This window comes from Butyricimonas sp. BSD2780061689_150309_C8 (assembly GCF_015560935.1).
GTDB classification, from domain to species: Bacteria; Bacteroidota; Bacteroidia; order Bacteroidales; family Marinifilaceae; genus Butyricimonas; species Butyricimonas paravirosa.
On record NZ_JADMSV010000005.1, the window covers coordinates 173,015 to 213,531 of the forward strand.

Sequence of the window (40,517 nt, forward strand, 5' to 3'; positions counted from 1 at the left end):
TTACCTGAAGTCATTCGCTTTATTTCCTCTCCTGACACTCTTGTTGCAGAACCTGTAAATCCTTCTTTTTTCCGAGTAAAAATACCAGTTACCACCACTTCCTCCATGGACTCCACAGTCTCCTTCATTACCACATCAATCTTCTGCTGCCCCGTGTATTTCACCTCTTGAGTCTCCATCCCGATAAAAGAAAACACCAGCACGACATTCTCAACCTTAGTAAAACTCAACTTATAATTTCCATCCACATCCGTTGCGGCCCCCAAACTAAGTCCCTTCAACATAATCGTCACTCCGGGCAAAGGATTTCCCCCAGCATCTTTCACGGAACCAGTCACCGTTACAACTTCTCCTTTTGTAGCAACCTGTTTTTCCTTACGTTTGATTAATATCGCTCCACTCTCAAAACGATACTCGAAAGGTGTATTGGCAAATAATCGTGATAACACGGCATCTACGGTCACATCCTTCATACTCAATGTAATTTCTGACATTGAAGCCAACTGATCTGGATCATACACGAAATTCAATTTCGTTTGCTCTTTAATTTGTCTAAAAACCACAGAAACATCCACCTGTTTCACGTCAATTGAAACCTTTTGCTGTTGAGCTACACCAAACAAAGGACAACCCAAAAACATAATCAGCAGGAACAATTGTAGTCCCCGAAAAAGTTCTGATCTTTTTCGTTCGAAAAAACCAGAAAAAACAAACCTAATCTTGTTTTTTTTCATAAATTTGTGAATTAACTATTAGAATTTACGGATGCGCAAACATCCTATATCAAACCGTAAGCGTGTTGACGCACCTTACGGTTTTTATTAAACATCATAATTATTGACCTCCTTGTACTGTAACTACGTTACCTTTTATCTCGAAATGTAATGTCGCCGGTCCCTCGATTAAATGAAGAACCTGTTCTATATCCTTATAGCGACTAATCGCCCCAGTAAATCGTTTTTGTTTCAAAGATTCATTCGAATAGAAAACTTTTACATCATACCATCTACTCAATCGTTCCATGATCTCTTCTATCGTCTCCCGTTCAAAAACAAACTCTCCATCCTTCCAGGCTACATACTTATAAGGATCAACATTTTCAACTTGAATTTCTCCTGTTTTTTCCCGGTACACAGCCATCTGCTCAGGAGCCAACACCACTTCTTTACCGAGAACACCACCTCGGACTCCGACTTTTCCTTTTACAAGCACGGTCTGTACAACACCTTTCTCGTACGTGTTCATATTAAATTCTGTTCCGTACACCTTTACTTCCATTCCGTCCGGAGTCTCTACAATAAATGGATGCACCGAATCGTGAGTCACCTCAAAATAAGCCTCTCCTGTCAAATAAACTTTTCGCTGTTCCCCCGTAAAAGTCACCGGAAAACGAAGTTCCGTCATCGAATTCAACCACACTTTACTCCCGTCAGACAAAGCCAACTGATAAAATCCTCCCACCGGGATTCGCATGGTGTTATACATGATCTCTTTCCCCTCCACTTTCGCCGTCGCATAATCCAACCCGGTCACGGAATCATTTCGAATCCCCATCTCGTTCAAACCCTCTATTGCTACATTCTTTCGATCCAAAACAACCCGTTCTCCAGTACTCAAAATCAACTCAGCTTTAGCACCCGGCACGTTTCTTTCCGTTTTTGCCAGCACTCGAGCATCATCCAAATCCCTCCATTCGGTCACCGTACGTCCCACAAATAAACCAACCAACAAAATTATAGAAGCCGCTACCGACCAACGCAATGTCATTCGACGACTCTTCCGTTCGTAAAAATCCCTCTCCAACCGAGCAAATTCTTTCTCTTTATCTCGGTCAAAATTCTTATTCATACGAACTTGATAAGCTGTAGCAAACTCCTGCAATAATTTTACATGCTCCGGATCTTCCATCCACGCATTCACCTCCGCATCGTCTAAATTCTCCCGGTCTGTCAGAATCAAATTAGCAAATTCTATATCTTCGTCATTGTATCTCATAAATCGTCATTTTGCATCTATCACACGCTCCCTCAAAAAAAGGGTGACACAAAAAGCAATTTTTTATATAGAATTTGAAAATAAAAAGATAATCACTTCTTTTTCAACACGAAAAGTAACACAGTTTCATCCTGCAATTCCCCTCTCAAAAATTTCAAGGCGCGAGTCATATGCTTTTTTATCGTGTTAATACTCACGTCCAACTCATCCGCCACCTCCTGATACTTCTTCTCTTCCACCACACATTTCAAAAAAACTTCCCGCTGCTTCTCCGGTAACAAAGCTAACTTTTCCTCCACCCGGGCAAACCGTTCATCGTATTCAGCCAATTCCTCTGAAGCCGATTCCAACAAAGCCGTCACCTCACGCTCGTTCACCTCCACGACCCGTAAATGCCTCAAATAGTTCAATGCATAATTCTGTGCTAATGTAAATAGGTAAGATTTAGCCGAATAAGACAAATCCAAATGTTTCCGATTCGTCCAAAAAGTCAAAAACGCATCATGCACAATATCTTTGGCCACCTCTTCATCCCTCACGTAGCCATACACGAATCCCACCAGATTCCCATAATGTAAATCAAATAACTCCTCGAAAGCCTTATTTTCCAACAGATCTCTTGCCATAACGCAATTTTATCCACGACATCCTCCCCACAAAAGTAACCTATTTGTTTTATTTTTCAAGAAATCTTCCAAATATTTCAACAAAAAGAGGAGTTATCCCAACACCGAGATAACTCCTCCAAAAACAATAATTAGAATGATAATTTCCTTATTTATTATACTTTTCCAACAACGGTGTAATCACATCTTTTTGAGAAGGACGAGGAGCGGAAGCCGCAATAATCGTGAAATCTTTATCGATCAACAAGAAACGAGGAATTCCCGTAATATCCCAACCTGTCCGCACCAATGGATCTTTTGAAAATAACTCCAATACTTTCCCATGATCCGAATCACCCTTCAATTTATTCAACCAAACTTCCGTGTTATCATCCAATGACACGCCAACAAACTGGACATTCGGGTACTTCTTACTTAATTCATTAAAGAAAGGCATTTCACCCAAACAAGGCATACACCAAGTCGCCCAAAAATCAACGAATAACACCTTTCCCTTATAATCACTCAATTTCCCCTCTTTCCCGTTCATATCCACGACAGCAAAATCAATAGCCGGACGTCCTTCCATCAATTTCGCCCGTTTCTCCAACCGTCCCATAAACGCCTGCTTGAAATCAGCATTTTTCAACTTCGAACCGAAAGCATGCAATTCATCGTAGAGAGGTTTAGTCATTTCCTCATCCATACGCTCCCCAGTCACGTAAGCATCATTCAATTCTTTCAATCGCTGAGACTTCGGGAAATCAAAAATAGAAGCATCCATATCATAGCAACTCAACAACACATCTCTCACCACGGCAACTTCCAAATACTGATCTTTAGCAGAAATCTCTTTTAACAACGGATTGATATATTCCCGGATAGATTTGTTAAAATCATTCGCAACCTTTCCTCCCTCTTCCCTTGTTTTACAATCCTTTAAAAGATCAGAATACCATAAATATGCCATATAACTATTCGCCACATCTGCCTTGATACGCATCATTTCCAACTCCACGAACTCCTTGCTTGCGTTCGGCAAAGCCTTCAATTCTTTCTCCCGTTGGGCAGCCCGCTCGTCAATATATTTTTTCGTCTCTTCGAAACTACCTTTCACGTTTCTCCCCGCCTCTAAAAATGATCCAGCCTTCGGAAACAAACGTCCTTTCATGTAATTATTCACGTCGGCACCTTTCCCTTTAAACCAGCTTTGTGGTTGTGATGTCCCTAAATATACCTCCATATCATCTCCCGGGGTTAAATACAACGTGTTCCGCCCCACCGAATAATATCCCGGCTTTTTCAAGTCAAAAGAAAAATCAAAACTACCATCTTTATTCACCATGATCTTCTGACTCCACTCTTTGGAAATTTCCCCTGCAGCTCCATCAAAATCCATCGAAACCACATTCGTACCAAACTCTTTCAAAGAACCGTGCAACCGCACGTTTTTCCCTACACTATAACCGACAACGCCGATCATAAACAATACGACTAACAATACATTTTTCATACAATACAAATTTTATAAAACCGAATCTTTATTCTTTAAACAAAGCGGCCAACTTCTCGTTCAACCATCCCCCGCGTGCATTTGTACTAATTACCCGCCCCTCCTTATCAATCAAAACACATGAAGGTACACCGCTAACACCAAACAAATCCATACATTCTTTTTTATAACCTTTCCCGTTTGCTCCACAAACCTGAGTCCAAGGCATACCTTCTTCTTTTACAGCTTTCAACCATGCATCCATATCATCGTCGATAGAGATACTAACCATTTCAAAACCTTTTTCATGATAGCACTGATAAGTCTCTTTTAAATGAGGAATATCTGCCCGACAAGGTCCACACCAAGATGCCCATAATTCCACCAACGTGTAATGTCCCTTTTGCAATAGCGTTGACAACTTTACCGTTTTCAAATCTACATCCAACACATCAAAATCAGGCAACACATCTCCCACGTAAAGCGGCTGTTCCAATAAAGCTTTCATAGCTTGCTGTCCCATCGGGGTGGCTTTCACGTTTTCCGGTAAGAACCCGACCACTTCTTTCGCTTTCTCTCTATCGTAAGCTCTTACCCGTAGATTTTTTGCCACATATAAAGCTACCGGAGACTCCTGATGTTGCCGGATAAATTCAACCCCCACGGCAAAAACACTATCACGCATAGCATCCATCCCCCTCACACAACGGAACACATCATCCTCCGTCCCTTTCTTATAATAATAAGCACGACGATAAGCATCAAACAAACTATCATTTTTTACAACAAAAGGCGTTACCCGTTCTTTATATTTCGCATATAAATCATGAGCATAAGAACCTTCTACACGCAAATTTTCCGGTACTTTTTTCTCTAATTTTGAGGGTAACTCTGCAAAAGGTAAAGAAACCCGAATAGTAGAATTTTCCACATATATCGGTAACTCCATGATCTTATCCCACCCATAAATTCGTTGCGACGGATCGTTAAAATAAGTAATACAACGTAATTCCGGGTAATCCACTTTCCCTTTAAACTCAAATCTTCCTTTTTTCAACTGCACACTATCATAATACATCGTCTGCCCGGTATTCATTAAATATACCCATTCATTTTCCGGTGCACCTTGAAATTCTCCTTTTATCACGAATCCTTCAGGCTTACTCTGGCATCCCACTAATGACAGTAACCCCCATATAATAATCATCCACTTCATCTTAATACCTTTTTTAAATAAATACAAAATCAGCTATTTCTCCAAAATCAGAATATACCTGTGTTGCCGGATAAGTTACACTATTAGCCCCAACACTACCGGTTGATGACAAATTCAAGATAACGAAATCACTCTTGCCATTTCCCATATCAAACGAAACACCTAAACTACGTTGCAAATCAAACTCATAGGCTGCAAATTCTCCTGCTCCGGGAGCCTTCCGCTTGGCAAATTTCATTTTCGTAGCTTTCCCTCCTGTATGAGTATAAATTGCAGTAGCTTTTCCGCCGGCCTGTTTAAAGTCTAAACGATAAACAGTATTACCCGATGCGTAAAAAATAATACCACTATAAGGTGGCGTTGAAGCAAAACAAGCATTTTCATCTAATCCTTTAGGTAAATCTATCTGATAATAAGCATTAAAAGAGGCATAATCAGCATAAGTAAACCCTCTTGGGTTAAATTCATAAACAAAACATTTGTCATCACTTTTAGCCAAACCATAAGCATACATACTTGTCCAACCTTGATCAAATTGATATCCGGTTCCTACATACAACACTTTTTGATCCGGAGCTAACTTGTTGGGATCCGCACCCGTAGCATTACCATCTCGAACCGGAATAGATTGAATCAAATCACTATTTTCCTCGCTCTCATTAAAGTACAAAGGATCATATTTCTTCACGCCCAATCCGTCACTTTTATTATAATAGAATGCAAAACGATGTCCGGCCTCATCATACAACAAAGCATTGTTAATAACTTTAGATGCCAAGGTAATCTTCACATCCCCGGTCAACCCGCTTCCCGGTTTATACACTTTACCGGCCCTAGGGATCTGATAAAGAACTCCATTGGACAACAAAAGAGCACTGGCACTTCCATCACCATCCATCATCTCCACATGTCGGAAATCAAAACCCGCTTGAGCCATCGGGGCAACCATTCGAGACAAACTATCCTTTTTCTCGAATTTTTTCCATTGACAATAAACTCCGGCCTCTTTGGCGACATCAGTAAGCACATAAAACATGTTCCAGCTACTCCCAGTTCCATAATATTTAACCGACGTTGTATATTGTCCCAAACAAAGTGGTTTACCTGTCAATCGCTTGCCTGATTCTTTATAATAGGCATCTTCATTCACCACGATATCAGCACCGATATATTCAATCGACCCCAATTCCGTCTGTCCGTTTTTACTATGTAAAACCATCCAAGTTCCATCATAAGGTTTAATCAACTTGATCGTCGTATTTACCGGATATTCAATTCCCGTTACCTTGTCAAACACATTCAAACGAAAAAAATGCTCGTATTTCAAATTTTTCTCTTCCGGGTCTATATGAAAACGTAAACTAGGTTCTATACTCACCGTGTCAAAACCTTCACGACTTGCCAAACCATAGAAATTATGATTGATAGTAGAATATAACCAAACATAACTCAAATTTTCATCGTCCTTTTGCAAGAGCTGTGACAGCCGGGGTACAATGGTAAGCGTGGTATCCTTGTCCAAACGCACGGAATACAACTCATCCAATTCAACTGCTACCGTATTAATATCTTCATAATCATAATTTCCCTTATCATCATAACAAGAAACAAACAGTAACAAAGCCAGTATATAAATTAATCTTCTCATAATTTCTTATTTTTAAAGTAATTCTGAAATATCAGGAATCTCAATCCATTCACCCGTATTTTCATCTATCAAGGGTGCATTATCAGGATCTGCTTTATACTCTTCAAAATCCAGGTAGAAGCCATTCGAGTAAAGAACATCATAAAATTGATTCGTCATCGTCCATTCATTCAATACCGTTCCCCCGTATTTCGTGATTAAATAACGAGCTTTCGTCTCGCTATAATCTCCAAAAAACATCGCGTAATATCCATCCCATTCTTCTTGAGAAGATCCCCACAATTCCAAATTGACAGAATTTTCTACCCTCAATTCAAAAGTTTGTCTTTCAACAGTACCCGCTTTAAAATCCGATTTCTCGTAATCAAAAGTCAGGTATGCAGAATATTCTGTATTTCGTTTTTCCGGACGTTTTATCAAAACTTTAAACACGGCAACACCCGTGTCTGCCGGAACATAATACTCCTCCGGGCATACAATCTCCAATGTATTATCACCCAGTTTTTTCGTGGTGAACGCAACCTTTCAAGGATGATCTGCAGGAACTCCACTTATTTTAACCCCTACCAGAAGAGTATCCAATAACAAAGAATCTCCACGAGGATTAATCCCGAAATTTGTCTCATAATGCAAATATTCTGTTTCATCCACCCAATACGGTTTCTTCTCTTTACCTAAATAATAATCAGCCATAAAATTAATCTCGTTTCCCTCTCCATATTGCACCATCTCGTATTCCTCACAACTCTGAAGAAAAAGTAACGTGATTAAAACCTGTAATATAATTGCCATATTTTTCATAAATCTCTCATTTTATCAGTAAATACAACATTCACGATGTCTTAATTTGTTTTACCAAATAAAGTTTCATTATCCGGCCAAGAGAACATATAATTACTTTCAGCCATTTGGTTCACGGGGCTATGCAAAAATGTCGTGTAAGCATGACGCTTGTAGAAGAAAAACAATTGCCCCTCCCCGTAAAATTCCTTGCGGTACTCTTTTTCAATCTCATCCAATCTGTTAGCTTCCGTACAAACAACCGGATCTACCCCGCGTATATTTCGTACTTTATTCAAGAACTCAGCCGCTTCACCCGGAGTTGCCGCACATTCCGCCAAAATGTAATACATTTCAGATAAACGTATTAAAACAACGGTTCCTTCCGTGGATGCCCATAAGTTTTCTTGCTTATATTTCCGCATTTTGATTCCGTTTGTTCCGTAATCAAATCCAACACCCTCTCTGATTCTCAAATCATTTGTCCCATCATTAGCCACATCAAACATTTCATTCAAGAAACTCTCCTTAACGATCAAATAGGATGTACCATTGGTTATATCCGTCACTTGTTGATCAAACTTGTCCACGTAAACAGAGAACACAATCTCTTTTGAACGTAAAACATCTGTAGCATCCCCGATCAGATCAAAATACTTCCCGTCAATAACTTGATTCGCATAATTAACCGCCTCCGTCTTATTTCCTGCATACAAGTAGACTCTCGCCAACATCGCTTTCACCGCATACAAGTTCATTCGCTTGTGACGATACTCCAAAAAGCCATCTTTTCCCGTTCCACCATTCCCATCTTCTGTTTTTGGAAATTCAAAATTCAACGGATCTGTTTTTGTCAGTAAGATTTCAGCTCTTTTCAAATCAGCAATAACACTATCCACCACTACATTAGAAGGTTGCATTTCCTTCGGTTCCTGATTAAACTCCGTCCGATAAGCAATTCGTTTTGCTGTTGGGTTGTCTTTATATATCGGTCCGAACATCCGTAACAAATCAAAATGCAAAAACGCTCTCAAACCCAAAGCCTCCCCTTTAATAATTTCGTAATAATGTTCCGTGGTAAACACATCTCTGTTTTTATCACAGTAGTACAACAAATTATTCAAATTAGCGATCACGTTATACATCTTCGACCAAATCGCTTCCGTGTAACTTTCCGTGTATGTAGATGGAAATGTATACCACAGGGGATTCTCATAATTTGCCACTGCATTAATCTGGTAACGTTGTCCCAATATATCCAAGAAACCATAACTCAAATTTCTGGCATACAAATCAGTTGACGCCATCTTTATATACGCACCGGTTAAAGCTTCTTTAAAACCTAATTCCCGGCTAAAAACCTCTTCTTCTTCCACCGTCGTCTTCGGTTTTACATCTAACCAATTAGAACAGGAGGCAAACAAGAACATTCCTAAACAAATGCTAACTATATACTTTTTCATCGTTTATCAATTTAAAAAGTTACATTCAACGACATGGACACTTGACGAGAGAAAGGATAGTCAATTCCTCGTTCCATCTTAATCGACGAGAACCGACAAATATCTTCCATATACACTCCAATTGTCGCAGCACTAATCCCTACCCGTTTAAGCCAATCACATTTCTGCCCGTCCAATCGATAGGATAAATTTATAGTTGAAAAATAAAATTCATTATCATCCATCACGAAACGCGAACTCTCCTTTGTATCCATCTTAGCAATATCTCCATCTATTGCCTTAAAAAACACCTGATCCCCAGGATTTTTCCATCGACTATACAGAGCTCTCCGATCCGCATTCATTCGTAAGTTAGCATTTTCCACCTTATCTATCAGCGTCTGGTTAAAAGTCTGGCCCCCCCAATGATATTGACCGGCAAGCGTTAAACTAAACCCTTTATAGGTAAATGTCGTTGAAACAGAACCCTGAAATTTAGGTTCAGTATCTCCAACCGGGACTTGGTCAATTGCAGAATATTCATTTGTCAGTTGACCATCTCTAGTCAAAAATACCTCCCTACCGGATTGTGGATCTATACCCATCGAGCGAACCGCCCAAATCGTAGTTTGAGAATAACCGTTCTCATAACGGGGTAAGGGACGTTTTTTACGTTTATCTTCTAAACCGGTAACGTACGGGTCTTCAACCTCATCCGCAATTTCCATTTGTTTTTCATTCATCACTTTCAAGGCATTAGAAATTTCCTCTATCCGTGATTTATTATGAGAACCGGTAAAAATCACGTTCCAATAAGCTTGTCTTGCAGGATCACTATATGGCATTAAACGTAACGTCACCTCATATCCCTTATTAGAAATTCTTCCCAAATTCTCTTTCATTGTCGGGAATCCGACAGACGGAGCCATCGTGTAATCCAACAACGTATTTTTCGTATATTTCTCGTAGTACTCGAATCTTGCACTCAGAATATTATTAAACATGGTAAAATCCAATGATGCATTATAATTTTCTGTCTGTTGCCATTTTAAATCCGGATTTCCCAAACCGTATATCTCCGTCCCCACCACATCCGAACTCTTGTAAGTTTTCATCAAATTAGAATACGTATACATCTGTAAAGACTGATAAGGAGTAAATCCCTGAGATCCCGTAATACCGTAAGTCCCCCTCACCACCAATTCATCAAAAATACCTAAGTTATTAATAAAAGGTTCTTTTTCTGCATTCCAACGTACTCCGGCAGACCAGAACGGGGCATAACGGTTATTTTTTCCAAACTCTGAAGATGCATTGACACTCATACTATAATCAAAAGCATAACGTTGTTTATAAGCATAATTCAAGGTCATCACGAAAGCTAAAGATCGAGCAACACTCTCGCTTCCTGATGTGTTCTTGTATTCCGTTCCCATATACACTTCACTCAACTTATCATTCGGAAATCCCTTCATGGACAATGTAGTCGATTTTGTAGAATTTTCATTCACACTATATCGCAAATAAGCTGTCAACAAATGATCACCCAACCCTTTAGTATACGCTCCCGACAAACTTAATCTATATTGAGTTCCCTCTGTTTTAGTCCATTCATACAATCCTTTTTTAGCCGGGTCTTCCTCAAGAAAGAAGTCATTATGCTGGGCAGAGTTAAACACCTCTACCGTTCCATCCTTCCGAGTTAGCGTAAAATCCAAACTTAAACGGAAATTCTCAAATGGCAAGTACTCCAATTTTAAAGCCTCCCGAAGTTCAAAATTCCGGCTTTCATTCTTTGAATCAAACTGTGCATTCCACAAAGGATTTAAAGTTGGCGTACCATAATAAGCGACAAATTCATAATTATCACCAATACTATGATCATCCAATACTTGCTTAATATTTCCATGTTCATCAGTCTTACGATAATAAGGATTTATTTTCGTGTAATCTTGAAAACTTCCATAAGGAGAAACCCTAGTACCATTTGAATAATCCACAGTCAATTGATTATTAATCAAAATTTTATTATTACGATAATTCAAATCAATCTTTCCTGTTTTAGTATTTAAATCCGTTTCTTTCATAATACCGGGTGCCCATTTGGCTCCCAGATAAATTTTATAACGCAACGTATGGTCTCCCCCTTCCACAGTCAAACCATGTCTATGAGAAAAAGCAGTCTTCACTGGTTCTGCCAACCAATAGGTATTCACACCCCGCATCACCTCCTGGCGAAGATTATTATAATAATTCATCAACCCCAAATTATCCTTTTCATCATAATACCCCGCCAACTCCTCTATTTCCAGCTTCTCTTTCGCATTCATCATATCATAAACACTCAAATCTGGCCATTCCAGTTCGTAATTACCATTATACGTGAAGCGTAGTTTTCCCGGTAGCGGGGCTCTTGTTTCCACGACTACCACTCCATTGGCAGCCTCTGAACCATAAATAACCGTCGCTGCCGCATCCTTCAACAATGTAATTGATTCCACTTGTTCCGGGTCAAGATCCATGATCGTAGTTGCATCCACGCCAATCACTCCATCCAACACGAACAACGGTTGATTCGGACGAGTATTTACATCTCCACGCAACACAACCACGTCATCACTCTGGTAATTACCCATGCTAGCTTGCCCTCGCATTTGAAAATCCGGTATTGCATTTGGATTCGAACCGGCCAGATTACTCGCATTCATCCTAAAACCGGGATCTAACATCTCTAACGCCTTCAAGACATTACCGGAAGTCATTCGTTTAATCTCATCCCTAGAAACCCGTGTTGCTGATCCCGTGAACCCTTCTTTCTTACGAGTAAAGATACCCGTCACCACCACGTCCTCCAAATTCTCGGTCTGTTCCTCCATCACAACCTTCAAATCCTTCTTACCGGCCAGAATCTCTTTATCCTTAATATCTGCCAGTTTCACCTTTTGCGTCACCATCCCGACAAAACGGAAAACAACCACCACATCCTTTAGCTCTTTAGGCAAAGGAAGACTAAACTTCCCGTCAATATCCGTGGCGCATCCCACCGTTGTACCTTCAACAAGAACGGTGACTCCGGGTAAGGGATCTCCTCCTTTATCCACCACCTGCCCTTTCATCAGAATCGTTTTCTCTTCCTCCTTGGCAACAACCGTTTTCGGGGTAATCACGATCAAATTGTCAACCAACCGATAACCGAAACTCTCTCCAAAAATCACTCGTACCAACTCGTCCAGCGTTGCTTGGTTCAGATTCACGGAAATCTTTCTTGTCACATCCACCTCTTTCTTACTAAAAAAGAAATCCTGTTTTAACTGTTTTTCGACCTCCAGAATCACTTGCTCAATCGTAGCATCTTTCAGCTTCAGACTAACCGATGCATTTTGGCTGCGAACCTCTGCCGAAAGGTGGGTCAGCCCTATCAGCATAAATAAAATCACAATTTTCATCACTCGCAATAGGTTAAAAAGTTCCCTGAATGTGCAATTCATGCACATACTTCGTTTTTTTTTCATAGCTTTGTAATTGAATTAATACTTGAATTCTCTTCGGAGAATGAACACGGGGGTTGTTAGCGGCAATCCCCGTATTTCTTTCCTAACGTTTTATAATAGTTATCACTTTTCCTTTTACCTCGAAATCAACATTTGTTGTTACTTTGATCACGGACAACACTTTATCCAGATCCATATCCCTTTTGATCACGCCCCGGAACTCGTAGTCTTTCAATTCCGGATTCTGGTAGAACACCTCGAAATCATACCAGCGCTGCAACTGGCGCATGATCAAATCCAGCGTCATCGCTCGGAACACGAACCGCCCTTCCCTCCATGCCACGTAAGGCTCCACGTCCACCTCTCTCACCGTCAATTGTCCCGATTGCACGTCCATCACGCTCTGCATTCCCGGTTTCAGCACCTCTGCCTGCCCGTTCTTCACGGAAGACACCCGGACCGACCCGTTCACCAGCGTCGTGTAGATCTGTCCGTCATCCCCGTAAGTGTTCACATTAAACGATGTTCCCAGAACAGTCACTTCCGCCCCGTTCATCCGAACGACAAAAGGACGCAAACTATCTTTGTGAACCTCGAAATAGGCCTCACCTTTCAAATCAACAATTCGTTTTCCGTCACTGAATTCTACCGGATATTTTAATTCGGAATCCGCGTTCAAAAACACCTTGGTACCATCCGATAATACCAATGAATACTCTCCCCCGATAGGCGTTGTCAACTTATTATACTCTTCTGTCACCACCCCTTTTCCATGCTCTTCATACACGATACCCCGACTATTGGTAGCCACCCGAACCCGTTCATTCAACAAAATATTCAAATTCTGCCCTTGTTCCAACACCACCTCTTTCCCGTCAGCCATCATTAAAATAGCCTTTGACGTTCCGGGTTGCATCACGTTCTTCACTAACACTTGTTCCTCATGCATATCCCGAACCCCGTTTATCGTACGCCCCACGAATAAACCGACTAACAATATAATCGAGGCGGCAATCGACCAACGCAAAGTCATCCGGCGGCTCTTCTGATCATAAATACTCTTCTCCAGATGCAGGAATTCTTCTTCATCATTCTCTCCATAGTTCTGTCCGGACAACTTTTGCCGGATCGCCGCAATCTCGTCCAATAGCTCAACATGATCTTTCTCTTTCAACCATGCAGTCACTTCCTCGTCATTCAACTCTTCCCGTCGAGTAAGTAACCTATTGGCAAATTCTATATCGTCATTCTTATAATCCATTTTTGCTATTTTTTACAATAACACAACAAGCCACCTCAAATGGGTGACAAAAAATTGAATATTTTTTTATCTAACGGAAAATAATCGGATTTGTATGGGTAATCCCATCACAAAAATAAATTTTAATTGATCTTTTTTCGTAATTATATTATACCAACTCCTATTCAACTCCCATTCATTTCCTATTCAACTCTAATTATAATAGATAATAACATATAAATTTAAGATCGTTATAAAATGAATATTACTTTATAAATATGATAGATATAAAACTATAATCTTTATTATACAACTTAATACCTTTTGATAACGTTATAAATTCCCACTTATGAATACCCGACAAAAAAACAGGACTTCAAAAAAGTCCTGTCTTCAAATTATCCTGTAAAAATAAAAAAATACCTCTACTTATATTTCTTCATTATTTTCTCGATAACCTCTGCCGTTAACTCATGCCCCTGTAATAATGGAAAACCTTCCCAACGAACAATGCCTTTCGGATCAATCAAAATCACGTGAGGAATCCCCTTTACCCCAAGCGCTTTCTTCATTACCCCCTTGGTGTCTACCGCACTGTAATATTCGATATTCGGGTCTTTCATCTCTTTTACTTTATCGGCAGTCTCATCGGAAATTCCGATAACAACCAACTTTTTCCCGAATTTTTTAGCAAACTCGTTTAATTCGGGTATCGCCTTCCGGCACGGGCCACACCATGTTGCCCAAAAGTCAATCAAAATAAATTTTCCCTTCAATTTCGGCTGCTGGGAAATCCACTCTTCCACCACAAATTCCGGGGCTTTCTTATTCAAAAAAGAATCTGCCCACAATTTTTTTCCATTATTGGACTCTTGTCCAAAGACGTTTGACAGGGTCAATGTCAGAACGATACATACAATTAACTTCATCATTTTTTTCACTATTTTAAATTAACATCCCAATTTTCAAACATTTATACTCGTTCCCGTTTCAGCAGGAATAACATCACCATTTCCTCCTTCAACTCGTTTCGCAGGAATTTCAATCCTCGTGAGATATGAGTCTTCACCGAATTTACACTAATTCCCATCTCGTCAGCCACGTCCTTGTATGTTTGACCTTCAACAAAACATTTCATCAGTACTTCCCGTTGTTTTTCAGGCAATTCGTCGAGTTTTTCGTTCAAGCGGGCCATACGTTGTTCATAATCATCCAATTCCTCATCAGCATTCTGCAACGCCTCGACAACTTCCCGTTCGTTCATAGCCACGACACGTAAATGTTTCAAATAATTCAAAGCGTAATTCTTGGATAAGGTGAACAGGTAGGACTTCAAAGAATAAGAAGTATCCAATTTCTTTTGATTCTTCAACACCACGAGGAACACATCATGCACGATGTCCTTGGCCACCTCTTCGTCATTCACGTAGCTACATACAAATCCGACCAAATCCCCGAAATGGGATTTAAATAAACTTTCAAAAGAATCACTATTTAAGTCATTTCCTATCATGATACGCATATAACTAACACGACCTCTATCTATGCAAAAGTAAACTTTTTATTGAAGACGACAAACAACTGGCCCAATTATAAAATAAACTGTTCTCGTGTCAACATGGGAAAAGACATTGACAGGTTTCAAGGGATTCGGATTAATTTTGTAAATTTGCTGACAGGTGGGTAAGGATTTTCCCCGGACAAGGCAAAAAAACAATATTATAAATCAAAAACAGGCTCGCATGACACACGTTAATATAGCACCCCGAAAACTATTTTTTATTCTCTTTTTACTCGTGTTACCGGTTGTAATCAAGGCCGAGCAGAAGGAATTAGAGGAACAATTACGAAAAGTCATCGCGAATAAAAAAGCACAAATTGGTATTGCCGTAATCATTAATAGTAAAGACACGATCACGATTAATAATGACGCACGTTACCCGATGATGAGCGTGTTCAAGTTGCATCAAGCTTTAGCAGTTGCCAATTATTACGAGAAGAAGGGCTTGTCTTTCGATACACCTATTTATATTCGTAAGACTGATCTGAAAACGGACACGTACAGCCCACTCCGAGACCTGTACCCGGATGGAGAAATTTCTCTCCCGATAAAAGAATTACTAGAGTACACCTTGCATTTAAGCGATAATAATGCCTGTGATATTCTTTTCCAGCAAACCGGAGGCACGGAGGCCACGGATCACTACATCCGCTCCAATTTGGGCATGAGACATTTCGCGATCAAGGCCACCGAAGACGAGATGCACCAAGATAAAAACAAATGCTACCAGAATTGGAGTACCCCACTTGAAACAGCAAGAATAATTGAATTACTGTTGAACGTGCGGCTATTCGATGACGAATACCAAGGATTTATCAAAACGACCATGATGTCCTGCGAAACGGGAAAAGATCGGTTAGCCCGCCCTCTGCAAGGGAACAAAGCAATCATCGGTCATAAAACCGGGACCGGTGACCGGAATGACAAAGGACAAATCATCGGGATGAACGATGTCGGGTTCGTGTACTTACCCGATGGCCAAAGCTACACGATCGCTGTTTTTATAAAGGATTCAGAAGAAAGCGAGGCCGCAACAGCCCGAATTATCGCAGATATTTCAAAAACGGTATATCGACACGTTACGAATAACAGTCACGAATAAAACCATGAAATTTGTATTCAGGAAAGCCACAAAAAAGGATATTCCCGCTCTCGGTCGGATGATGCGGGAGGTTTGGGAGTCCATGGAACAGAAGGAATGGTTTGCCCAGTATGATGCAGAGAAATATATCACGGATTTATTCAATACACGAAAAGGAGATGTCTGGCAAGCAACAGACCCGATAACCCGACAAGTAGCAGGCATTTTCATCGCAACATACCCGGGACGTGGGAACGAGAATTTGGGATACGACATCGGGTTGTCCGACCCGGAACTTTCACTCGTTGCCCACATGGACACAATTGTCGTACATCCTCTCTACCGGGGCCAAGGCTTGCAACAGAAACTGACTGCATTAGCGGAACAGGATTTATGCTCCCGAGGATTTCGGTATTTCATGTGTACGGTTCACCCGGACAATAAATATTCAAAGGACAACATGGAAAAACAGAATTATAAAGTCGTGAAAGAGGCGCTCAAATATGGTGGTTTACCGCGACTTATATTTCTAAAGATCGTACCTCAACCATGATATTCTTTTAAATAAATTCAAACACACAGCTCAATCCCAACCGGCAGATTCCGCTATTATCCGGGGAATATCCGTGTTGTTTAACGGACTTCCATCAAAACGCCATGCCCCGGCTCCGATAGCGTATACAGGTACCCGTGTTCCCGTATGCTCAGGGGTTGTCCATCCCATCCCGGCTTTGTTGTTTAACAGTTGGACGGCCTGTTTGGCCAAAGGTTCCACAACAGCATACAATCCCCTTAGAGCAGCCCCCACTTGTAGATAAGAACATTCAAACTCTGATTTCAGGACGTCTTCTTCCTCTTTCGTAATCTCTATTTCATTCCAAAAACCCAGTTCTTCAGACAATACAGTTTTCACTTCTTCCCATCGGACTTTACCTCCCCGTTTTTCCCGCAAAGAAACCAAGCGCTCGGACAGCACATCCAAAGAATTTTGCTGGTAAGATAAAAGTTTCAGATTCAAATCATATCCTCGCGTGCCAAGCCCCACACCTCCGGTCTCATGATCGGCAGTCACGATAACCAGCGTTTCGTCCGGATGTTGGTGGTAAAATTCCAAGACAACTTCCACTGCATCCGAGAAATCCATCACCTCATTCACCATTGTCGCCCCATCGTTGCTATGGCAGGCCCAGTCTATTTTACCACCTTCTACCATCAGAAAAAAACCTTTATTTGATTTTTGAAAAAGATAATCTATTGCTCCCCGGGTTATTTCAGACAACGTTAAATCCCCCGGTTTCCGGTCGATCGCGTAAGGCAAACTGAATGGACTCGCCCCTGTTTCCTGCACGAAAACCATTTTAGTTGCTTTTTCCCGTTTACGATTAAAATCGTCATATCCCCTGGCAATCGTGTATCCCGCATCCTCGAAACTACAATACACGTCCGGGGCTGTTGAATCCGTCATTGAACGAGTCTGTAAAAAACCACTTCCCGCATAAAGGTCAAATCCCGCCTTAACGGCATCCATAGCGATCTCGTAGTACATGCTCCGGCTAGACTGATGAGCATAAAATACAGCAGGCGTCGCATGATCGATGCTCACGCTAGTTGTAATACCCACGCTCAAACCTTTTTCCTTCGCTTTTACGGCAATACTATACACGTCTTTCGAGTGAATAGCATCCTTACCGATAGTTCCGTTTGAAGTGCGGGTTCCGGTAGCTAAAGCCGTTCCCGCCGCAGCAGAACAAGTAATCGCGTTAAATGCCGAGTACGTGGACATCATGTTTACTACTGGAAATCCGGTAAAAGATAACGAATCCAAACCGATCCGTCCATCCAGTTCTGCCCGGTAAAACTGAGTTCCGGTCACTTGCCCGTTCCCCATCCCGTCTCCAATCAAGAAAAATATGTAACGTATTCCATCCCCCTTGCCGGAAGTACAGGAATACCCGAAAAATACCATCATTAAAACACTGAACCACACGATTATTTTCATCATTTACTCGCTTTAAGATTACAAGCCAAAAGTACAAGTAGGATATGACAAAAATATTACCGCGTGGTTAAGAACTGATAACAGATTACTCCGACACGAACGAGCCTCGAATATCCCCGCTAAGAAGCAGTAACGATAATTCGGAAACTTTTGCCTGGTAGATAGCGGATAACTTCCGGTCAACGGCATCAATGTAACTACGTTGAAATTCCCTGAATTCGATTCCGGAAAGCGACCCGATCTTGTATTTTTCTAAAGCCGCATCCAAGTTGGCCTCGGCTACACTAGCGCTTTCAATCTCGAAATTTACCATCAGCAGGTTGTTTTCATAGGAATTATACATCAACGCCAAATCTCCCAGCGTTTCTTTTTCCGCCTCCTGATAGGAAAGTTCCGTATTTTCCAATTCCAGTTTGGCATTCTTGATCTTCGTCCGGTTTTGTAAACGACTGAATATAGGGACATTTAACGAAAATCCCCAGTAAAAACCGTTTGACCGGTTCAACGTGGTACTGGAAGAAGGTGTATCTGTCTTGTTATAGTTGTACCCGGAATTGAAATCCAGCGTCGGGAACAACACGGCACGGGCATTTTTTAAATCCAGCGCGGAAATTTTCTGATCTTTTTTAGCGATCAACAAGGTGGTATTTCCTGCCAGAGTTTTTTGTTCCAAGGTACCCAATGCCAGTTGCGGGCCCAACAAGATCGTGTCCTGCACGTAATTCACCATTTGCAAATCCGTATTCATCAATTTGTTCAACGTGATATAGGCACTTTTTAAAGCCTCCTTTTGCCGGACGTAAGTCGAGCTGTCGGTGTTCAAATCAATTTTTGCCTGTTGAGCTTCTAGCCCGGATCTATTCCCGATCTTGTAACGAACTCTGGCCTCGTCGTAACGTTCATTCGAGAGTTCCAGTGAATGACGGGCCGCCATCAATTTATGGTGTTGTACCAGCACGTTATAATAGGCTGCACTCACGTTCAAGATCAAGTTCTCCACGACTTGCTGCACGGCAAGTTCTCCCATTGCCAGTAGCTCTTTCTGTTTTTCATGGGTGGTGAACATCTCTAGCCCGTCAAATATCCGCCAGTTTAGAGCAACACCCGCGGTGTAGTTATCCGTTTTTACATCCGACATTTTATTCACTTCACCCGCGCTATTCTCGGTCTTCGTGTCATTGCGGGTCTGTGTCTGTTTCGCGGTTCCTTCCAACGTCGGTAGGAAAGTCGAGTAATTCAAATTATTCTTATCCATCCGAGCCTCGTTCCGGATGATTTTAATGGAAAAATTTGATTCCAAGGCTTTTTCCAGACATTCATCCAAACTTACACGCTGCGCGGAACAATCGAAAATTGAGAATTGAAAATTGAAAATGAACAATAAAACGATCATTTTCCCTATCCATTTCATATATCGTAAATTCTGTTTTTTCATAGTCATTCTTTATTCTACTCGCAAAATTTTCAATTTGTTCAATCTTCTATCTCTTCTATTATTTTTACTTCTTTCGACGAGAGGTAGGTGTAAATAGCCGGGATCACGAAGAGTGTCAACAGCGTGGAGCATACCATACCTCCCACGACCGCAATACCCATGGCAACACGGCTCTCCGCTCCTGCACCCGTGGCCATTGCCATCGGAAGAATACCTAACACGGTAGACAAACTCGTCATCAGGATCGGACGTAAACGAGACACGGCAGAATCCTCAATCGCCTCACGCATGGATAAACCGGCTAACTTACGCTGGTTGGCAAATTCCACGATCAAGATACCGTTCTTCGAAACCAGTCCGACCAACATGATAATTCCGATCTGGCTGAAAATGTTCATGGTCTGCCCGAAATACCACAAAGCAACCATTGCTCCGATCAATGCCAACGGAACGGTAAACATGATGATTAACGGATCACGGAAACTTTCGAACTGTGCGGCAAGTACCAAATAGATAAATACCAACGCCAACATGAAGGCGAACATCAAACTGGAAGAACTTTCCACGAAGTCCTTGGATGTTCCCGATAACGTGGTTTTAAAGTCATCGCTCAAGACCTCTCCTGCAATACGATCCATCTCTTCCAGTCCTTGAGAAAGGGTCACGCCCTTTGCCAGTCCGGCAGAAACGGTTGCCGACACGAAACGGTCATAACGGTATAGCTGTGGCGGCATAGAACTTTCGGACGTCGTGATCAGGTTATCCAAATGGATCAAGTCCCCATTATTATTCCGCACGTATATTCCTTTCAAGTCACTTGGTTTATTCCGATCCTGACGTTCCAACTGGGAAAGTATCTGGTACTGTTTTCCATTCATGATGTAATAACCCACCCGTTGTTCACTCATGGTCAACTGAAGTGTTTTGGCTATATCCTGCACGGAGACTCCCATACTGGCAGCCTTGTCCCGGTCAATATTAATGGTCAATTCCGGTTTCGTGAATTTCAAGTTCAAATCAGATGCCGAGAATACCGAACTCTTGTTCACCTCGTCCATAAAGATAGGTAATATCGCCTTCAAATCATCCAGATTTTTCGCTTGAATAACATATTCAACCGGAAGTCCCCCCCGCCGACCGCCAAAGGTCTGTTGCTGGGAAACCAAGGTACGGCCTCCGGTAAATTCACGCACTTGTACTGCTAACTCGTCGGAAATTTCCTGTTGGGTACGCTTCCGCTTGTCGGCATCAACCAACCATAATTGCAAACTTGCCCGGTTCGTTTGTCCGCCCCCGACAAATTCAATCACCTTCTCTTGTTCCGGCACCGTTTCTTCTATGAAAGTCGAGATTTCATCTGCATAACGAGCCATGTACTCGTAAGTAGCACCTTCCGGAGCGACAGAATTCAAACGAATATTCGAACGGTCCTCCAAAGGAGCCATTTCCGAAGGAATCAATAACCACAAGAAATAAATGGCTACACCGGAAGCCCCGAGTATAATAATTGACCAATAACGAACTTTCAAAAATCGTTGTAACCAACGACGGTACACCCGGTTCATTCCCTCGAAGAAAGGTTCTGTTTTCCGGTAAAACCAGTTTTGCGTGGCATTCCGGGTTAATAGTTTCGTGGAGATCATCGGCGTAAATGTCAACGCCACGAAAGAGGAAACTACCACGGCTCCGGCAATCACCACGCTAAATTCACGGAACAAACGCCCCGTGGTTCCTTCCAAGAAAACGATCGGGAAGAACACGGCTACCAACACCACTGTTGTCGCGATAACGGCAAAAAATATCTCGTTTGATCCCTTGAATCCCGCCTGCAACGGGGACATACCTTGCTCTATTTTCGTGAATATATTCTCCATGACCACGATAGCATCGTCAACCACCAAACCGATGGCCAGCACGACGGCCAGCAAGGTCAATATATTGATGGTGAACCCGGCCACGTACATGATAAAAAAGGATGCAATCAATGACACGGGGATTGCCAGAACGGGAATTAACGTCGTCCGCCAACTCCGCAAGAAAAGGAAAATGATCAAAACAACCAAAAGGAAAGCCTCGAAAATCGTGTCCTCCACCTCGTTGATTGAACTCCGGATAAATACCGTGTTGTCGAAAGCTATCGTGGCATCAATATCTTCCGGCAGGTCCTTTTCCAAATCCTGCATCACGAGATAGGCCCGGTCCGCAATATCAATGTAGTTTGCTCCCGGTTGGGGAATCAAAGCACACATCACCATGGGAAGGCCGTTACGCTTGGCTATACTCCGGGTGTTCTCGGCATCCACTTCCGCCACACCAATATCTTTAAAACGGACAATTTTTGATCCTTCTCTCGAAATAACCAAGTTATTGAAATCCTCGATCGACATTAATCGTCCCAAGGTACGGATTGTCAACTCGGTATTGTCACCTTCCACTCGCCCGGAAGGTAATTCGATGTTCTCCTTTTCAACGGCAGACTGCACGTCCATCGGGGTCAACCGATGTGCTGCCAGTAAAGCCGGGTCCATGCGCAAACGCACGGAATAACGTTTTTCTCCCCAAATATCCACGCTACTCACACCGGGGATAGTCTGTAACCGTTCTTTGTAATAGCGTTCGGCATATCCGCTCAGGTCGATCAACGAACGTTGACCACTACGCAAAGAAACAGCAAAAATAGGTTGGGCATCCGCATCCGCCTTGTACACGGTCGGGGGATCTATATCCTGCGGTAACCGACGTAACGTTCCGGAAACTTTGTCCCGGACGTCATTAGCTGCCGTTTCCAAATCCACGCTTAATTCGAATTCTATCGTGATCCGGCTCTGCCCGTCACGGCTCGTACTACTTAACGAACGAATTCCCTGTATACCGTTAATAGCCGATTCCAGAGGCTCGGTAATTTGTGTTTCAATAACATCGGCGTTAGCCCCCACGAACGAGGTCGACACGGATATTACCGGGGGGTCCACGCTAGGGTAGTCACGCACGCCTAAATATAGCAACCCGATGGAACCGACAATAACCAAAATCAAGTTTAACACGGTTGCCAGCACCGGACGCTTTATACAGGTTGAAGATAAACTCATACCACTGATTAATTTTAGATTTATGATTTTAGATTTTAGATTGCATGATTCAGTGATCTTAGATTTTAGATATTGTAATTCTATTCATTCTAAATTTTAAATTCTAAACTCTACATTACCTGAAGCACTAAATTTTAAACTCTAAACTTTTTCTCTATTTATTCAACTTGACATTCACGATCATTCCCTCACGCAATTGCATCAAGCCTCCCGTTAACACGGTGTCACCCACCTGTATTCCGGAAGTTACTTCCACGAACTGGGAATCCCGACTGTCTGTTTGCACGGGTACGCTGGTAGCCTTTTTATTTTTCACTACCCACAAACGTTTCCCATCCATCTCCGGCACGACGGCCTCTGTCGGAACAAGTATATATTTCAAATTCTCAGCCGTCATCAATTCCCCTTTCACGAACATTCCGGCTACCAGATTTTTAGTATTCCGGTAACGAGCCCGCAGATTTATGGTATGAGTTGCCACGTCGGCCTGTGGATCAACAGCATACACTTCCGCCTCGATCTGATGTTCCATACCGCTAGGCTGGAAGGTAAGTTTTCTACCCACTAAAGGCAGATCAATATATTTTTCAGGAATAGAAAATTCAATTTTCAGATAAGAGTTATCAACAATCGTGGACACCTTAGTACTCGGTTGCAAGTAACTCCCCTCACTCACGAAACGGAATCCCATTCGACCGTCAAAGGGAGCCCGGATTTCAGTTCGAGCAATTTTAACCTTTAATAATTCAATATCAGCCAGATTCATATTGTACTCGGTCTCCAACTGTTGAAATTCTTCCACGCTGATGGATTCCCGTTTTAATAGTATCCGCTGTCTTTCCAATTTGGCAGCCAATAATTCTTTCTGGAATTCGGCACGAGCGAGTTGAGCCTGCAAATCCGAATCATCCACTTTCACCAACAAGGTTCCTTTCTTCACCAACGTCCCTTCTTCAAAAGCGATCTTCACAACTTTACCGGCTGTTTCCGAAACCAGTTCGACTTCTTCATTTGCAACCAATAATCCCGTTACGGGAATTCCATTACCGGAAGTTGACATAGATGCCACGATACCCGATACCGGTAAAGCTCCCCGGTTAGCCGCCTTGGGAGCTGTTGTCGGGGTTGACGTCTCTTTATCCGAAGAAAAATCCAAACGAGGGATCACGATCGCACCCACGATCACGACCGGAATTCCAATTTGTAAAACTCTCTTTAAACCTTTGTTCATATTTTTAATCATTACATACCAAAAATGCCTGTTTCAGCCGAGCCTAGACAAGTATTCACAACACTGTTGTTATGACATCAAATATCCCCAAAAGTTTATCAACAAACCGTTAATAGTTTGTTAAAATAACGAGATGTTTTAGATATTTTATTTAAAACCAATGGCGCCATTTAAACACGATGAAACCGAAGACGGAAAAGAGTATCGAGATAACAATCACGATCAAAAATCCGTATGGATTTTCCTCCAAAGAGTTCGGGACATTCATCCCGTACAAACTGGCAATCAAGGTCGGTAACATTAATATAATCGAGATGGACGTCATCCGTTTCATCACGATATTCAAGTTATTGGAAATTACCGAAGCATAGGCATCCATTGTACCGCTTAAAATATCGCTATAAATACGGGCCGAATCCTGAGCCTGCCGCAATTCGATCTCCACGTCCTCCACCAAATCCTCGTCGAAAAATTGCCGCTGCACTTTCAAGGTCTTCATTTTGATCAACAAATTATCATTCCCACGCAAAGAAGTGATAAAGAATACCAACGATTTCTCGATTTTTAGCAACCGTTGTAATTCTTCATTCCGGATGGAACGTTCCAATTCGACCTCTGCCATGTGCATCTGGGCATTGATTTGTTTCAAATATTTCAAATACCACACGGAGGCAGAAAGAAACAAACGGAAGACAAGATCCCAGTTATTGGCAATCTCCAAGTTTTTACGAATCACGTAATTGATGAAATCGGGAATCATTTCTGTCTCGTAATAACACACGGTTACGAACATATCCTCCTTCACGATAATCCCCAAAGGCACCGTGATGAAAGGAATACTTGTATCTACCGACTTAAAAGGAATACGCAGGATCATCAGCGTCCATCCATCCTCTACTTCCAAACGGGAACGCTCGTCCACGTCTTCAACGTCATCAATAAAAGCCTCCGGAATTCCCATTTCGTCGATCAGGTAGCGAAGATCGTCCTGAGTGGGTGAAACAACATTAATCCAGCAATTGGGTTCCCATACTTTCTTTTCCACGAACCCTACTTTACCCATTAGGAAAGTTCTCATAATAATCCTCCTTCAATTTATGAATAGAGGCATTTATCGAGAACCCCTATTCAGATTAATACTGTTGATGATAGTCGTCCATATCTTGTTCTATGAATTTTGCCACAAAAGTAATCTTTTATTTTAAAAAACAGCAATTATTTCTTTAAATCGATGAAGACCGGAAGATGATCGCTGTATCCTCCAATGTAGTGAGGCCCCCGATAGGTCGGTTTCGGACGAACACCGAAAGTCCCTCGCTCTTCTTCAAGTAAAAAATCCGCATCATAGATACCCATTCTTCGGGATACCTGCAAATCAGCTTTCCCGTTCAACAGGTTCCCGGAAACGATGATGTGATCCAGCGTCTGCCACTCTCCCTTGTAACGATAACTACCATAGTTTTTCCCCAGCAAGTAATACCCGGTGTTGTAAAAGTTTTCAGATTTAATTGTCCCGGATTCCGGATCTTGAGTTTTCAACGCCTTTTGCGCGGGTGTATTCGCCCGCCCGTTCAAATCTCCCAAAATCAAAATCATGGCCCGGGGATGAAGATCCTGTATAGAATCCACCTTCTGCCTCACGACAGATGCCGCTTTTACCCGTTTCCATTCACTTTTCGCCTCCCCACCCCGCATGGAAGGGAAATGACAAACAAAAACATGAAGCGTATCGTTTGGGGCCAATATACCCTCACAATAAAGTATATCCCGGGTAGTCTCCCCGCTTTTCAAACGGACTGGAAAGAAAGCGTTATGCAATAACCGGAATGAATTTTTCCGGTAGAGTAAGGCAACATCAATTCCCCTTGCATCCGGGGAGTCGGCATGTACAATACCATAATTACCATCCGCCAACACCGTTTTGTTTACCAAGTCGGCAACAACATCCCGATTCTCCACCTCGCTCAAGCCGATGAGTAGCGGAAACTTTCCCGCCCCGAGACTGTTTAACACTTTCGAGATATTGAGTAACTTTCGGGTGTAACGTTCCCGATTCCAATGCTGTTTTCCCCGGGGAGTAAAATCGTCATCTGCCGTCAGCGTGTCGTTTCGGGTATCAAATAGATTTTCCGTATTATAGAACACGACTCGTTCCCGCACCCCCGTCTGGGCGTATGAAACACAGGAGACACACAATAAAAATACCTCGATACAGGCCTTTAGCAACATCACTAGAGTAAAATAAGATGTTTCTCCAACAAAGCGATAATTTTACTCCTTAATAAATTTGCATTAATCGGTTTTGCCGTGTAGCCGTCAAACCCGCTGGCCATGATTTTCTCTTCATCAGAGGCATAAGCATAGGCTGTAACCGCAATCACGGGAACCGTCCCGGAAATCTTGCGGATTTCCTGCACGGCTTGAAAACCATTCAACTCCGGCATATTTATATCCATTAAAACCAAATGTGGATCGTGTTCTTTAAACAATTCAACGGCCTCCCGGCCATTCCACGCGTGTATCAATTGATAATCCTTTTTCAATATGGATTCAAAAAGCATATAATTACTCGGATTATCTTCAGCAACCAGTATCTTAAGTTTATTTTTCTCGACTACTTGCTGAACGATTTTCTCTTCCTTTATTTCTTGACAATGCAATTTTACAGCCACATAAGGAATCGTAAACCAAAAAGTTGTTCCTTGTCCTACTTCCGATTCCACCCCGATTTTACCACCCATCCGTTCCACGATAGTCTTACAGATAGACAAACCAAGCCCTGTTCCCTGTGCAAAATTGTTCAACTTCACGAATCGTTCAAACACGGCATCTTTTTTATCCGCGTCAATACCGCATCCCGTGTCGGACACATAAAAATAAAGAGAGTCTTTCTCCAAAAGATGATAACCGAAACGAATCGTTCCTTCTTTCGTGAATTTTATCGCGTTATTGATCAGATTGGAAATCACTTGTGTTAATCGATTTTTCTCTGAACGAATGCAACAATCCGGAAGATATTCATCAAATTTAATTTCAACTTTTGCGGAAGTTAATCGTAAACAAGAGGTTTGTTCTAATCCTCGCATCAGAGCGTTCAAGTCAAATTCCGAATAGGCAAACTCCATCGAACCGGACTCAATCTTGGAAAGATCAAGAATATCACTAATTAATTGCAAAAGTAAGGTGTTATTATTCTCGATAATATTAATATATTCCTGTTTCTCCTCTTCAGCTTCTGTCGATGCCAATATATTAGAGAATCCGACGATAGCATTCAACGGGGTACGAATTTCGTGACTCATGTTAGCAAGAAAGGCTGATTTTAACCGGTTGGATTCTTCCGCATGTTCTTTCGCATCACGCAAAGCCAGTTCCATCTGTTTTCGAGTGGTAATCACAACCGAAGATCCCACCAAAGATAAAGGTTTCCCATTTTTATCCCGCTGATCCACGGTAGCCTGCGCCTCTACCCATTCGTAAGAATAATGATGTTCACTTTTATCCAAAACCCGGTATTCCTCCCTGATCTTGGCTACTTTTCCGGCAATTAAAGCCGAATAAGCCGCTTTTACACGTTCTCGATCGTCTTTATGTATCTTTGAAAAATATTGTTCTTCAGGAACCGCTAAAGAATCCTCATTATCAGTACAATGTTTTAGTTCAATCGGACGATTCACATCACACAAGACGGTATGTCTTTCCAAATCCCAACGCCAAGGAGTTATATTCGCCACGTCGAGAGCCATTGACAATTTATAGTTCACGGATTCCAACATAGATCTTGTTTTCCGCAAATCAGTGACATCCACGCAAAAAATATCGACCATTCCTTTTTCCGTGGATGCGATATTTATTATTTCATAGTATTTCTGTGTTGCACTGTAATAATATTCAAAGGTAAATGACTTTTTCTCGATAAACATTTTTTTGTACAACACGACGAACTCGTTATATCGACTTCCCCGTAGTTCACTGCCTTTTTTACCTACCACCTTCTCCGCTTTGGCAAAACATTCTTCAAACATCGGGTTTACTTCTTCCACTTGATAATCCACGACATCCCCTTTTGCATTATAAATCAACCGATGTTTCATGTAAGCCAACGGCATATTCGTGAAAAGCGCTTTATATTTTTCCAAAAGAACCAACTCCCGATCGTGTAACACTCTCTCTTTTTTCAACAACCGTAACCGTATCCATAACAGATACGTGATAAATAGTAAAACGATAATGGCTAGTAACATATAACGAGCCTGCTCCCAGAATCCTTCCGGGGCAAATAAATAAACCGCATTATCCGGATACAAAGAAGTCGGGATTCCGGCCTTCTGAAGAATCGGATAAGAGAGATAATAATTCGGTTTTCCCGCCACCTGCAAAGGAATATCTTTTGCCTCCTTTCCATCCAAGACCTCCCTTAACGTCCGCGTGACCGTATGTGCAAAATCTTTGCCCAAGTAAAAATATCCTCCAGCCATATCCCCATCATGGATTCCATTATCTTCCAACGTAAAAACCGGGTGATTATCGAAATAACTGATAGCTTTATGGTTGTTCGTGGACAAATATTTATTTCCGGCAATTTCCTTACGTTGAACCCATGAAAAATAAAGTAACCCGACCTCATTCATGTCATACGAATAAATAGAATCCAGCATTTGATCCATATTTATCTGCCCTTCAATAAAATAAGACACATCCAAATCCGGAAAATACGTCTCGCACACGTGTCTCATTTTCTCCCGTATCTGCGCACTCACGTAGTGTCTATCCGATATTAAGACAATCTTCTTCATGTTCGGGAGCAAACGTTTCATTTCGTCAATCGTTTCCCGGATATAAACGGGACACTCGATAAGCGTAACATTCAATCCGTTCAATTTATCCTGTAAAGGGATAATATCCTTCGGGTTGATCTCTTCTCTTTTCAACATGACATCTAACGGACCGACATAATCTTCCCGCACACAAAGAATAACAGGAACATCTTTCCAGATTTCTTTAAAAACATCCTCGAACACGCACCAGATACTATTTCCCAACATGACAACACATCTGGGAGCGGTATCATATTTTGCCAAAATATAATCCCTTCTTTTCTGCAATCCCGTCACACTATCCTCCAAAAGCATGTTCAAGGATTCAACCCAAATATCTTCTTTTATCGAATGATCTTTTCGTATACTGTCGATAGCATGGTTTGCCCACACATCAGATTCTGCATAAGAATTCAGAATTAATATATACCCTCGATCATGGATATTCGCTTTTGTCAAAAAAACATGACAACAACAAATAAACAATAAGCTTATCCGCAAAACATTTTTCGTCGACATGACAATTCCCTTTATACAAATATTGCACAAAGGTATAAAATCTATTTATGAACCCATCCTATTTTGCTCGAATTCGGCAATATATTAATTAGTCATTCCCGGCCATTCCCTGCAACTCCTCCCAATATTCCAAAGCCCGCCGTGTATGAGGGATCACGATGGTTCCTCCCACCAGATTGGCAACAGAGAATATTTCGAACAACTCTTCCGTGGTCACCCCGTACTGATGACATTTTTCCAAATGATATTTGATACAATCATCACAACGCAACACCATTGACGTCGCTAATCCCAACATTTCTTTTACTTTTGAGGATAAAGCTCCGTCCATATATGTATTGGTATCCAGATTATAGATCCGTTTGATCACTTTATTATCGGCTGCCAGTATTTTCTCGTTCATTTTAGCCCGGTATGCCCGGAATTGCTCAACCATTTCACTCATAATTGTACATTTTATAGCTAAACAAATAATTTCAATATATCGTTGATGTTCGCGAACAACAACAAGAACAACAAGAAGAACATTCCCACGATCTGGGCGTTCTCCATAAATTTCTCATTCGGCTTGCGACGTGTTATCACCTCGTAGAGCAAAAACATCACATGACCTCCATCCAACGCCGGAATAGGCAAGAGGTTCATTACGCCCAGAATAATGGACAACATGGCCGTTAATTCCCAGAAAGCCCGCCAATCCCACACGCTGGGGAATATGTTCCCGATAGAAATAAATCCTCCCACGGACCTGAAAGCTTCCGGGTTTTTAAATAATTTGAATTGTTTCAGATAGGACTTGATCCAGTCAAATCCCATGTTAATTCCCGCAGGGATAGCACCAAAGAAGGAGTATTCTTTCACGGCGTACTCGAAATCGTTTATCACTTTCGGATACACCCCGATCACTTTACCACTTCCGAGAGCAATAGGGATAGAAAGGGTATCGCACCCACGCAATACTTTTGTATTCAATATACTGTCCCGGTGTGAACGAATCAAATCAATATACTCGTCATAGAAAGTAAATGAATGTCCGTCTAATTCCAGCACCCGGTCTTCTTCCAACATTCCGGCATTCCGGGCAGGTGATTCATCGGCAAACCCTTGTATCGAACCGTCATATTTATAACGGGGTGTCAGTAAAGCTATCCGCTTAAACCCTTTCGAGGAATAGGCCAGCATCTCCCCGATCAATGTAGAAGGAAGATTTATATTCATCACCTGACCATCCCGCATAACCTGTATCGTCTTCGGGTTCTCCATCAAGATATACCCCGGAATTTCGAAGAAATTCTCTACTTTTTTATTGTCCAAGGATAAGATCATATCCCCATTTCGCAACCCGGCATTAAGTAACAAGGAGTCGCATACAACTCCATATTTCGCATTCTCGGTAGGCAAGTACTGCTCTCCCCACGCATAAAGAATCATGATGTAAATGAAAAACGCCAGGATAAAATTAACAAGTACCCCGCCGATCATGATGATCAATCTTTGCCAAGCCGGTTTGGAGCGGAACTCGTAAGGTTTTGCCGGTTCTTTCATTTGCTCCAGATCCATGGACTCGTCAATCATTCCTGCAATCTTCACGTATCCGCCAAGAGGCAACCATCCCATCCCGTATTCAGTTTCTCCCCTTTTAAAACGAAACAGGGAAAACCACGGGTTGAAGAAAATAAAAAACTTCTCCACTCGTACTTTAAATATTTTTGCCGCCACAAAATGCCCCAACTCATGCAACATAACCAGAATCGAGAGGCTCAACAAAAACTGTAATATCTTTACTAATACATCCATATACCTATTTTAGATTTTAAATTTTAGATTTTAGATTGAGAAATTCCTCTTTTGCTATTCGTCGGCCTTCTTGGTCTGAAGCGATATAATCTTCCAAGGTAGGTTGGACAATATAACTCACTTTTTCCATCGTTCGTTCAATCACATCCGACATGGCCGTGAAAGAAATTTCATCTTTCAAAAAGGCTGCCACCATAATTTCATTGGCCGCATTTAACACGCAGGGGGCATTCCCTCCACGATTCATGGCCTCGTAAGCCAATCCCAGATTTCGGAAGGTCGTTATATCCGGTTTTTCAAACGTGAGATCGGAATAAATACCAAAATCCAAACGCGGTATCTCCGAATGTACCCGTTCCGGGTAAGTCAGTGCATACTGGATCGGCAAACGCATATCCGGAACTCCCAACTGTGCTTTTATATTTCCATCCTGAAACTGAACCATCGAGTGAACAACGGATTGCGGGTGTACTAACACCTCTATTTGTGAAGGTTTTACTCCAAACAACCACTTTGCCTCGATCGCCTCGAAACCTTTATTCATCATGGACGCAGAGTCGATGGTAACCTTTGCCCCCATGTTCCAGTTCGGGTGTTTTAATGCTTGTGCTGCCGTTACGGACTTCAAATATTCATAATCCCGTCCCCGGAAAGGTCCACCGGACGCTGTTAATAATATCTTCTCCACCGGGTTGTTGTGTTCGCCCACCAAACACTGGAATATAGCCGAGTGTTCGGAATCCACGGGTAATATCGCCACCTTGTATTCCTCAACCAACCGATTAATTAAATCTCCGGCAACAACTAAGGTTTCCTTATTGGCCAGAGCGATCGTCTTACCCGCCTTAATCGCGTTGATCGTGGGTAACAACCCGCTATACCCAACCATGGCAGTAACGACCACATCAATCGTGGATGTTTGCACGACTTGAGCAATAGCTTCGCTCCCGGCATATACCTTTATATCCTCGTCCTTCAATAACTCGGTTAACTCGGAATATTTTGATTCATTTCCGATCACAACCATGTTAGGCTTGAACTTTCTGGCTTGTTGCGCCAGTAATTCCACCTGATTATTTGCCGTGAGAACCTCTACATTAAACCGTTCCGGATTAGCGTCAATCACCTGCAATGTCTGCGTTCCAATTGACCCGGTAGATCCCAATATTGCTATATTTTTCATTTCAAAACAATCTCCAAAACCACTATTCGCGAATCATTTAAACTTAATGAATGTTTCCGGATTCAATGCTTTTCCCGCTTGCCACAACTCGAAATGTAAATGCGGTCCGGTTGTTTCTTCGCCCGTGTTCCCAACCACTGCAATCGCCTCTCCCGCACGGACAAAATCTCCCTGCTTTTTCAACAATACCGAATTATGCTTATATACTGAAACCAGATTTCCATTATGCTGTACTTGAATCACGTAACCCGTCTTAATTGTCCAATCCGTGAAAATGACCACGCCATCCAGCACGGACAAAACATTTGAATTTTGCTTGGCCACCAAATCCACCCCATAATGACGAGTCGTTTCATCAAAATGATTGGTTACCACCCCATCCAATGGTGAGAAGAAATGATAAAAATCATCATCGGAAGAACTGACATGCCCAAGGGTTAAATTGTATTTTTCTTCTTTTTCCACGATTTCCCGAAAACCGGCCTCTTCTTCCGACATACCTAACATCGAAGTATCATAGGTTACCTTTACATTCTGCTGCATCGACACGAAACTCGTCGTGTCCAAGTTTTCGTCTCTCAAAATAGTTTGTATGGAATGGAGAAAACGATCCTTCTTCTGCACCTCGTTTAATAGGGAATCAACCCGTAGAGCGTTTTGTGTAATCTGACGTCTCAACTGTTGGCTCGGGTACCCCGGGATGAATTCCCGCAAATTCGTGAAAGCAATCAACATGATAGTCAATATAATCAAGACGACGGCCAATGTACTTAATGCCGTGAGAACGTGCAACGGAGAGAGCCGAAGGTGCATTACCTCCTCGTAAGTAGACTCGTTAAATATCGTCAACTTATAGCGGTTCCTCAGCTTATTCCAATATTTTCGTTTTTTACTGCTCATCCAATTATTTTTAGCCTTCAAAAATAGTATAAAAATCCAACTTTCCCAGCCAGAGGATTCATAAACTTTATCGAGGCAGTAGAAAAGAGTTTAGAATGAAAAAGATTTTGTAATTGCCGATTAAACGATTAAGTGATTGAAAAGAGCATTGAATTGAGAGCAGGAATCACTGAGTCGGAAATCATAAATCAAAAAATGGATCGGTTCTTGAATCAATTCGGGGTTTTGATAATCTCCGGGTATTGATAGATTCGCAAGTTAAAATAAGGAATCACGGCTAACAGATGATCGAATATATCGGATTGAACCTTCTCGTAGGCTACCCATTCTTGAATCCGGGAAAAACAATACACCTCCAGAGGAATACCTGTTGCCGTCGGTTGTAATTGCCGGACCATGTATGTCATATCGATATTCAAATCGGGATTGGCTTCCAGCCAGCGCACAGCGTACTGTCTAAACACGCCTAAATTCGTCAACTTCCGTTTATCCAACACGTCAGATATTCCTTTATTTTGTTCGTCCAACTTCGGCAACATATCTTCAATATACCCTTTCAAGACATTCGATTTACGTAAAGTATCGATTTCTTCATCCGAAAGAAAATGGACGGAAAGCATATCTATATTAATATAGCGCATAATCCGACGACCGGCAGACTCCTGCATTCCCCGCCAGTTCGTGAAAGAAGCGGACACTAACTGATAGGTGGGAATCGTCGTGATCGTCATATCCCAATTTTGTACTTTCACGGTATACAAGTTGATCTCCAACACCGTCCCGTTTGCATTATTGCTCGGCATCACGATCCAGTCCCCGATACGCACCATCTGATTAGCCAGTAATTGAACTCCGGCCACAAAACCTAATATCGCATCTTTGAATATCAACATTAAAACCGCAGCAAACGCCCCCAACCCGACCAGTAAATTACGGGGGGACTCCCCGATAAACTCGCTGACGATTGTAATGATAATAGCTGAAATCACGAAAATTTTAATCACCTGCACGAAAACTTTTATCGGACGATCTTTCGCGATCGGGTACGAATCATAGATTCGGTTTATCGCATCCAGCACGGCAACAATCACGAAACCGGCAACCACGAGTATCCAAGCCACGATAAACCGATGAAAAAGTTCTATATGTTGCCACTTCCCGTACACGATTTTAAAAGCAAAATCTATAAATATCGGCGGTATCAGATTAAATATTTTCTGAAAAACACGCTCCTCGAAAAAAATATCATCCCATTTGGTTTTCGTACGACGCACCATTCCCCCGATCACCCGGGTTATTCCCTTGCGCAGAAAGAATGTAAATAAAAAAGCAATCAGACAAATGACCGCGATCTGCAAGAGGACCTCTACTGCCGAGGCCGTGGAAGGGTCTTTAATACCCAAATTCAACCAAGAAAACCATTTGTTTATATCTATTTTCAACAGCATCATATCTTTCCCAAAGTTTTACAGGCGTATACGATAAACCACCGGATAAGTTAAACCCCATTAACAACGAATCGTTCTAAATAATCTAAAAACCCCTCTATTTTTCCCTATTTTCACACTTAACCCCTAAATTAACGTTAAAGAATTAACGTATCAGAACAAAATTACTTACACTTTGCTATATTTGCAGACACAAACATTAAAACATTAAAATAATTCGTATGGCAAAAAAATTATTAATCGTGTGTGCTTTATTGGCATTGATCAGCACTAGCCTGTTCGCCCAATATGACATGAAGGCACCACTTCCCATGGATCCGAACGTTCGCATCGGGAAACTAGCTAATGGATTGACTTATTACATCCGCCATAACGCGGAACCCAAAGAACGAGCAAGTTTTTACATCATCCAAAACGTGGGAGCTATCCTGGAAAATGATGATCAAGACGGTTTAGCTCACTTCTTGGAACACATGGCATTCAACGGGACCAAGCATTTCCCGGGAAGAAAAGGTATTACCAACATGTTGGAAAAACACGGTGTTGAATTCGGAAGAAACGTGAATGCTTACACGGCACAAGACGAGACAGTTTACAATATCAGCGAGGTTCCTACAACCAATCCTGATTTATTAGATACTTGTCTACTCGTACTTCACGACTGGTCACATTATCTTTTATTAGTCGATGACGAAATCGATGGCGAAAGAGGAGTTATCTCTGAAGAATGGAGAACCAGAAGAACCCCGAGTTTCCGTATCCGTGCCCAAATCATGCCGGTATTACTGAAAGACTCTAAATACGCGAAAAGAGATGTTATCGGTAACTTGGACATTATTAAGAATTTCAAATACCAAACCCTTCGTGATTATTATCACAAATGGTATCGTCCGGACCTGCAAGCTATCGCTGTTGTCGGTGATTTCGACGTAGACCAGATGGAGAAAAAAGTAAAAGAATTATTCTCCAAAATCCCGACTCCGGTGAATCCGGCCGTGAGAGAAGAGTTCACGGTTAACCCTCACGACGATATTTACTTCGTATGCGCAACGGACAAAGAAGTAACTCAATCGTCTGTCAGCGTGTATATCAAATACCCCTCTACCCCGAAAGAAGAAAAGAATCATGAATACCTGAAAAATAGTATTCTTCAATCTTTCTACAATACCATGTTGGGACAACGTGTTTCTGAATTACTTCAAAAAGGCAATCCTCCTTTTATTAACGCACAAGCCGGATTCGGTGGCGGTATTGTAAGAGGATGGAGTACTTATATTATTTCTACCACGGCAAAACCGAATGAAGAAGCAGCAGCACTGGAAGCTATCTATCGTGAAAACGAAAGAGTAAAGAAATTTGGTTTCACGGAAGGCGAGCTTGAAAGAGCAAAAACCAACATGCTCGTAGGTTTGGAATCTGCTTACAAACAAAAAGACAAAACTACCTCCGAAGATTATATCGGTGAAATGCAATCTAACTTCCTTGAGGGAGAGCCTATCATAGACTTCGATTACTATTACAATTTTGCCAAAGCTATTATCCCGACCATCACCGTGGATGAAGTTTCAGCTTTAGCTAAAAAACACCTTAACCGGAAAAACATGGTGATCGTTGCACAAGGCCCGTCTGAAGGAGTTAAACACATCACGAAAGAAGAAGCCATCGCCGTGTTGGACAAAGTTGAGAGTTCTAATTTAGAGCCTTATAAAGACCAAGTAACAGAGGCATCTTTAATCAACGAGGACTTGAAAGGTTCCAAGATTATCGCTACCAAAAAATTACCGCAATTCGATGCTGAAGAGTGGACCTTGGAAAACGGGGCAAAAGTGGTATTCCGCAAAGCAGACTACGAAAAAGACCAAGTACAAGTAAGTTCTTACAGTAAGGGTGGTACTTCATTATATGGTATCGACAAATTAGCATCTGCCCAAGTCACAGATCAATTTATCGGGGCTTACGGATTAGGAGACTATGACGCAATAACCTTGAGAAAATTATTAACCGGGAAACAAGCCCAAGCCGGTGTAAGCATTGGCGGTCTTTCAGAATCAGTCGGTGGTGCATCTACTCCGAATGATTTCGAAACCTTGATGCAGCTGATCTACTTGCGTTTCGAGAAACCTCGTTTCGACAAAGAAGTACACAATACCATGATGCAACGTAACTACGCTGCCATCGAGAACTCAGCCAACAATCCTCAAAAGATTATGCAAGACTCTGTTAGCATGATCATGAGCAATTATAGCCCGAGAACATTGTTGTTCGGTAAAGAATTTTTAGATAAAGTCAGTATTGAACAAATCGAGGAGATCTACCGCGACCGTATCAAAGACATCAGCGACTTTACATTCTTCATCGTGGGTAACATCGATGCAGAAACCGTAAAACCATTGGTTGAAAAATACTTGGGATCTGTAAAATCTTACAACCGGAAAGAAAATTGGGTAGATAACAAAGTGAGAGGCCCGAAAGGAAGAACTGAAAAAGTTATTGAACTGGATCTGACCACTCCGAAAGCAACTGTAATCACCAGTTTCTCTAAAGAGATGAAAACAAGCATTCACGACAATCTTTGCTTGAATATCTTGAAAGGCGTACTGGATCAAAGATACATGACCAATATCCGTGAAAAAGAAGGTGGAACCTATGGTGTAGGTGTTCAATCTGGATCTTCTAAAGAACCGTACGAAAGCTACAGCATGAGCATGAGCTTTGATTGCGATCCGGATAAAGCAGAACATTTGAAATCATTAATCTATGCCGAAATCGACAAATTAATGAAGGAAGGTCCGACACAGGAAGAGATCGACAAGGTAACTACTATCCTGAAGAAAAATAATGAACAAAGCAAACCTCACAATGCATATTGGATGAGTGCAATTCAAACTTATTATCTTCGTGGAATTGATGTAACTGACCCGAAAAACTTCGATGATATTATTGACAAGATCACAACAAAAGACGTGAAGAAATTCACCCAGAAATTATTCAAGGGAGCCGATGTTGTTGATATGATCTTCCGACCGAAATCAAAATAAAATTAGGTTGCAATTTATATAAAAGGAAACGTCCGAGAGTAATTCCCGGACGTTTCTTCATTCATACAGAATTTCATCAAGTGATGAGTTCGAATTACTCCTCTCCTACTCCATCTGCCTTAAACTTAAATTGTTTCGCCACCCTAAAAATAACTTTTTTATTTTCGGGGTACAAAACGACTTTTTGGGTTGAAAGAACATATCGATGACGAACAGCACATTTTTTCACGTTGAAAGATCCAAAGCCCAATACCCCCACATGCCCCTCTTCTTTTAACCCTTCTAACATCGTACTGAAAATTTCATCAAATACCATCGTCACATCCTTTTGTGACATGCCATTTTTTTTGGCCACAATCTTAACTATTTTTCTCTTGTCCATATCTAATTGTAAAATGATTTTTCCTCACACGATAAATACTGACTCATGTCTGTTCAACATTTATTCCTAACAAAGTTAGAAATTAAAAGATAAAATACAACATTTTCCATCCAAAATGCAACAATATAGCAAATATAACTACAAAACACTCCCTCAACAAACCGAGTCAACCGAAACTTCCGTTTTTTTTGAAGATTACCCCAATAATCTATACGGAATAATTTACCAATACTTGTTTAAGGGAAAAAGACTATGTAACTTTGTATGAAAACAATAAAGGGGCAAAATAGAATAAACCAGCAGAATATGGAAAAAGAAACAAAAACAATTCGTTTGATCTATCCTCAATGGCAAGGTGCCAATATCGTAAAATTGATTACAGAGGTTGAAAATCCCCATGATGCCTCAAGAGGATATGTCTTGGGGGCACAACTCTTAAATTTTCTGGCCCCGGACAATGGTCAAGAAACACTAACCGTTCCAGTTTCGACTGAAATCACGGATCGAAAGGTGACAGACGGAGTCCTCGACCGGGATATTATAGTCCGTCAAACAAGAGCTGCATTAAACATGCTACAAGTCAGTAATCCCGATAAAATCGTAACACTCGGCGGAGAATGTTCGGTCAGTGTCGTTCCCTTTACCTACTTGGCTCAGAAATACAAGAACGATATTGCCCTAATTTGGATTGATGCACATCCCGATATCACACTCCCCGGAGACATCTATCCCGGATTTCACGCCATGGCCGTAACTGCCTGCATGGGATATGGAGACACCAAAATTCTAGCGGAATTACCCACCCGATTTACCCCATCAAACATATTATTCGTGGGATTACGCAACTGGGAACGTGAAGAAATCAAAGAACGCCAAAAGCAATACGGAATAAAGCATCTCACGCCCAAAGATGTTGCACAAAACAGTGATGCAATCAAAACTTGGTTGAAATCATGCGGAGCGTCGAAAGTCGTTATCCATTTTGATATGGATGTACTTGATCCTGCCGAAATCATCGCTGCTGTTGGTACAGACCCCGATGGGATGAAAATGGAAGAAGTCATTCGGGTAATAAAGGACATTGCCGCAGAAAAAGAATTAGTAGGCCTGACAATTGCGGAACCCATGCCTCGCACGGCAATCAGGATCAAAAATATGTTACATCAATTACCTCTATTATAATAAAGGACAAGCCACAAAATTTTATTTCAAAATAACGCCTCTCCCTGCCAGGAGAAACTAAAAGATGAATCTGCAACTTGTAGCCTATAACTCGCCGAAGGCGAACATTCGTCCATAATTACTCCGGGGTTAGGCTAGTGATGGGCTATGACAATTACCAAGCACGCACACAGCAGGAACATAGCAAGAACAATCTCCAATGTACTTGCCATGTACCTACAATGAAAATGATTTGTTCTTTTCCCTGCCCATCGGCGGCCAAAGTGTAGCCCGCAGATAACCATAAGCGGACAAATGGCGAATGCTCCGAATATCAAAAGTCTTAACGGGACATTCGGGTATATCACGATAAAAAGAGCATCTATGGGGGCTAAAGTATTCTTTTTATCTTGTCTTTTTTTTGTAAAAAATCCTTTTGTCCTTTGGAAATTCGAATAGAATACCTATCTTTGCAACCGCAATTGAGAAACACAATTGAAGGATTCAGTAGCTCAGCCGGTAGAGCACAACACTTTTAATGTTGGGGTCCTGGGTTCGAGTCCCAGCTGGATCACAGTTCGAATGACAATCCGCTATAATAAACGAATTATAGCGGATCCTTTTTTATACACCAATGTATACTCCCAAAGGGAGGGGCAAATGAAATTCGCTATTCTTCGATACGATAGTGTTTCAAAAAGGATAGTGTTTCAAAAAGTGTGTAAATTCCTTCTTTTCTCATGCATGCAAAATTATAAATAGTTCAATAAAATAATCTTGATTCTAAAAAATTATAAATAGGATATTTATAAATATCTGCATTTTGGGCTACCGTTCCCATTAGGAGAATAACAGCTTGGGGGTTTGGCATGGCGCCCCTCATGTTGATCACCCTCTTGTAATCCCTGTTCAGCCTTTCGATCCAGTTGGTGGTGTAAATCATCCCCCTGATTTCCCTCTCGTACTT

31 protein-coding genes and 1 tRNA gene (1 of these 32 cut by a window edge) are annotated in these 40,517 nt (G+C 41.6%); 5 read left to right on the forward strand and 27 right to left on the reverse strand.

Annotation, left to right across the window (positions count from 1 at the left end):
• The 13 genes from I2I33_RS07095 to I2I33_RS07155 all read right to left on the reverse strand — a co-directional run.
• Positions 1 to 734 carry the 5' portion of a SusC/RagA family TonB-linked outer membrane protein gene (locus I2I33_RS07095; protein WP_087421772.1) on the reverse strand. 2,707 nt of this gene lie to the left of the window's left edge, so the window shows 734 of its 3,441 coding nt (coding positions 1–734); the start codon lies at positions 732 to 734; its stop codon lies beyond the left edge, outside the window.
• Positions 735 to 834: 100 nt separating this feature from the next.
• Entirely contained in the window at positions 835 to 1,995 is a 1,161-nt protein-coding gene (locus I2I33_RS07100) for a FecR family protein (protein ID WP_087421771.1), read from the reverse strand.
• A 92-nt stretch (positions 1,996 to 2,087) separates the two neighbouring features.
• A complete protein-coding gene (locus I2I33_RS07105) occupies positions 2,088 to 2,621 on the reverse strand; it encodes an RNA polymerase sigma-70 factor (protein WP_087421770.1) in 534 nt (177 codons plus the stop codon).
• Positions 2,622 to 2,769: 148 nt separating this feature from the next.
• Positions 2,770 to 4,113 carry a TlpA family protein disulfide reductase gene (locus I2I33_RS07110; RefSeq protein ID WP_087421769.1) on the reverse strand — a complete coding sequence of 448 codons (1,344 nt, stop codon included), beginning with the start codon at positions 4,111 to 4,113 and terminating at the stop codon, positions 2,770 to 2,772.
• 28 nt (positions 4,114 to 4,141) lie between these two features.
• Positions 4,142 to 5,308, reverse strand: coding sequence for a TlpA disulfide reductase family protein (locus I2I33_RS07115; protein WP_087421768.1), 1,167 nt, complete (start codon positions 5,306 to 5,308; stop codon positions 4,142 to 4,144).
• Between the two features lie 13 nt (positions 5,309 to 5,321).
• A complete protein-coding gene (locus I2I33_RS07120; protein WP_087421767.1) occupies positions 5,322 to 6,956 on the reverse strand; it encodes a PKD-like family lipoprotein in 1,635 nt (544 codons plus the stop codon).
• 12 nt (positions 6,957 to 6,968) lie between these two features.
• Positions 6,969 to 7,442 carry a DUF4843 domain-containing protein gene (locus I2I33_RS07125; protein WP_195666777.1) on the reverse strand — a complete coding sequence of 158 codons (474 nt, stop codon included), beginning with the start codon at positions 7,440 to 7,442 and terminating at the stop codon, positions 6,969 to 6,971.
• Positions 7,443 to 7,481: 39 nt separating this feature from the next.
• Positions 7,482 to 7,757, reverse strand: coding sequence for a hypothetical protein (locus I2I33_RS07130; protein ID WP_195666778.1), 276 nt, complete (start codon positions 7,755 to 7,757; stop codon positions 7,482 to 7,484).
• 41 nt (positions 7,758 to 7,798) lie between these two features.
• A complete protein-coding gene (locus I2I33_RS07135) occupies positions 7,799 to 9,199 on the reverse strand; it encodes a RagB/SusD family nutrient uptake outer membrane protein (RefSeq protein ID WP_087421765.1) in 1,401 nt (466 codons plus the stop codon).
• A gap of 11 nt (positions 9,200 to 9,210) precedes the next feature.
• Complete coding sequence (locus tag I2I33_RS07140; protein ID WP_087421764.1) at positions 9,211 to 12,690, reverse strand: SusC/RagA family TonB-linked outer membrane protein; 3,480 nt, start codon at positions 12,688 to 12,690, stop codon at positions 9,211 to 9,213.
• Between the two features lie 82 nt (positions 12,691 to 12,772).
• Positions 12,773 to 13,930: a FecR family protein gene (locus tag I2I33_RS07145; protein WP_087421763.1), complete on the reverse strand. Its 1,158-nt coding sequence runs from the start codon at positions 13,928 to 13,930 to the stop codon at positions 12,773 to 12,775.
• Positions 13,931 to 14,334: 404 nt separating this feature from the next.
• A complete protein-coding gene (locus I2I33_RS07150; RefSeq protein ID WP_229128226.1) occupies positions 14,335 to 14,841 on the reverse strand; it encodes a TlpA family protein disulfide reductase in 507 nt (168 codons plus the stop codon).
• A 41-nt stretch (positions 14,842 to 14,882) separates the two neighbouring features.
• Positions 14,883 to 15,422, reverse strand: coding sequence for an RNA polymerase sigma-70 factor (locus I2I33_RS07155; RefSeq protein WP_087421908.1), 540 nt, complete (start codon positions 15,420 to 15,422; stop codon positions 14,883 to 14,885).
• Between the two features lie 229 nt (positions 15,423 to 15,651).
• Here I2I33_RS07155 and bla point away from each other — a divergent pair, with 229 nt between their 5' ends.
• Together bla and I2I33_RS07165 are read left to right on the forward strand one after the other, a co-directional pair.
• Positions 15,652 to 16,572 carry a class A beta-lactamase, subclass A2 gene (gene bla / locus I2I33_RS07160; RefSeq protein WP_087421762.1) on the forward strand — a complete coding sequence of 307 codons (921 nt, stop codon included), beginning with the start codon at positions 15,652 to 15,654 and terminating at the stop codon, positions 16,570 to 16,572.
• A gap of 4 nt (positions 16,573 to 16,576) precedes the next feature.
• Positions 16,577 to 17,104 carry a GNAT family N-acetyltransferase gene (locus tag I2I33_RS07165; protein ID WP_087421761.1) on the forward strand — a complete coding sequence of 176 codons (528 nt, stop codon included), beginning with the start codon at positions 16,577 to 16,579 and terminating at the stop codon, positions 17,102 to 17,104.
• A 30-nt stretch (positions 17,105 to 17,134) separates the two neighbouring features.
• Here the strand turns inward: I2I33_RS07165 and I2I33_RS07170 are convergent, their stop codons facing one another.
• From I2I33_RS07170 to I2I33_RS07225, 12 genes are all read right to left on the reverse strand, one after another.
• Entirely contained in the window at positions 17,135 to 18,553 is a 1,419-nt protein-coding gene (locus I2I33_RS07170) for an alkaline phosphatase (protein WP_087421760.1), read from the reverse strand.
• 82 nt (positions 18,554 to 18,635) lie between these two features.
• Positions 18,636 to 19,985, reverse strand: coding sequence for a TolC family protein (locus I2I33_RS07175; RefSeq protein ID WP_087421759.1), 1,350 nt, complete (start codon positions 19,983 to 19,985; stop codon positions 18,636 to 18,638).
• Between the two features lie 38 nt (positions 19,986 to 20,023).
• Complete coding sequence (locus tag I2I33_RS07180) at positions 20,024 to 23,074, reverse strand: efflux RND transporter permease subunit (protein ID WP_087421758.1); 3,051 nt, start codon at positions 23,072 to 23,074, stop codon at positions 20,024 to 20,026.
• Between the two features lie 154 nt (positions 23,075 to 23,228).
• On the reverse strand, positions 23,229 to 24,305 hold the full coding sequence (locus I2I33_RS07185) for an efflux RND transporter periplasmic adaptor subunit (protein WP_087421907.1): 1,077 nt from the start codon (positions 24,303 to 24,305) through the stop codon (positions 23,229 to 23,231).
• 151 nt (positions 24,306 to 24,456) lie between these two features.
• On the reverse strand, positions 24,457 to 25,383 hold the full coding sequence (locus I2I33_RS07190) for a magnesium transporter CorA family protein (protein WP_087421757.1): 927 nt from the start codon (positions 25,381 to 25,383) through the stop codon (positions 24,457 to 24,459).
• Positions 25,384 to 25,520: 137 nt separating this feature from the next.
• Complete coding sequence (locus I2I33_RS07195; RefSeq protein WP_087421756.1) at positions 25,521 to 26,534, reverse strand: endonuclease; 1,014 nt, start codon at positions 26,532 to 26,534, stop codon at positions 25,521 to 25,523.
• Between the two features lie 2 nt (positions 26,535 to 26,536).
• On the reverse strand, positions 26,537 to 29,641 hold the full coding sequence (locus I2I33_RS07200) for an ATP-binding protein (protein WP_087421755.1): 3,105 nt from the start codon (positions 29,639 to 29,641) through the stop codon (positions 26,537 to 26,539).
• Positions 29,642 to 29,729: 88 nt separating this feature from the next.
• A complete protein-coding gene (locus I2I33_RS07205; RefSeq protein WP_087421754.1) occupies positions 29,730 to 30,086 on the reverse strand; it encodes a carboxymuconolactone decarboxylase family protein in 357 nt (118 codons plus the stop codon).
• A gap of 17 nt (positions 30,087 to 30,103) precedes the next feature.
• Entirely contained in the window at positions 30,104 to 31,438 is a 1,335-nt protein-coding gene (gene rseP, locus I2I33_RS07210; RefSeq protein ID WP_087421753.1) for an RIP metalloprotease RseP, read from the reverse strand.
• A 16-nt stretch (positions 31,439 to 31,454) separates the two neighbouring features.
• The gene (locus tag I2I33_RS07215) at positions 31,455 to 32,621 is read right to left on the reverse strand and encodes a 1-deoxy-D-xylulose-5-phosphate reductoisomerase (protein ID WP_087421752.1); all 1,167 of its coding nucleotides are present in this window, start codon (positions 32,619 to 32,621) and stop codon (positions 31,455 to 31,457) included.
• Between the two features lie 33 nt (positions 32,622 to 32,654).
• Positions 32,655 to 33,521, reverse strand: a complete 867-nt coding sequence (locus I2I33_RS07220) for a M23 family metallopeptidase (RefSeq protein ID WP_087421751.1) — start codon at positions 33,519 to 33,521, stop codon at positions 32,655 to 32,657.
• A 212-nt stretch (positions 33,522 to 33,733) separates the two neighbouring features.
• On the reverse strand, positions 33,734 to 34,972 hold the full coding sequence (locus I2I33_RS07225) for a mechanosensitive ion channel family protein (RefSeq protein WP_229128227.1): 1,239 nt from the start codon (positions 34,970 to 34,972) through the stop codon (positions 33,734 to 33,736).
• Between the two features lie 218 nt (positions 34,973 to 35,190).
• On the opposite strand from I2I33_RS07225, the gene I2I33_RS07230 reads away from it, so the two are divergent.
• Complete coding sequence (locus tag I2I33_RS07230; protein ID WP_087421750.1) at positions 35,191 to 38,007, forward strand: M16 family metallopeptidase; 2,817 nt, start codon at positions 35,191 to 35,193, stop codon at positions 38,005 to 38,007.
• Between the two features lie 94 nt (positions 38,008 to 38,101).
• On the opposite strand, the gene I2I33_RS07235 is transcribed toward I2I33_RS07230, so the two are convergent.
• Positions 38,102 to 38,389, reverse strand: a complete 288-nt coding sequence (locus I2I33_RS07235) for an HU family DNA-binding protein (RefSeq protein ID WP_087421749.1) — start codon at positions 38,387 to 38,389, stop codon at positions 38,102 to 38,104.
• Positions 38,390 to 38,653: 264 nt separating this feature from the next.
• On the opposite strand from I2I33_RS07235, the gene I2I33_RS07240 reads away from it, so the two are divergent.
• A complete protein-coding gene (locus tag I2I33_RS07240; RefSeq protein WP_317193314.1) occupies positions 38,654 to 39,571 on the forward strand; it encodes an arginase family protein in 918 nt (305 codons plus the stop codon).
• A gap of 480 nt (positions 39,572 to 40,051) precedes the next feature.
• Positions 40,052 to 40,124: transfer RNA gene (locus I2I33_RS07245), tRNA-Lys, on the forward strand.
• A gap of 189 nt (positions 40,125 to 40,313) precedes the next feature.
• Here the strand turns inward: I2I33_RS07245 and I2I33_RS07250 are convergent.
• Positions 40,314 to 40,517: transposase (locus I2I33_RS07250; protein WP_195666779.1), on the reverse strand; the 204-nt coding region annotated here is incomplete at its 5' end.

What these genes read in the sequence shown, in the direction of transcription:
- I2I33_RS07100 (WP_087421771.1), bottom strand. Translation starts at nt 1,995, where the DNA reads ATGAGATACAATGACGAAGATATAGAATTTGCTAATTTGATTCTGACA.
- I2I33_RS07105 (WP_087421770.1), bottom strand. Translation starts at nt 2,621, where the DNA reads ATGGCAAGAGATCTGTTGGAAAATAAGGCTTTCGAGGAGTTATTTGAT.
- I2I33_RS07110 (WP_087421769.1), bottom strand. Translation starts at nt 4,113, where the DNA reads ATGAAAAATGTATTGTTAGTCGTATTGTTTATGATCGGCGTTGTCGGT.
- I2I33_RS07115 (WP_087421768.1), bottom strand. Translation starts at nt 5,308, where the DNA reads ATGAAGTGGATGATTATTATATGGGGGTTACTGTCATTAGTGGGATGC.
- I2I33_RS07120 (WP_087421767.1), bottom strand. Translation starts at nt 6,956, where the DNA reads ATGAGAAGATTAATTTATATACTGGCTTTGTTACTGTTTGTTTCTTGT.
- I2I33_RS07130 (WP_195666778.1), bottom strand. Translation starts at nt 7,757, where the DNA reads ATGAAAAATATGGCAATTATATTACAGGTTTTAATCACGTTACTTTTT.
- I2I33_RS07135 (WP_087421765.1), bottom strand. Translation starts at nt 9,199, where the DNA reads ATGAAAAAGTATATAGTTAGCATTTGTTTAGGAATGTTCTTGTTTGCC.
- I2I33_RS07140 (WP_087421764.1), bottom strand. Translation starts at nt 12,690, where the DNA reads ATGAAAAAAAAACGAAGTATGTGCATGAATTGCACATTCAGGGAACTT.
- I2I33_RS07145 (WP_087421763.1), bottom strand. Translation starts at nt 13,930, where the DNA reads ATGGATTATAAGAATGACGATATAGAATTTGCCAATAGGTTACTTACT.
- I2I33_RS07150 (WP_229128226.1), bottom strand. Translation starts at nt 14,841, where the DNA reads ATGATGAAGTTAATTGTATGTATCGTTCTGACATTGACCCTGTCAAAC.
- I2I33_RS07155 (WP_087421908.1), bottom strand. Translation starts at nt 15,422, where the DNA reads ATGATAGGAAATGACTTAAATAGTGATTCTTTTGAAAGTTTATTTAAA.
- bla (WP_087421762.1), top strand. Translation starts at nt 15,652, where the DNA reads ATGACACACGTTAATATAGCACCCCGAAAACTATTTTTTATTCTCTTT.
- I2I33_RS07165 (WP_087421761.1), top strand. Translation starts at nt 16,577, where the DNA reads ATGAAATTTGTATTCAGGAAAGCCACAAAAAAGGATATTCCCGCTCTC.
- I2I33_RS07170 (WP_087421760.1), bottom strand. Translation starts at nt 18,553, where the DNA reads ATGATGAAAATAATCGTGTGGTTCAGTGTTTTAATGATGGTATTTTTC.
- I2I33_RS07175 (WP_087421759.1), bottom strand. Translation starts at nt 19,985, where the DNA reads ATGAAAAAACAGAATTTACGATATATGAAATGGATAGGGAAAATGATC.
- I2I33_RS07180 (WP_087421758.1), bottom strand. Translation starts at nt 23,074, where the DNA reads ATGAGTTTATCTTCAACCTGTATAAAGCGTCCGGTGCTGGCAACCGTG.
- I2I33_RS07185 (WP_087421907.1), bottom strand. Translation starts at nt 24,305, where the DNA reads ATGAACAAAGGTTTAAAGAGAGTTTTACAAATTGGAATTCCGGTCGTG.
- I2I33_RS07190 (WP_087421757.1), bottom strand. Translation starts at nt 25,383, where the DNA reads ATGAGAACTTTCCTAATGGGTAAAGTAGGGTTCGTGGAAAAGAAAGTA.
- I2I33_RS07195 (WP_087421756.1), bottom strand. Translation starts at nt 26,534, where the DNA reads ATGTTGCTAAAGGCCTGTATCGAGGTATTTTTATTGTGTGTCTCCTGT.
- I2I33_RS07200 (WP_087421755.1), bottom strand. Translation starts at nt 29,641, where the DNA reads ATGTCGACGAAAAATGTTTTGCGGATAAGCTTATTGTTTATTTGTTGT.
- I2I33_RS07205 (WP_087421754.1), bottom strand. Translation starts at nt 30,086, where the DNA reads ATGAGTGAAATGGTTGAGCAATTCCGGGCATACCGGGCTAAAATGAAC.
- rseP (WP_087421753.1), bottom strand. Translation starts at nt 31,438, where the DNA reads ATGGATGTATTAGTAAAGATATTACAGTTTTTGTTGAGCCTCTCGATT.
- I2I33_RS07215 (WP_087421752.1), bottom strand. Translation starts at nt 32,621, where the DNA reads ATGAAAAATATAGCAATATTGGGATCTACCGGGTCAATTGGAACGCAG.
- I2I33_RS07220 (WP_087421751.1), bottom strand. Translation starts at nt 33,521, where the DNA reads ATGAGCAGTAAAAAACGAAAATATTGGAATAAGCTGAGGAACCGCTAT.
- I2I33_RS07225 (WP_229128227.1), bottom strand. Translation starts at nt 34,972, where the DNA reads ATGATGCTGTTGAAAATAGATATAAACAAATGGTTTTCTTGGTTGAAT.
- I2I33_RS07230 (WP_087421750.1), top strand. Translation starts at nt 35,191, where the DNA reads ATGGCAAAAAAATTATTAATCGTGTGTGCTTTATTGGCATTGATCAGC.
- I2I33_RS07235 (WP_087421749.1), bottom strand. Translation starts at nt 38,389, where the DNA reads ATGGACAAGAGAAAAATAGTTAAGATTGTGGCCAAAAAAAATGGCATG.
- I2I33_RS07240 (WP_317193314.1), top strand. Translation starts at nt 38,654, where the DNA reads ATGAAAACAATAAAGGGGCAAAATAGAATAAACCAGCAGAATATGGAA.